The organism is Halomonas sp. I1, from assembly GCF_032334135.1.
Classification (GTDB): domain Bacteria; phylum Pseudomonadota; class Gammaproteobacteria; order Pseudomonadales; family Halomonadaceae; genus Halomonas.
Genome location: NZ_JAVXUS010000015.1, coordinates 1 through 54,322 on the forward strand (window position 1 = coordinate 1; position 54,322 = coordinate 54,322).

General features: G+C 64.6%; 59 protein-coding genes and 1 tRNA gene (1 of these 60 cut by a window edge). 36 read left to right on the forward strand and 24 right to left on the reverse strand.

From position 1 onward, the window contains the following. Window positions 1-97 precede the first annotated feature (97 nt). Window positions 98-595, reverse strand: coding sequence for a hypothetical protein (locus RSO41_RS14215; RefSeq protein WP_315619809.1), 498 nt, complete (start codon window positions 593-595; stop codon window positions 98-100). Between the two features lie 110 nt (window positions 596-705). Between RSO41_RS14215 and RSO41_RS14220 the strand changes: the two genes are divergently transcribed. The 3 genes from RSO41_RS14220 to RSO41_RS14230 all read left to right on the forward strand — a co-directional run bounded on the left by RSO41_RS14220 (window position 706) and on the right by RSO41_RS14230 (window position 1,657). Then, window positions 706-838: transfer RNA gene (locus RSO41_RS14220), tRNA-OTHER, on the forward strand. Window positions 839-1,022: 184 nt separating this feature from the next. Beyond that, on the forward strand, window positions 1,023-1,355 hold the full coding sequence (locus RSO41_RS14225; protein ID WP_315619810.1) for a type II toxin-antitoxin system RelE/ParE family toxin: 333 nt from the start codon (window positions 1,023-1,025) through the stop codon (window positions 1,353-1,355). After that, window positions 1,352-1,657 (forward strand): addiction module antidote protein, encoded by a 306-nt coding sequence (locus tag RSO41_RS14230; RefSeq protein ID WP_315619811.1) that lies wholly within the window; start codon window positions 1,352-1,354, stop codon window positions 1,655-1,657. Before RSO41_RS14225 ends, RSO41_RS14230 begins: the two co-directional genes overlap by 4 nt. Window positions 1,658-1,974: 317 nt before the next feature. Here the strand turns inward: RSO41_RS14230 and RSO41_RS14235 are convergent, their stop codons facing one another. Next, window positions 1,975-2,880: a DMT family transporter gene (locus tag RSO41_RS14235; protein ID WP_315619812.1), complete on the reverse strand. Its 906-nt coding sequence runs from the start codon at window positions 2,878-2,880 to the stop codon at window positions 1,975-1,977. Between the two features lie 269 nt (window positions 2,881-3,149). On the opposite strand from RSO41_RS14235, the gene rnk reads away from it, so the two are divergent. Both rnk and RSO41_RS14245 read left to right on the forward strand, forming a co-directional pair. Next, complete coding sequence (gene rnk, locus RSO41_RS14240; RefSeq protein WP_315619813.1) at window positions 3,150-3,557, forward strand: nucleoside diphosphate kinase regulator; 408 nt, start codon at window positions 3,150-3,152, stop codon at window positions 3,555-3,557. Window positions 3,558-3,622: 65 nt separating this feature from the next. Further along, complete coding sequence (locus tag RSO41_RS14245) at window positions 3,623-4,243, forward strand: LysE family translocator (RefSeq protein WP_315619814.1); 621 nt, start codon at window positions 3,623-3,625, stop codon at window positions 4,241-4,243. 37 nt (window positions 4,244-4,280) lie between these two features. Here the strand turns inward: RSO41_RS14245 and RSO41_RS14250 are convergent, their stop codons facing one another. The 3 genes from RSO41_RS14250 to kynA form a co-directional block, all read right to left on the reverse strand. After that, window positions 4,281-4,805 carry a YgjV family protein gene (locus tag RSO41_RS14250; RefSeq protein WP_315619815.1) on the reverse strand — a complete coding sequence of 175 codons (525 nt, stop codon included), beginning with the start codon at window positions 4,803-4,805 and terminating at the stop codon, window positions 4,281-4,283. 67 nt (window positions 4,806-4,872) lie between these two features. Beyond that, window positions 4,873-6,522: an acyl-CoA dehydrogenase family protein gene (locus tag RSO41_RS14255; protein ID WP_315619816.1), complete on the reverse strand. Its 1,650-nt coding sequence runs from the start codon at window positions 6,520-6,522 to the stop codon at window positions 4,873-4,875. Between the two features lie 72 nt (window positions 6,523-6,594). After that, window positions 6,595-7,452, reverse strand: coding sequence for a tryptophan 2,3-dioxygenase (gene kynA / locus RSO41_RS14260; protein ID WP_315619817.1), 858 nt, complete (start codon window positions 7,450-7,452; stop codon window positions 6,595-6,597). Window positions 7,453-7,603: 151 nt separating this feature from the next. Between kynA and RSO41_RS14265 the strand changes: the two genes are divergently transcribed. Continuing rightward, the gene (locus RSO41_RS14265) at window positions 7,604-8,155 is read left to right on the forward strand and encodes an NUDIX hydrolase (protein ID WP_315619819.1); all 552 of its coding nucleotides are present in this window, start codon (window positions 7,604-7,606) and stop codon (window positions 8,153-8,155) included. A gap of 71 nt (window positions 8,156-8,226) precedes the next feature. Continuing rightward, the gene (locus tag RSO41_RS14270; RefSeq protein WP_315619820.1) at window positions 8,227-8,712 is read left to right on the forward strand and encodes a glutathione peroxidase; all 486 of its coding nucleotides are present in this window, start codon (window positions 8,227-8,229) and stop codon (window positions 8,710-8,712) included. Window positions 8,713-8,735: 23 nt separating this feature from the next. Here RSO41_RS14270 and RSO41_RS14275 read toward each other — a convergent pair whose 3' ends face one another. Further along, window positions 8,736-9,125: a hypothetical protein gene (locus RSO41_RS14275; RefSeq protein ID WP_315619821.1), complete on the reverse strand. Its 390-nt coding sequence runs from the start codon at window positions 9,123-9,125 to the stop codon at window positions 8,736-8,738. Between the two features lie 213 nt (window positions 9,126-9,338). Here RSO41_RS14275 and fabV point away from each other — a divergent pair, with 213 nt between their 5' ends. The 14 genes from fabV to RSO41_RS14345 all read left to right on the forward strand — a co-directional run bounded on the left by fabV (window position 9,339) and on the right by RSO41_RS14345 (window position 23,643). After that, window positions 9,339-10,541 (forward strand): enoyl-ACP reductase FabV, encoded by a 1,203-nt coding sequence (fabV, locus tag RSO41_RS14280; protein WP_315619823.1) that lies wholly within the window; start codon window positions 9,339-9,341, stop codon window positions 10,539-10,541. Window positions 10,542-10,551: 10 nt separating this feature from the next. After that, window positions 10,552-11,232, forward strand: coding sequence for a DUF2959 domain-containing protein (locus tag RSO41_RS14285; RefSeq protein ID WP_315619824.1), 681 nt, complete (start codon window positions 10,552-10,554; stop codon window positions 11,230-11,232). Next, on the forward strand, window positions 11,222-12,202 hold the full coding sequence (locus RSO41_RS14290; RefSeq protein WP_315619911.1) for a GlxA family transcriptional regulator: 981 nt from the start codon (window positions 11,222-11,224) through the stop codon (window positions 12,200-12,202). The genes RSO41_RS14285 and RSO41_RS14290 overlap by 11 nt, the downstream gene beginning before the upstream one ends. Window positions 12,203-12,320: 118 nt before the next feature. Beyond that, complete coding sequence (locus tag RSO41_RS14295) at window positions 12,321-12,878, forward strand: isochorismatase family protein (RefSeq protein WP_315619825.1); 558 nt, start codon at window positions 12,321-12,323, stop codon at window positions 12,876-12,878. Further along, window positions 12,868-13,851 (forward strand): GlxA family transcriptional regulator, encoded by a 984-nt coding sequence (locus RSO41_RS14300; protein ID WP_315619826.1) that lies wholly within the window; start codon window positions 12,868-12,870, stop codon window positions 13,849-13,851. The genes RSO41_RS14295 and RSO41_RS14300 overlap by 11 nt, the downstream gene beginning before the upstream one ends. Before the next feature lie 140 nt (window positions 13,852-13,991). Further along, window positions 13,992-15,206: an aspartate aminotransferase family protein gene (locus RSO41_RS14305; RefSeq protein WP_315619827.1), complete on the forward strand. Its 1,215-nt coding sequence runs from the start codon at window positions 13,992-13,994 to the stop codon at window positions 15,204-15,206. A 47-nt stretch (window positions 15,207-15,253) separates the two neighbouring features. Next, the gene (locus RSO41_RS14310; protein WP_315619828.1) at window positions 15,254-16,324 is read left to right on the forward strand and encodes an arginine N-succinyltransferase; all 1,071 of its coding nucleotides are present in this window, start codon (window positions 15,254-15,256) and stop codon (window positions 16,322-16,324) included. Beyond that, complete coding sequence (gene astA / locus RSO41_RS14315) at window positions 16,324-17,370, forward strand: arginine N-succinyltransferase (RefSeq protein ID WP_315619830.1); 1,047 nt, start codon at window positions 16,324-16,326, stop codon at window positions 17,368-17,370. Before RSO41_RS14310 ends, astA begins: the two co-directional genes overlap by 1 nt. After that, window positions 17,370-18,839 (forward strand): succinylglutamate-semialdehyde dehydrogenase, encoded by a 1,470-nt coding sequence (astD, locus tag RSO41_RS14320; RefSeq protein WP_315619831.1) that lies wholly within the window; start codon window positions 17,370-17,372, stop codon window positions 18,837-18,839. Before astA ends, astD begins: the two co-directional genes overlap by 1 nt. Beyond that, window positions 18,836-20,200, forward strand: a complete 1,365-nt coding sequence (gene astB, locus RSO41_RS14325; protein ID WP_315619833.1) for an N-succinylarginine dihydrolase — start codon at window positions 18,836-18,838, stop codon at window positions 20,198-20,200. Before astD ends, astB begins: the two co-directional genes overlap by 4 nt. A 140-nt stretch (window positions 20,201-20,340) precedes the next feature. Beyond that, window positions 20,341-20,490: a hypothetical protein gene (locus tag RSO41_RS14330; RefSeq protein WP_315619834.1), complete on the forward strand. Its 150-nt coding sequence runs from the start codon at window positions 20,341-20,343 to the stop codon at window positions 20,488-20,490. Beyond that, entirely contained in the window at window positions 20,487-21,662 is a 1,176-nt protein-coding gene (gene zapE / locus RSO41_RS14335; protein ID WP_315619835.1) for a cell division protein ZapE, read from the forward strand. Before RSO41_RS14330 ends, zapE begins: the two co-directional genes overlap by 4 nt. A gap of 203 nt (window positions 21,663-21,865) precedes the next feature. Next, complete coding sequence (locus RSO41_RS14340) at window positions 21,866-22,573, forward strand: trimeric intracellular cation channel family protein (protein WP_410000341.1); 708 nt, start codon at window positions 21,866-21,868, stop codon at window positions 22,571-22,573. Continuing rightward, complete coding sequence (locus RSO41_RS14345; protein WP_315619838.1) at window positions 22,570-23,643, forward strand: DUF3541 domain-containing protein; 1,074 nt, start codon at window positions 22,570-22,572, stop codon at window positions 23,641-23,643. Before RSO41_RS14340 ends, RSO41_RS14345 begins: the two co-directional genes overlap by 4 nt. A 57-nt stretch (window positions 23,644-23,700) precedes the next feature. Here the strand turns inward: RSO41_RS14345 and nhaD are convergent, their stop codons facing one another. Beyond that, the gene (gene nhaD / locus RSO41_RS14350; RefSeq protein WP_315619912.1) at window positions 23,701-25,098 is read right to left on the reverse strand and encodes a sodium:proton antiporter NhaD; all 1,398 of its coding nucleotides are present in this window, start codon (window positions 25,096-25,098) and stop codon (window positions 23,701-23,703) included. A gap of 338 nt (window positions 25,099-25,436) precedes the next feature. On the opposite strand from nhaD, the gene RSO41_RS14355 reads away from it, so the two are divergent. Then, a complete protein-coding gene (locus tag RSO41_RS14355) occupies window positions 25,437-26,153 on the forward strand; it encodes a DUF3581 family protein (protein ID WP_315619840.1) in 717 nt (238 codons plus the stop codon). A 3-nt stretch (window positions 26,154-26,156) separates the two neighbouring features. Here the strand turns inward: RSO41_RS14355 and chrA are convergent, their stop codons facing one another. Continuing rightward, the gene (gene chrA, locus RSO41_RS14360; protein ID WP_315619842.1) at window positions 26,157-27,356 is read right to left on the reverse strand and encodes a chromate efflux transporter; all 1,200 of its coding nucleotides are present in this window, start codon (window positions 27,354-27,356) and stop codon (window positions 26,157-26,159) included. Between the two features lie 138 nt (window positions 27,357-27,494). Between chrA and RSO41_RS14365 the strand changes: the two genes are divergently transcribed. Next, on the forward strand, window positions 27,495-28,463 hold the full coding sequence (locus tag RSO41_RS14365) for a magnesium transporter CorA family protein (protein ID WP_315619844.1): 969 nt from the start codon (window positions 27,495-27,497) through the stop codon (window positions 28,461-28,463). A gap of 63 nt (window positions 28,464-28,526) precedes the next feature. Here the strand turns inward: RSO41_RS14365 and RSO41_RS14370 are convergent, their stop codons facing one another. Next, window positions 28,527-29,033: a MarR family transcriptional regulator gene (locus RSO41_RS14370; RefSeq protein ID WP_315619845.1), complete on the reverse strand. Its 507-nt coding sequence runs from the start codon at window positions 29,031-29,033 to the stop codon at window positions 28,527-28,529. A gap of 65 nt (window positions 29,034-29,098) precedes the next feature. On the opposite strand from RSO41_RS14370, the gene RSO41_RS14375 reads away from it, so the two are divergent. Beyond that, entirely contained in the window at window positions 29,099-30,052 is a 954-nt protein-coding gene (locus tag RSO41_RS14375) for a DMT family transporter (RefSeq protein ID WP_315619846.1), read from the forward strand. Window position 30,053: 1 nt separating this feature from the next. Continuing rightward, on the forward strand, window positions 30,054-30,686 hold the full coding sequence (locus tag RSO41_RS14380) for an NAD(P)H-dependent oxidoreductase (RefSeq protein ID WP_315619848.1): 633 nt from the start codon (window positions 30,054-30,056) through the stop codon (window positions 30,684-30,686). A gap of 120 nt (window positions 30,687-30,806) precedes the next feature. Here RSO41_RS14380 and aqpZ read toward each other — a convergent pair whose 3' ends face one another. Beyond that, complete coding sequence (gene aqpZ / locus RSO41_RS14385; RefSeq protein ID WP_315619849.1) at window positions 30,807-31,553, reverse strand: aquaporin Z; 747 nt, start codon at window positions 31,551-31,553, stop codon at window positions 30,807-30,809. 236 nt (window positions 31,554-31,789) lie between these two features. Between aqpZ and RSO41_RS14390 the strand changes: the two genes are divergently transcribed. From RSO41_RS14390 to RSO41_RS14400, 3 genes are read left to right on the forward strand one after another with little or no spacing between them, the layout of a single operon-like run. Further along, window positions 31,790-32,239: a VOC family protein gene (locus tag RSO41_RS14390; RefSeq protein WP_315619850.1), complete on the forward strand. Its 450-nt coding sequence runs from the start codon at window positions 31,790-31,792 to the stop codon at window positions 32,237-32,239. 19 nt (window positions 32,240-32,258) lie between these two features. After that, complete coding sequence (locus RSO41_RS14395) at window positions 32,259-32,810, forward strand: GNAT family N-acetyltransferase (RefSeq protein ID WP_315619851.1); 552 nt, start codon at window positions 32,259-32,261, stop codon at window positions 32,808-32,810. Between the two features lie 14 nt (window positions 32,811-32,824). Next, window positions 32,825-33,376 carry a nucleotidyltransferase family protein gene (locus RSO41_RS14400; protein ID WP_315619852.1) on the forward strand — a complete coding sequence of 184 codons (552 nt, stop codon included), beginning with the start codon at window positions 32,825-32,827 and terminating at the stop codon, window positions 33,374-33,376. Window positions 33,377-33,449: 73 nt separating this feature from the next. On the opposite strand, the gene RSO41_RS14405 is transcribed toward RSO41_RS14400, so the two are convergent. Together RSO41_RS14405 and RSO41_RS14410 are read right to left on the reverse strand one after the other, a co-directional pair. Continuing rightward, window positions 33,450-34,091: a glutamine cyclotransferase gene (locus RSO41_RS14405; protein WP_315619853.1), complete on the reverse strand. Its 642-nt coding sequence runs from the start codon at window positions 34,089-34,091 to the stop codon at window positions 33,450-33,452. A gap of 35 nt (window positions 34,092-34,126) precedes the next feature. Next, window positions 34,127-35,347 carry a helix-turn-helix domain-containing protein gene (locus RSO41_RS14410; RefSeq protein ID WP_315619855.1) on the reverse strand — a complete coding sequence of 407 codons (1,221 nt, stop codon included), beginning with the start codon at window positions 35,345-35,347 and terminating at the stop codon, window positions 34,127-34,129. Between the two features lie 289 nt (window positions 35,348-35,636). Here RSO41_RS14410 and RSO41_RS14415 point away from each other — a divergent pair, with 289 nt between their 5' ends. Continuing rightward, window positions 35,637-36,047: a VOC family protein gene (locus RSO41_RS14415; protein WP_315619856.1), complete on the forward strand. Its 411-nt coding sequence runs from the start codon at window positions 35,637-35,639 to the stop codon at window positions 36,045-36,047. Window positions 36,048-36,148: 101 nt separating this feature from the next. Here the strand turns inward: RSO41_RS14415 and arfB are convergent, their stop codons facing one another. Together arfB and RSO41_RS14425 are read right to left on the reverse strand one after the other, a co-directional pair. After that, window positions 36,149-36,562, reverse strand: a complete 414-nt coding sequence (gene arfB / locus RSO41_RS14420; protein WP_315619858.1) for an alternative ribosome rescue aminoacyl-tRNA hydrolase ArfB — start codon at window positions 36,560-36,562, stop codon at window positions 36,149-36,151. 19 nt (window positions 36,563-36,581) lie between these two features. Continuing rightward, on the reverse strand, window positions 36,582-36,803 hold the full coding sequence (locus tag RSO41_RS14425; RefSeq protein WP_315619913.1) for a DUF3820 family protein: 222 nt from the start codon (window positions 36,801-36,803) through the stop codon (window positions 36,582-36,584). 161 nt (window positions 36,804-36,964) lie between these two features. Here RSO41_RS14425 and RSO41_RS14430 point away from each other — a divergent pair, with 161 nt between their 5' ends. Continuing rightward, window positions 36,965-37,597: an SDR family oxidoreductase gene (locus tag RSO41_RS14430; RefSeq protein ID WP_315619859.1), complete on the forward strand. Its 633-nt coding sequence runs from the start codon at window positions 36,965-36,967 to the stop codon at window positions 37,595-37,597. Beyond that, on the forward strand, window positions 37,594-37,959 hold the full coding sequence (locus tag RSO41_RS14435) for a hypothetical protein (RefSeq protein ID WP_315619860.1): 366 nt from the start codon (window positions 37,594-37,596) through the stop codon (window positions 37,957-37,959). The genes RSO41_RS14430 and RSO41_RS14435 overlap by 4 nt, the downstream gene beginning before the upstream one ends. 10 nt (window positions 37,960-37,969) lie before the next feature. Here RSO41_RS14435 and RSO41_RS14440 read toward each other — a convergent pair whose 3' ends face one another. From RSO41_RS14440 to RSO41_RS14480, 9 genes are all read right to left on the reverse strand, one after another. Beyond that, window positions 37,970-38,752, reverse strand: coding sequence for a TSUP family transporter (locus tag RSO41_RS14440; protein ID WP_315619861.1), 783 nt, complete (start codon window positions 38,750-38,752; stop codon window positions 37,970-37,972). 3 nt (window positions 38,753-38,755) lie between these two features. Next, window positions 38,756-39,229 carry a YbaK/EbsC family protein gene (locus tag RSO41_RS14445; RefSeq protein ID WP_315619862.1) on the reverse strand — a complete coding sequence of 158 codons (474 nt, stop codon included), beginning with the start codon at window positions 39,227-39,229 and terminating at the stop codon, window positions 38,756-38,758. Window positions 39,230-39,292: 63 nt separating this feature from the next. Next, the gene (locus tag RSO41_RS14450; protein ID WP_315619863.1) at window positions 39,293-40,063 is read right to left on the reverse strand and encodes a DUF1499 domain-containing protein; all 771 of its coding nucleotides are present in this window, start codon (window positions 40,061-40,063) and stop codon (window positions 39,293-39,295) included. Window positions 40,064-40,305: 242 nt separating this feature from the next. After that, a complete protein-coding gene (locus RSO41_RS14455; RefSeq protein ID WP_315619864.1) occupies window positions 40,306-41,019 on the reverse strand; it encodes a response regulator transcription factor in 714 nt (237 codons plus the stop codon). Then, on the reverse strand, window positions 41,009-42,994 hold the full coding sequence (locus tag RSO41_RS14460; protein WP_315619865.1) for an ATP-binding protein: 1,986 nt from the start codon (window positions 42,992-42,994) through the stop codon (window positions 41,009-41,011). Before RSO41_RS14460 ends, RSO41_RS14455 begins: the two co-directional genes overlap by 11 nt. Window positions 42,995-43,037: 43 nt before the next feature. Then, window positions 43,038-44,516, reverse strand: a complete 1,479-nt coding sequence (gene trkI, locus RSO41_RS14465) for a Trk system potassium transporter TrkI (RefSeq protein WP_315619866.1) — start codon at window positions 44,514-44,516, stop codon at window positions 43,038-43,040. Window positions 44,517-44,664: 148 nt separating this feature from the next. Then, window positions 44,665-45,807, reverse strand: a complete 1,143-nt coding sequence (locus tag RSO41_RS14470; protein ID WP_315619867.1) for a mandelate racemase/muconate lactonizing enzyme family protein — start codon at window positions 45,805-45,807, stop codon at window positions 44,665-44,667. Beyond that, window positions 45,804-46,994 (reverse strand): iron-containing alcohol dehydrogenase, encoded by a 1,191-nt coding sequence (locus RSO41_RS14475; RefSeq protein WP_315619868.1) that lies wholly within the window; start codon window positions 46,992-46,994, stop codon window positions 45,804-45,806. The genes RSO41_RS14470 and RSO41_RS14475 overlap by 4 nt, the downstream gene beginning before the upstream one ends. 1 nt (window position 46,995) lies before the next feature. Continuing rightward, window positions 46,996-48,498: an aldehyde dehydrogenase gene (locus RSO41_RS14480; protein ID WP_315619869.1), complete on the reverse strand. Its 1,503-nt coding sequence runs from the start codon at window positions 48,496-48,498 to the stop codon at window positions 46,996-46,998. A 194-nt stretch (window positions 48,499-48,692) separates the two neighbouring features. On the opposite strand from RSO41_RS14480, the gene RSO41_RS14485 reads away from it, so the two are divergent. Then, window positions 48,693-49,589 (forward strand): LysR substrate-binding domain-containing protein, encoded by an 897-nt coding sequence (locus RSO41_RS14485; RefSeq protein WP_315619870.1) that lies wholly within the window; start codon window positions 48,693-48,695, stop codon window positions 49,587-49,589. Between the two features lie 22 nt (window positions 49,590-49,611). On the opposite strand, the gene RSO41_RS14490 is transcribed toward RSO41_RS14485, so the two are convergent. Beyond that, entirely contained in the window at window positions 49,612-50,514 is a 903-nt protein-coding gene (locus RSO41_RS14490) for a LysR substrate-binding domain-containing protein (protein ID WP_315619871.1), read from the reverse strand. An 87-nt stretch (window positions 50,515-50,601) separates the two neighbouring features. Between RSO41_RS14490 and RSO41_RS14495 the strand changes: the two genes are divergently transcribed. From RSO41_RS14495 to RSO41_RS14510, 4 genes are all read left to right on the forward strand, one after another. Continuing rightward, window positions 50,602-51,495 (forward strand): hypothetical protein, encoded by an 894-nt coding sequence (locus tag RSO41_RS14495; protein ID WP_315619872.1) that lies wholly within the window; start codon window positions 50,602-50,604, stop codon window positions 51,493-51,495. A 53-nt stretch (window positions 51,496-51,548) separates the two neighbouring features. Continuing rightward, the gene (locus tag RSO41_RS14500) at window positions 51,549-52,796 is read left to right on the forward strand and encodes a Xaa-Pro peptidase family protein (RefSeq protein WP_315619873.1); all 1,248 of its coding nucleotides are present in this window, start codon (window positions 51,549-51,551) and stop codon (window positions 52,794-52,796) included. Between the two features lie 196 nt (window positions 52,797-52,992). Further along, window positions 52,993-53,802: a glycine betaine ABC transporter substrate-binding protein gene (locus tag RSO41_RS14505; RefSeq protein WP_315619874.1), complete on the forward strand. Its 810-nt coding sequence runs from the start codon at window positions 52,993-52,995 to the stop codon at window positions 53,800-53,802. A 208-nt stretch (window positions 53,803-54,010) separates the two neighbouring features. Then, window positions 54,011-54,322, forward strand: the 5' portion of a protein-coding gene (locus RSO41_RS14510) for a methyltransferase domain-containing protein (RefSeq protein ID WP_315619875.1). 417 nt of this gene lie beyond the right edge of the window; 312 of the gene's 729 nt are visible here — the first part of the coding sequence; it begins with the start codon at window positions 54,011-54,013; its stop codon lies off the right edge, out of view.

Sequence of the window (54,322 nt, forward strand, 5' to 3'; positions counted from 1 at the left end):
CGTTTCAAGACGGCGATCCTGTTTCATTTCGGCGGGCTGGAAATGACACCTAACCCACTGAAATAGATGAAGAGCCATGAATCAACATATTAGGCCATCATCGGGGTATGCTTCTGGCGAATATGGCTAATTGCTTTGCAGCTTCCTTCCGTGCCTCATAGGCACACTCATACGACTCAGGGTGTACCCCTTGCGAGTGGTTCGCCCTTTCTTCAGACTCAGCAACGCTGACCAGCGCCTGGAGGTTATCTCGAAGGTGGTAGAGGCTGGTAAAGCCCTCTGGGGCAGGCAGGCTCTCTAGGGTTACGGTGTTCAGGATCTTGATTTTATCTCTAAGAGGGGGAGTTCCTGCACCTTCGTGGCGAAAGAATGTGTCATCTTTAAGCCTGTTAATAATGTCATCTGCATCTTTATCCGCCTGTTCCGCAATTGACAATATTGTCCTCCGGTAGCGTCGATCCTGTGCTTTTCGCATGGCGACATCTCGCCAGTGTTGCCACGCAGCTATTGCTGCAGCAGCTAGAATCGCGAGGATTGAGCCAATAGCTTGCACCCAGGCTGGATTGGCAATCACTTGCTCCAAGAATTTCCCCATAGGCTACCTCCTGTTGACTAGTGCCTCAGGCTACCTGCTGCACCGTGATGAACAAGGGCAGGTGGTCGCAGTTTGGTCGCAGATCGAGTGCGACCAATGCTGTATATGTAGCCAGTGTGATGCTGTAAGGCGTTGATATATCGGACGATAGCGGTAGCAAGCGCGGCCCGTGATTGCCTTGAAACGGATTCAAAATCCGCCGCTGTAACAGGCGTGTCGGTTCGAGTCCGACCACCGGCACCACTTTACATCAAGCGCTTACTTTCCCTTCCCCTTGCGTCTTGGTTCATTTGGAACTTCCTCCAGTGTCAACATCATGTCAATGGAGCTTTGGTGCGAACTTGAGTTGTGCCCATTCGAAGCCGGATATTCTGGTATCGGACGATAAGCCGACCCCCTTTCGTAGCTTTTAAGCTACAATAGCTCCATGATGGAGCTGACGCACTACCTGACCGCTGACGGCCATGATCCATTTCAGGCCTGGCTGGACGCGACCAAGATCAAGGATCGTCAGGCCGCCATGCGGGTGCTGACTCGCCTCAACCGGCTGGCCGCAGGCAATGCCGGCGATTCCAAGGCCGTGGGTAACGGGGTGCTCGAGCTGCGCATCGACTACGGGCCTGGCTATCGCGTTTACTACGCCAAGGTAGGCCAGCGCCTGGTGATGTTGTTGATCGGCGGTACGAAGAATCGCCAGCAAGCCGACATAGAGCAGGCAAAAGCGTTTCTGGCAGACCACCGAAGGAGAGCCCGCACATGAAAAGTCATGACGATGCTGTAACCCAAATGCTGCGCGATGATCCGGACATGGCGCTTGATTACCTGCGTACCGCCTTTGACGAGCTGGACGAGGAGGGCGGTGAATCGGCCTTCCTGATGGCGCTTCGCCATGTGGTGGAAGCGAGAGGCGGCATGGCGGAGGTGGCCGAGCGTGCCCAGGTGTCGCGCGAAAGCCTGTACCGGGCGCTGTCCCCCAAGGGGAATCCCACCCTGAGCACCATGACGGCTGTCATCAAGGCGACAGGTATTCACTTCCACGACCTGACGCACCATGCCCCCTGAGGGGCGTGGTGCCTTGGCGATAAGTCGCATCCGGAAGCATCCAAGCGCATTTCTGGTATTGGGACGGGTATTGGGTTTTTCGACAATACGTTACGCAACGCATTGATTTTTATGAGTGCGCGTCGGCTTCAAAATCCGCCGCCTTCACGGGTGTGTCGGTTCGAGTCCGACCACCGGCACCACTTTTCAACATGTGGTCAGTCAAGGAGTGCTCAGCGGCATTTCCCTTCTTCTCGCAGACCCCCTCCTCGCCGTCTCCTTCTGCCCGTTCTTCTCTTGCCAGGCTTCAGTGCCTGATTCGCTGCCGAGTGGCCTCGTTACTGTTTGGCCTCCTGTCTTCCGCGGGGCCGGCCGTTCGTCCCTGGCCAGCGGCTCTGGGTCAATAGCGCGCCGCCGACCACGGCGGCGGTGGCGATGAACAGCTCCTGGCTCAGGGTGCTCCAGCCGAGTGCCACCAGCAGCATTGCCGAGATGATCGGTACCAGATAGGTCATGACGCCGAGTAGCGTGGTCGGGCCGTTTTTCAGCGCATGGCCCCAGGTGATGAATGCCAGGCCATAGGGACCGATACCGATCAGGCAGGCGGCCAGCCAGTCCAGCGATGTGGTGGCAGTGGGTGTCGATTCGAACACCAGGTGTATTGCCAGGGCGATCACGCCAGCATGCAAGAACAGCCGTTGATAGCCGCGAGAGGATAGCCCGCCCGACTGACGAAGATGCAGGGAAAAGGCGATCCACGACAGGCCGGCGAGTGCACCGGCGAAATACGCCCAGGGCGATGTGGCGGTGCCCTGGTTGTCGCCCAGGATCAAGGGGACCATGCCGGCGAACGCCACGCTGGCACCGATCAGGGGCATCGGCCGTAGGCCCTTGCCGTCCAGGTGATCGGAAACGAGCACGAGGCCGAGCGGCCAGGTGTAGGTGATCAGGGTGACCTTGGCCGGGTCGCCGCCTTCGAGTGCCAGGAAATAGCCATACAGGGCCCCGACCAGTCCTCCGACGCCCATTGTCCAGTGACGGACGCCGAATCGTTCACGACCCAGTCGCTTCGTCGTCTTGACCATGCCGATGAGACGTGTGAAGCCGGCAGCACAGGCCATGGCGACTGCGGTGATGAGCATGGGAGGCAGGGAGGCCAGGTGCTTGAGGACCGGCAGGCTGCCCCAGAGGACGACCGTCAAAATACCGGCTGACAGACTGGTAAGCATTTTCCAATCGCGCATTTTCGCCTCTCCATTCATGACCTGCTTCACCTGTAGGGGAGGCGCAGTGTAGGCGCGAAGAGATGCATCAAGAAAACGAAGTATCTCGATAATAACATCACGAATCGTGATGGTATTCTGCAATGGATTACCTGGGCCCCTTGTCGGCCTGTCTTTCCTCGCGAGGATGGCGTATGGTGGCTTTGTGGACAGTCCTTCTCCTGCTAACGGGTGGAGGGCTGTTTTCGTTGGTCACCCCCCGTATGCCACATATCGGCAAGGAGGCTCATATGGCGGTGCGTCCCCCCTTGATCATCAATCGGCTCGATGCCGAGCGTTTGCAACGACTCATCGATGCGGCTGGCGACGATGCCGTGGCGCGTTCTCTGGAGGAGGAACTGGAGCGTGGTGAGGTGCTCGATCCGGAGGAGATCCCGATGGATGTGATCAGCATGAACAGCCAGGTGCGTTTCACCGATCTGACGCGCGAGCGTGAGATCGTGCGGACCCTGGTATACCCTCGTTCGCTGGACGCCACCGAGGATGGTGTCTCGGTCATGGCGCCGGTCGGTGCGGCACTGCTCGGTCTACGTGTCGGTGATGTCATCGAGTGGCCGCTACCCGGCGGGGAGCGGACGTCGCTTCGCGTCGACGCCATCCTCTGGCAGCCGGAACGAGAGGGGCAGTTCCACCGTTAAGCGCTGTTCCGCAACGCCTGCGCATTGGTGCCCCTTCCCGTGATCAAGCTCCATGGAGAATGCTCATGCCTCTTTCACTCTGGCTGTCGCTGGCGGCCGTCTGCGCCATGGGGGCCATGTCCCCCGGGCCTAGCCTGGCGCTGGTGCTGCGTCATACGCTCGGCGGCGGTCGCATGCCGGGCGTGGCAGCGGCCTTGTCTCATGCACTGGGCGTCGGGCTCTATGCGCTGCTGACTGTTTGGGGCCTGGGGGCGCTGATCGTGAGTTTCCCGACGTTGTTCCAGGCGATCACCTGGGCGGGCGCGGCCTATCTGGCCTGGCTGGGTATCAAGGCACTGCGTGCCGGACGAGCGGGTGCGCTCGAAGCGGATGCCATGGCTACTTCGGGCATGCAGGCGGCCCGCGAGGGGATGCTGGTGGCACTTGGCAACCCCAAGCTCATCCTGTTCTTCGTCGCCCTGCTCAGCCAGTTCGTGACGCCGGACATGAGCCTGACGGCTCGCGCGATCATCGTGTTCACGGCCATGATCATCGACGGTGGCTGGTATGTGCTGGTGGCCGTCGGGCTCTCCCATTCCCGGGTGTTGCCCTGGTTGCAGGCCCGCGCTCACTGGATCAATCGGGCCACCGGTGTATTGCTGCTGGCGTTGGCGTTGCGGGTCGCCCTGGGCCCCATTGGTGGGTGACAGCGAGGCCGTACGGCGTTCGAGACACGCAGGCGTCTCAAGGGGCGCCATGCAACAGGGCGTCACGCCTGAGACGCTGAATGGTTACCACATTGGTGATGAAGATCAGGGTCTCGGCAATGCTGCCGCCGATGGAGCCTGCCAGCAGGTTGCTGATGATCCAGCAGAAGGCGGCGCTGGCCAACAGGACACGCATGGCGATGCCGCGCAACATGAACATGCCATAGGTACCCAATAACCCCGCCGCCAGGGCCGGAATATCGCGTGGCCCGCTCCAGGTCAGGGCCGCGATGACCAGGGTCGCGATCAGCACCGCGACCATGATGCCGATATGGCTCGGGTAGCGTCGCGCCAGGATGATACGCAGCACGATCAGCGCGGAGATGCCGGAAGCCACCCAGCTTTGGAAGAGGGCAAACTGCGCGGCGAAGGCGACATTGGCGAAGACGAGGATCACGAACAGCCGGTCGTCGCGCTTGCTGGAAAAGGCGACGATGCACAGCGCCAGGGCGGTCAGGCTGACGGCCTGACCCAGGATCCATCTGAGGGTCCAGTCCTCCATGAGCGGCTCCGGTTGGCAGGGGCGAGAGGGCTTCCCAGGCTATCCTATCGTACATTCCGGGCGCTTCTCAGGCGTGAAGGCGATTCAGAATCGCATCTTCGGGCGCATCCGGCGGCAGGGCGCCGAAGACGGGGCTGGCGTCGACGAGTCGGGAACGACAGAAGGTCTCGCCGATCTCGGCTGGCGCGTGGCGCAGCAGCAGGGCTCCCTGGAGACACTGGGCCAGGCGCTGGGTCAGCCAGCGTGCCTGACGCTCCAGGGTATCCGGTGGCGCTTCGAGACGCGTGATGAGTTCCTGCACGGCGGCGTCCAATGCCGACGACCCGCCGCGCGCCGTGTCGAGTTCCTGGCGAAGTGCCGTCAGGGCTTCGGGGTGGCGAGCGAATACTCGCAGGACATCCAGGCAGATGACGTTGCCCGAGCCTTCCCAGATGGAGTTTACCGGCGCTTCGCGGTAGAGCCGCGCCAGCGGGGACTCTTCCACGTAACCGATGCCGCCGAGGCATTCCATGGCCTCGGCCAGGAAACCGGGCGCGCGCTTGTTGTGCCAGTACTTGGCCAGGGCCGGCAACAGCCGGGCCAGGGCGGTCTCGTGGGCGTCGCCTCGTGCGGCGCCGTCGAAGGCACGGGCGGTGCGCAGGGTCAAGGCGACGCCGGCCTCGACTTCCAGTGCCATGTCGGCGAGCAGAGTGCGCATCAAGGGCTGCTCGGCCAGGCGCCGGCCGAAGGCGTGTCGTACGCGCACGTGCCGCCAGGCTTCGTCCAGCGCCTGACGCATCATCGCTACCGGTGCGGTGGCGGCGTCCAACCGGGTCTGCTGGACCATCGAGAGAATGGTGGCAACGCCGCGTCCGGGCTCGCCCAGCGGCTCGGCCCAGGCATCACGGTATTCGATTTCCGCCGAGGCGTTGGCCCGGTTGCCGCACTTGTCCTTGAGCCGTTGCAGCTCGATGGCGTTGCGTTCGCCGTCCGGGGTGAAGCGCGGCACCAGAAAGCAGCCGAGGCCGTCCTCGGTCTGCGCCAGGGTCAGGAAGGCGTCCGACATGGGGGCGCTGCAGAACCACTTGTGGCCGATCAACCGCCAGCCGTTCGCGTCGGGGGTGGCGCGAGTGGTGTTGGCGCGAACGTCGCTGCCGCCCTGTTTTTCGGTCATCGCCATGCCGAAGGTCAGCGCCGTCTTGCGCACGGCGGGTAGCGCACGGGGGTCGTAGTCCCAGTGCAGCAGGCCGGGAGACCAGCGGGCATGAAGGGACGGCGAGTGGCGCAGCGCCGGCATGGCGGCATGGGTCATGGTCACCGGGCAGCAGAAGCCGGGCTCCGCCTGGGTGAGCAGGTAGAGGGCGGCTACGTGGGCCTGGTGGCCGCCACGGCCTTCTTCCTGCCAAGCGACCGCATGCCAGCCGGAGTCCATGGCCATGTGCATCAGCGCATGGTAGGCCGGGTGGTAGTCGACGGCATCCAGGCGTCGCCCGTAGCGGTCGAACAGTCGCAGTTCGGGCGGATGGCGGTTGGCCGCCTCGCCAAGAGCGCGGACGTGCTCGCTGCCGACCTCGCGTCCCAGCGGGGCCAGGCGTTCGGCAACCCAGCCGGGGGCTTCCCGCGCCAGTGCCTCGCGCATCGGCAGGTCACCCTCGAGGAGGTCGCGATCTGCGGGGGACGGGGGCTGGTTGACCACTTCATGGGTCGCCAGCCGGGCTCGTGGCGCGTGATCCTGCATGGGCAGCTCCGATGGCGGGCCTGTTCTGAGCATGGTGGCCCGTCGGTGTCTGGTCAACGCCTTGGACGGCGGTCAGATGGTGGTTCTCACGGACCAGAGTTCGGGGAAGAATTGCAGGTCGAGGGCCTTGACCAGATAGCTGACGCCACCCGTGCCGCCGGTGCCATGGCGATAGCCGATGATACGCTCGACGGTTTTCATGTGACTGAAGCGCCACTTCTGGAAGTTGTACTCCAGATCCACCAGCTTTTCGGCCAGCTCGTAAAGGTCCCAGTGGCTCTCGGTATCCCGGTAGATCTCGCGCCAGGCGGCCTCGACGCGGGCTGAGGGGACATAGGGTTCGGACCAGTCCCGCTCCAGGCGGTCAGCCGGGATGTCGAAGCCGCGCTGTCCCAATCGCTGCAGGGTGATGTCGTAGAGACTGGGTGCCTGCAGCACCTCGTGCAGTCGATCGTAGTGGCGAGGGTGGGCGCGGTGGGCCTCGATCATGCGGGCGTTCTTGTTGCCGAGCAGGAATTCCAGTTCCCGGTACTGATATGACTGGAAGCCGGAGCTCTGACCCAGTTCGTCGCGAAAGCTCAGGTAATCCGCCGGGGTCATGGTGACGAGGACCTCCCAGGCGTTGATGAGCTGCTCCTGGATGCGCGCGACCCGAGTCAGCATCTTGAAGGCAGGGCGCAGGTCGCCGTGATGAATGCGCTCGGCGGCGCCGTGCGCTTCGTGCAGGCAGAGGCGTATCCACAGTTCGGAGGCCTGGTGGATGACGATGAACAGCATCTCGTCATGCTCGCTCGATAGCGGGCGCTGGCAATCCAGGAGGGCGTCGAGGTTCAGGTACTGGCCGTAGCTCATCGTCTGATCCCAGTGGACGCCTCCTTCATCGTCGAGGCCTACCTGGCGTTTATCGGCATTCGCATCGGTGTCACGCATCGCTCGGCCCTTGTCATCATTGTCGGGAGGGGAGGAAGACTGTAACGCAGGCGCCGGCAAGGGACGAAGGAAACGCGGTGGTGGGTAACGGGGAGATGACGTGCCCGGGGTGAGCCGTTAGGCTGATCCTATTTCCCTGCAGGGAGTCTTCATGGCCACCGCCCCAGGTGCGTCGCCCGAGTCGGCGACGGTCCAGCGTATTTCCGACGAAAGCATCCAGTTGGTGGATGCGCGCAACCGGCCTTGCGGCAGCGCGCCGCGCGCCACCATGCGGCGCTACCACTTCTGGCATCGCGCTACCTATATCGTGGTGCGCAACACGCGGGGCGAGTTGTGTGTGCAGCGCCGCACCCGGAGCAAGGAGGTTTTTCCCGGTGGCATCGACCTGGCCGCCGGGGGCGTGGTCGGTGCCGGAGAGGCGGTGCATGTGGCGGCGCGGCGCGAACTGGCCGAGGAGCTCGGGATCGTCGGGGTGCCTCTGCGGCATATGCTGGAGTTCGTGCATGCCCGGGATGGTAACCACATCTTCGGCAGCGCCTACCTGGTCGACTATGATGGCCCCCTGGCCCTGCAGGCGGATGAAGTCGCCGAGGCTTTCTGGCTTTCCCCTGATCGGGCCCTGGCGCTCGATGAGGTGACGCCGGACACGCGTCAGGTGGTGGAGACGCTCGTCCGTGACGGCGCTCTTGTGGCACCTGGGTGAGCCGTTGGCGCAGGACTGGCGCCGAGGGAGCCGGCATGGCATCTTGATGGAATAGACAGCGAGCCCGAGCCATGAGCATCCATGATCATGATTGCCGCACCTATAGCGGCGAGCCCTTCAACCTTCGCGCGCTGCGCGGCCAGGCGCTCCTGGTCGTCAATGTGGCCAGCCGTTGTGGCTTTACATCTCAGCTCGGCGAACTCGAGCGTCTCTATCGTCGCCACCGTGATCGCGGCTTCACCGTACTGGCCTTCCCCTGCAATCAGTTCGGTCGACAGTCACCCGAGTCAGCCTCGTCTTTTTGCTCCTTCGGCGAGCAGACGTATGGCGTGACCTTTCCGCTGATGGAGAAGGTCCGCGTCAATGGGCGTCATGCCCATCCCCTGTTCGTCGAACTCAAGCGAGATGCACCGGGGGTGCTGGGTACAGGTGTCATCAAATGGAACTTCACCAAGTTCCTGGTGGCCCGGGATGGCCGCGTCGTGCGCCGATTCTCGCCGCGGGCGGGTATCGGCGAACTCAACGAGGCGCTGGAGAGGATCCTCGACGAGTCCTGAGGAGGGTGATCCTCAATCGGCGATCATGACAAGGTCTCGCCCCGCGCGATCAACACCCGTTCCATCAGTTCGTTCCAGCGGTGGCGAGCCATCATGGTGGTCAGGCCCGAGAACAGGGCCCAGGTCTTGCGCCGCCAGCCCTTGAGCCTCAGGTTATGGGCGACCAGCAGGCGCATCAGCTTGTGGTCGTCGAAGTGACGCCATTCGCTGGCCACGGACATCTGCTGACGAGAGAGCACCGGCGCCAGCTCCAGGCGGAAGACCCATTCCAGCTCCTGAACGCTGAGGTCGTGGCGCTGGATGACCTCGACCATGCGGGCATAATCGGTCTCCCTGGGTTCCCGCTCCAGCCACAGGGGCGCCAGTGCCAGCCATAATTCGCCACGCTCGTCGACGAGGGTCTGGGCATCCATTGGCGGTCTCCTGCTCATTCTGTCGAATATCGGGGTCACTATTCATGCTGCCCCAGCCGGTGGCTCTCGACAATATCTCGACCGGTGTCACGGCCTCGCGAGTCGATCAGGGCGGACAGTGCCGTCCAGTGTCGCTAGAATGTCGCCATTGGCAAAACAACTTTCCGGATGCCGCCCCGCGCGGCTCCTCGGTATTCAACGAAGAGGTCTGTCGTGATCATCAAGCCCAAGGTACGCGGTTTCATCTGCACCACCACTCACCCTGTCGGTTGCGAGAAGAACGTGCTCGAGCAGATCGAGGCGACGCGGGCGCGAGGCCTGGACAAGAGCACCGGCCCCAAAAAAGTGCTGGTGGTAGGCGCCTCCAGCGGTTATGGCCTGGCGGCACGCGTCACCGCGGCCTTTGGCTACGGTGCCGATACCCTCGGCGTGTTCTTCGAGAAGCCGGGTACGGAGAAGAGGCCCGGCACTGCCGGTTGGTACAACGCCGCTGCCTTCGACAAGTTCGCCAAGGCCGAAGGCCTCTACAGCAAGTCCATCAATGGCGATGCCTTTTCCCATGAGGCGCGCGAGAAGGCTATCGAGCTGATCAAGCAGGATCTCGGCCAGGTCGACCTGGTGGTCTACTCCCTGGCGTCTCCGGTGCGCAAGCTGCCCGACAGCGGCGAGCTCAAGCGCTCGAGCCTCAAGCCGATCGGCGAGACCTACCGCGCCACCGCCATCGATACCAACAAGGACGCCATCACCGAAGCCGAGGTCGAGCCGGCCTCCGAGCAGGAGATCGCCGACACCATCGATGTGATGGGCGGCGAGGACTGGGAGCTGTGGATCGACGCCCTGGATCGTGCCGGCGTGCTGGCGCCGGGGGCCAGGTCCGTGGCCTTCAGCTACATCGGCACCGAGATCACCTGGCCGATCTATTGGCACGGCGCCCTGGGTCGGGCCAAGGAAGACCTCGATCGTGCCGCCGGCGAGATCGACAAGCGCCTCGGCGCGCAGGGCGGTGGCGCCAATGTGGCGGTACTCAAGTCGGTGGTCACCCAGGCCAGCGCGGCGATCCCGGTGATGCCGCTGTATATCGCCATGGTCTACAAGGTGATGAAGGAGCAGGGACTCCACGAAGGCACCATCGACCAGCTCAACCGGCTGTTCGGCGAGCGCCTCTATCTCGATGAAGGGCATGCCGAGACCGATGACGCCGGCCGCCTGCGTCTCGACGACTGGGAGCTGCGCGACGACGTCCAGCAGGCCTGCAAGACGTTGTGGTCGGAGGTCACTACCGACAACCTGTTCGAGATCACCGACTACGCCGGCTACAAGCACGACTTCCTGAAGCTGTTCGGCTTCGAGCGGGACGATGTGGATTACGAGGCCGATGTCGACACGGTCGCGACCTTCGATGTTGTCGAGCTCTGAGAGAGGCGACATGATGCGTCGAACCCAACCGCTACCGCTCCATGCCTGGCTGGGGTCGGTTCTGATGCTGCTTTTGCTGACCGGTTGCCAGAGCGCCTACTATGGCGCTCTGGAGAAGGTTGGCATCCACAAGCGCGATCTGATGGTTGAGCGGGTCGAGGAAGGGCGCGACGCTCAGGTGGCGGCCGAGGAACAGTTCGTGTCGGCGCTGGAGCAGTTCCGAGCCGTGGTGCGGGTCCCCGACAGCGAGCTGTCGCAGACCTATGAGCGTCTCGATGAGGCCTACGAGCGCAGCGACGTCGCCGCCGATCGGGTCGAGGAACGCATCGACGACATCGAGTCAGTGGCCACTGCCTTGTTCGACGAGTGGGAGGACGAGCTCGATCTCTATCAGAGCGCCGAGTATCGACGCCTGTCCGAACAACGGCTGCGGCAGACACGTCAGCGTTATGCGCAGATGCGGGATGCCATGCAGAACGCCGCCGACAGCATGCATCCCGTGCTGCTGGCAATGCGCGACAATGTGCTGCTGTTGAAGCACAACCTCAACGCCCGGGCGATCGGCGCATTGCGTGGGGAAGTCGACGGACTGGAGCGTGATGTCGCCGCGCTGAGGACGCGCATGCAAGCGGCGATTTCCCGGTCCAATGCCTTCATCGATACCCTGCACGATGTCGATGATGGCCGCTGATGGCAAGGCCTCGCCGCTTTCCCCCGGTCTGACGCGCGACGTGGGCGTGGTGGTATTGCCCGGGTTCTCGATGCTGGCCCAGGCCTGTGCCACCGAGCCCTTGCATGTGGCCAACCGACTGGCCGGGCGCACGCTGTATCGCCTGTCGACCTTCGCCGTCGATGAGCGGCCCGTTGCCAGTGCCTCCGGCCAGGCCCTGTTGCCTCAGGCAACCGCAGGGGAAGCGGGGCCGTCCCTGGATCTGCTGCTGGTGTGCGCGCCGGGCCCTCTGACGGGCAGCGTGCCCCGGCCGCTGTCCGATTGGCTGCAGCGTCTGGCCGCCGCCCGGGTGGTGCTGGGCGGCATCGGTGGCGGCACCGAAGTGCTGGCGCGTACCGGGGTGCTGGACGGCTATCGTGCCACCTTGCCCTGGCCGCGCTTCGAAGCCTTCGCCCGGGCGTATCCCCGGGTCCGATTGTCCCAGCAGCTGTTCGAGATCGACCGCGACCGGCTGACCTGCGGGGGCGGTACCGCCGCCATGGACATGATGATGACCCTGGTCGGCAGCCATCATGGGGACGAACTGGCCGAGCGCATCTCCGAGCACTTCGTGCTCGAGCGTATCCGCATGGGCGACGAGCCCCAGCAGGTGCCACTGCGCACGCGGCTTGGTCACGCTCCCCAGAGCCTGGTGGACGCGGTGGCGCTGATGGAGTCGAACATCGAGGAGCCGCTGACGACTCACGAGCTGGCCGAGCACCTCGGCATCTCGCGGCGCCAGCTCGAGCGATTGTTCAAGAAGTATCTCCAGGCCGTGCCCAGCCGTTATTACCTCAACCTGCGCCTGCAGCAGGCGCGTCGATTGCTGCGTGACAGTGACCGTCCCGCCGGCGAGATCGCCCTGCAGACCGGCTTTTCCTCGGCGGCGCATTTCTCCACCGCCTATCGCAATCACTTCGGCATGACGCCCCGGGAGGAGCGGCTGGGCTGAGCCCCGGCCAGGATCATCAAGATGGCCGAAATGGTCCGCTCGTCGGCCGTTCGAGGGCGTCAACGGCTGCGCTCCGGCGCTAAGGTGGCCACTCCACTTGCCATGAGAGGCTTTCTCCATGAACACCGCCCTGCTGATGATCGACGTGCAAGCTTCCTTCCCGGCCCGTGACTATTGGGACGAAGCCCTGGCCGCGCCCTGGCGCGAGCGGCAACACGCCTTGCTGGAGCTGGCCCGGCAAGCCGGAATTCCCGTGGTGCGCATCTTTCACGAGGAACCGGGCAGTGCGACGCCCTTCGATCCCGTGAATGGCCTGATTCGTCCGCTCGAGGGGTTCGACGAACCGGCGGCGGCGACCTTCCACAAGCGGGCCCACAACGCCTTTACCGATACCGAGCTGCAGGGCTGGCTGCGCGAGCGAGACATCGGGCGATTGCTCATCAGCGGCATTCGTACGGAGCAGTGCTGCGAGACCACCACCCGTGTCGCCGCCGACCTCGGTTTCGAGGTGGACTTCGTCAGCGAAGCGACCCTGACCTTCCCCATGAGCCGGCTGGGCCGAACCTGGTCCGCCGAGGATATTCGCGCGCGTACCGAGCTGGTGCTGGAAGGTCGCTTCGCGCGCATCGTCGATGTCGCCGGCCTGGCGAAGGAATGGGAAGCGCATGTCGCGTGAGGCCACGTCGTCTCTGAGGGTCGGGGTGCTGATGCTCCCCGGCCAGGTCCCGCTCGACCTGGTGGGCCCGCTCCAGGTGCTGCACTGTGCGCAGCGCATGCAGAAAGGCCTGGAAATTCGCTATGTCGGCCCCAGCGAGAAACTCGACTGGCTGGGGCCGCTGGCGCTGAGCGGGATCGAACCCTTGCCAGGGACGCCGCAGGCCTGGGATCTGTTGTTGGTGCCCGGTCAGTATCGGCAGGGCATTGATCCGGCCCTTCAGCCACTCATTGTCGACTGGCTGCGTCATCATGCGCCGGCGGTCGGTACGGTCATGGGGGTCTGTTCGGGCTCGTTGCTGCTGGCCGAGGCCGGCCTGCTGGATGGGCGGCGCTGCACCACCCACCATACCTTGCTGTCGCGGCTGGAAGCGCTGGCGTCCGGGGCGCGTGTCCAGGGTGACTGCATCTTCATCGAGGATGGGCCCATTCTTACCAGCGCCGGGATCTCCACGGGAATCGACACCATGCTGCACTGGTTGACCCGGCGACGCGGGCATCGGCTGACCCTGGCGGTGGCGCGGGAGATGGTGCTCTACCTGCGCCGCAGCGGCCATGAGCCGCAACTGACCGGCTGGCTGGAAGGGCGCAATCATGTCGACGAGCGCATCCACCGACTGCAGGATGCCCTGTGCGCCCGCTTGGGGGACGTGTGGACGATGGTCGACATGGCACGGGTGGCGGTCATGAGCGAACGTCACCTGCGGCGGCGCTTCATGGCGGTCGCCGGGATGTCGCCGCACGACTATCTGCAGCGTCTGCGTCTGCAGCTTGCCCGACAGTTGATGGAAGAGACACCCTGGCGCCTGGCACGCATCGCCGAGGAGGTCGGGTTCGGCGACGACCGCCAGCTCAGGCGTGCCTGGCGTCGTTTCGAGGGCGATTCGCCACGTGCCTGGCGCGAACGTCGGTCGCCCGAGACCGGTTCGAGCTGATTCGGTTCGCTGCCTTCTTTCACAATTCGCCGTCCCATTGCTGAAAGCCCCTTCGGTCCGCGCTCCCTATACTCGAATGCATCGACTCGAAAGAACGATGATCCATCCTTCCGAGCCTTCTCGAGCAAAAGGAGCGTGACATGACCCAGACCCCGACCCGCAGCGACTTCGACCAGTACATGGTGCCCAACTATGCGCCCCAGAAGACCATTCCGGTGCGTGGCGAGGGCAGCCGTCTGTGGGACCAGCAGGGCAAGGAGTACATCGATTTCGCCGGGGGGATCGCGGTGAACGCCCTGGGTCATTGCCACCCGGTGCTGGTCGATGCCCTCAAGGATCAGGCCGACAAGCTGTGGCACCTGGCCAATGTCTATACCAACGAGCCGGCCCTGAAGCTGGCGCGCAGCCTGGTCGAGCGTACCTTCGCCGACAAGGTCTATCTGTGCAATTCCGGAGGCGAGGCCAACGAGGCGGCGCTCAAGCTGGCGCGTCGCTGGGCCTACGACAATCACGGCGAGCACAAGAGCCGCATCGTCTCCTTCGGTAAGTCCTTCCATGGTCGGACCTTCTTCACCGTCAGCGTCGGTGGTCAGCCGAAATATTCCCAGGGCTTCGGCCCGGTCCCCGGCGGCATCGTGCATGGCGACTTCAATGACCTCGAGAGCGTGCGCGACCTGATCGATGCCGACACCTGCGCGGTGATGGTCGAACCGATGCAGGGCGAGGGCGGCATCATTCCTGCCGACCCCGAGTTCCTCAAGGGGCTGCGCGAGCTTTGCGATGCCAACGATGCTTTGCTGATCTTCGACGAGGTGCAGACCGGCGTGGGCCGTACCGGCTCGCTGTTTGCCTACATGCAGTACGGCGTGACGCCGGACATCCTGACCTCCGCCAAGGCGCTCGGCGGCGGCTTCCCGGTAGGTGCCATGCTGACCACCGACCGCGTCGCACCGTCGCTAGGCCTGGGCACCCATGGTTCGACATACGGCGGCAACGCCCTGGCCTCTGCCGTGGCTCTGGCAGCGGTCGAGCATATCGACACCCCCGAGGTGCTGGAGGGTGTGGCCAAGCGTCACGACCTGTTCCGCGAGCATCTCGAGGCCATCAACCGCAAGCATGGCGTCTTCAAGGAAGTGCGCGGCATGGGGCTGTTGATCGGCGCCGAGATGCGTCCCGAGTACGAGGGACGCGCCAAGGACATCCTGCCGCTGGCCATCGAGGAAGGCCTGATGGCGCTGGTGGCCGGTCCCAATGTACTGCGCATGGCGCCGTCGCTGGTGATCCCCGAGGCGGACATCGCCGAAGGCATGGCGCGTCTCGAGCGTGCCGTCGCACGCCTGGTGGCCGACCAGTGAGTCGCGTCCCCACCATGCCGGAAGCCGAATCACGTGGAGGCCATGACATGTTGGTGGTACGTCCTGCCCGGCCGGCGGATCTGCCGGCCCTTGAGCGGCTGGCGGGCAGCGCCACGCCGCGCCTGACCAACCTGCCGGCGCACCGCGACCGACTGGAGGAGCGCATCGCGCGCTCACAGCGGGCCTTCGAGGCCGAGGTGGAGTTTCCCGGCGACGAGCACTATACCTTCGTGCTCGAGGACCTGGAGCGAGGGGAGGCGGTGGGTACCGCCACCATCCGCGCCCAGGCCGGTGCCCGGGAGGCCTACTACACCTACCGTCAGGAGACGCTGATTCACGCCTCGCAGCAGCTCGACGTACGTCGCGAAGTGCAGACGCTGTCGCTCTCTCATGAGGTCTCCGAAGCCAGCCTGTTATGTGCTTACTCGCTCGACGCTCACTACCGGGGCACCAGCGCCGAGAGCCTGCTGCGCCGTGCTCGCTTGATGTTCATCGCCCAGTACCCGGAGCGATTCGCCGAGATCCTGGCGATGGCCTTCCCCGGTTATCTGGACGACGAGCAGCAGTCGCCCTTCTGGAACAGCGTGGGGCGCCATTTCTTCGTGCGCGATTTCCAAGAGATCAACTATGTGGCCGGGGTGCGCTCGAAGAGCTTCATCGCCGAGGTGATGCCGCAGTTTCCGCTCTACCAGGCGCTGCTCACGCCCCAGGCACGGGCCGCCGTGGGCCGCGAGCATCCGGAGCACGAGTCGGCCATGAACGAGATGCTCGCCGAAGGCTTCCTGCGTTCGCGACATGTCGACATCTTCGATGCCGGCCCGGTAATCAAGGGCGAACGCGAGCGGCTCGAGAGTTTTCGCCATGCCGCCTGGCATCCGGTACGCATTCGTCCGCCCCATTCGTTGCCGGATGCCGAGCCGGCCATGGTGGCCAATCAGCGCCTCGACGATTTCCGCTGCGTGGTGGCGCGCTATGCCCTGTCACCCACCGGCCAGTTGATGCTGTCGCCGGAGCACGCCGAGTTGCTCGGCGTCGAGGAAGGCCGCGCCGTGCTTGCCGCGCCGCTGGCACTCGCCGGTGCCGAGCATGATCCGGGTTACGACGAGGGAGAGTTGTAATGCGCATCCGACCGATTGCCGAGTCCGACCTGGACGAACTGCGGGCAGTGGCCCGTGAAACGGGAGTGGGGTTCACCTCGCTGCCCGATAATGAGCCCTTCCTGGCCGCCAAGATCGCTTCGGCGGTGAGTGCCTTCAATGGCGAGACACCGGAAGACAGGCGCCTGTACTTCTTCGTGCTCGAGGACGAGGTCGAAGGCCGCCTCGCCGGCTGCTGCGCCATTGAGAGCCAGGTGGGACGCGAGATTCCCTTTTACCACTATCGCGTCGGCACCCTGGCGCATTCCTCGGTGCAGCTCGACTTGCACCGCACCATCGATACGCTCTTTCTGAGCTCGGACCATACCGGCGATGCCGAGGTGGCTTCGCTGTTCCTGCGCCCCGAGTATCGTGGTGCCGATCGCCGCCACGAACGCAACGGCGCGCTTCTGTCGATGATGCGCTGGCTGTTCATGGCTGAATTCCGCGATGGCTTTCCCGACAAGGTCCTGGCGGAGATGCGTGGCCTGTTCGATGAGTCGGGGCGTAGCCCCTTCTGGGAGTGCCTGGGCAGCCACTTCTTCCCCATGGACTTCAACGAGGCCGATCGGCTCACCGGGCTGGGCCAGAAGAGTTTCATCGGCGAGCTGATGCCCAAGTTCCCGATCTACACGCCCTTTCTCTCCGAAGAGGCACGCGCCTGCATCGGCCAGGTACACGAGCACACGCGCCCGGCGTTGGCGATGCTCAAGAAGGAAGGGCTGCGCTGGGAAGGCTTCATCGACATCTTCGATGGCGGGCCCACCGTGGAGGCCTATATCGACGACGTGCGCGGCGTGCGCCTGTCGCGGACCTGTCGGGTCGAAATCAAGGCCGGCGAGCTGGAACAGACACCGCGCCCGCGCTGGCTGGCTGCCAACACCATCATGGCCGACTTCCGCGCGGCCTGGGTGGGACGCGGTCCCGATACAGAGGGCGTGCTGACTCTGAGCGAGGCCGAAGCCGAGCGGCTCGAGGTCGGCTCGGGCGACACCCTGCGCATTCTGGATACCGACGAGGAGACATGATGAAGGCGACGCAACAGCTACTGATCGGCGGCCAATGGCAGTCCGGCGAGGCCGAGACATTCGCCAAGCATGACCCCGTTGGCGGCGAAGCGCTGTGGTCCGGCGGTGCCGCCAGCGAGGTTCAGGTGGGCGCGGCGGTGGAGGCCGCCCGGGCCGCCATGCCGGCCTGGGCGCGCACGCCCCTGGAGGAGCGCAAGGCCCTGGTGGAGCGCTTCCGCGAAGTGCTGGAAACCCACCGTGAATCGCTGGCCACGGCCATCGCCCACGAAACCGGCAAGCCGTTGTGGGAAGCGCGCACCGAGGTCGGTGCCATGATCGGCAAGGTGGCGATCTCGATTCGCGCCCAGCAGGAACGTGCCGGCGAGCGCGAGCGTGACCTGGGTGATGCCCGGGCGGTGCTGCGCCATCGTCCCCATGGCGTGATGGCGGTGTTCGGCCCCTACAACTTCCCGGGCCACCTGCCCAACGGCCATATCGTGCCTGCACTGCTGGCCGGCAACACGGTGGTCTTCAAGCCCAGCGAGCAGACGCCGCTGACCGCCGACCTGACCCTGCAATGCTGGCGCGAGGCCGGCCTGCCCGAAGGCGTCATCAACCTGGTGCAGGGCGCGGCGCCGGTGGGGCAGGCATTGTCACGGCATCCAGGCATCGATGGCCTGCTGTTCACTGGCAGCGCCAAGGTCGGCGGCCTGCTGCAGCGCCAGTTCGCCGAGCAGCTCGGCAAGATCCTGGCCCTGGAGCTCGGTGGCAACAACCCGCTGGTGGTCAAGGATGTGCCGGACCAGGACGCGGCCGTGCTGACCATCCTGCAGTCGGCCTTCCTGTCCGGTGGCCAGCGCTGCACCTGCGCGCGCCGCTTGATCGTTCCTCGCGGGCCGGTGGGGGATCGCCTGCTGGAGGCACTGAGCGAGGCCATCGACAAGCTGCGGGTGGCCGGCCAGTTCGCCGAGCCGGCTGGCTTCTATGGTGGCCTGGCGACCCTGGACGCGGCGGATGGGCTGCTCGACGCCCAGGCGGATCTGGAGGCTCGAGGCGGCACGGTACTGTCGCGCATGGCGCGCCTGGAGGAGGGGACCAGCCTGCTGTCGCCCGCGCTGATCGATGTCACCGGCCTGGACGTGCCCGATGAAGAGCATTTCGGCCCGCTGCTCAAGGTCTATCGCTACAGCGACTGGGACGAGGCGCTGCGGCTCGCCAACGACACCCGCTATGGCCTCTCCGCCGGCCTGATCGGTGGCGAACGGGGCGACTGGGATGACTTCCTGCTGCGCATCCGCGCCGGCATCGTCAACTGGAACCGCCAGACCACCGGTGCCTCCGGCGACGCGCCCTTCGGCGGCGTGGGCGACAGCGGCAACCATCGCCCCAGTGCCTACTATGCCGCCGACTACTGCGCCTACCCGGTGGCCTCCATGGAGAGCGAGGACCTGCACCTGCCCGACAAGCTGCCGCCGGGGGTGACGCTATGAGCGATGCCCGGCGAGACGGATTCGATGTTCGCGAAGTCAACTTCGATGGCCTGGTAGGGCCGACCCACAATTACTCGGGGCTGGCCCATGGTAATGTGGCCTCGATGACCCATCAGGGCCTGGTCGCCAACCCTCGCGAGGCGGCCCTCCAGGGGCTCGAGAAGATGAAGTCGCTGATGGACGCCGGTTATGCCCAGGGCGTGCTGCCACCCCAGCAGCGCCCGGACCTGGGCGCCCTGCGCGCCCTGGGGTTCGGCGGCGACGATGCCCGGGTGCTCTCCCGGGCCGCGCATGACGCGCCGCAGCTGTTGCGTGCGGTGTGTTCCGCTTCCAGCATGTGGACCGCCAATGCGGGGACGGTGACGCCGAGCGTCGACGCCGCCGACGGTCGGGTGCATTTCACGCCGGCCAACCTGCAGTCGAGCTTCCATCGTTACCTGGAACCGGCCACTACCGGCCGCGTCCTGGCTTCGATCTTCGCCGACGAGACGCGTTTCGCACACCATCCGGTGCTGCCCGCCACGCCGGCCTTTTCCGACGAGGGAGCGGCCAACCACACCCGGCTGTGCGCGGGGCACGGCGAGGCCGGGGTGCATCTCTACGTCTATGGTCGCCAGGCGTTCGGCGGCGATGGCGTCGAGCCGCGTCGCTATCCCGCTCGCCAGACTCTGGAAGCCAGTCAGGCGGTGGCGCGTCAGCACGGGCTCGGCGATGCGCAGACGGTGTTTGCCCAGCAGCATCCCGAGGCCATCGATGCCGGCGTCTTCCATAACGATGTCATCGCGGTGGGCAATGGCCCCGTGCTGCTCTATCATGAGATGGCCTTCCGCGATGAGGAGGGCACCCTGGAGGCGCTGCGTGCCAGGATGCCCGAGCCGCTGATCCCGGTGCGAGTGCCGCGCGAGGCGGTCGGTCTCGACGATGCCGTGGCGTCGTATCTGTTCAACTCCCAGCTGCTCAGCAATCCCGATGGCACCATGACCCTGGTGGTACCCGGCGAATGCCAGGAGCGCGAGGCGGTCTGGCGTTGCATCCAGGATCATCTGCTGGCCGGCAACAACCCGATCGGCGAGGTGGTGGTCAAGGACGTCAAACAGAGCATGCGCAACGGCGGCGGTCCGGCCTGCCTGAGGCTGCGCGTGGCGCTCTCGGCGTCGGAGCGCGCCGCCGTCTCCGGCCGGGTGCTGCTCGACGACGACCTCTACGCAGCGCTGACGACCTGGGTCGAACGTCACTACCGGGACCGCCTGGCGCCCGACGACCTGGCCGACCCGAAACTCGCCGAGGAGACCCTCGCCGCCCTCGACGAACTGACCCGTATCCTGCGCATCGGTAGCGTCTACCCCTTCCAGCTCGGCTGAATCGGCGATTCTCTCCTTGTCTTGCCCCGCCAGGTTGGCGGGGCTTTTTCGCTTGCGCGATCATCTTCATGCTCGGCGCGGATGAAGTCTGCGGTTATGCTGGAGTCTACACGTTCACCATCGCGACAGAGGAGGTCCTCGTGGCCGGAGCCAGTCTGCTGACATTGCTCGATGCCATCGTGCACGGCCTGACCCCGATGCTGCTCAATCTGGTCGTCGGCGTAGTGGCCGGCGGCCTGGTACTGGGCGTGGTGACCCTGCTCAAGACGTGGCGTGGAGCCGACACATGACATCCCCCCTGGCCGCTTATCGACGCGCCCTGGAGAATGGCTTCGTGGCGGATGAGGCCCAGCGGCGGGCGGTCGACGCGCTCGAGGACGCCCACCGTGCCCTGGAGCGTGGCGAGAAGTCTGTCCCGGGCGTTTACCTGTGGGGCACGGTGGGGCGAGGCAAGACCTGGCTGATGGATCGTTTCCACCGGGCGCTGGCGGTTCCGTCGAAGCGGCAGCACTTCCATCACTTCATGCGCTGGGTGCATCGTCGCCAGTTCCAATTGACGGGGACTGCCGATCCGTTGCATCGGCTGGCCGTCGAGTTGAGCGCCGAGGCACGTGTGCTGTGCCTCGATGAGCTGTTCGTCACCGATATCGCCGATGCCATGCTGCTGGGTCGTTTGCTGGGAGAGCTGTTCGAGCAGGGCGTGACCCTGGTGACCACGTCCAATCAGGCGCCCTCGGGGCTCTATGCCGACGGCTTTAATCGTGAGCGTTTCCTGCCGGCCATCGAGGCCATCGAGCGCAATACCCGGGTGGTGCACCTGGACGGCGACCAGGATCATCGACGCCATCCGGGAGCGATCGAACAACGCTATTGGGTGCGCGGCGAGGGCGAGGCGAGTGTGCTGCCGAGGGTCTTCGAGCGGCTCAACGGCGATGACGCCGCGTGTACCGAGCCTTTCACCCTGGCTCACCTGCCGATCGACGTGGAGGCCCGGAGCGAGTCAGTCGTGTGGTGCCGTTATGCGGCCCTCTGCGAACGGCCGTTGGCGGCCCTGGACTTCATCGCCCTGTGTGACCGCTTTCATCATGTTCTGCTCGGCGAGGTGCCGTGTCTCGGTGGCACGCCCGTCGCCGCGAGGATCGCGCGTGGCACCGAGGATGCCGGCACCAGGGTCGAAGCCGGCGACCGCGAGCTGCCGGCGCTGTCCCGACAAGATGACGGCGTACGCCGGTTCATTGCCCTGGTCGATGAATGCTATGACCGTGGCGTTCCCCTGCATGTCGAAGCCCGAGTTTCCATGGAAGGGCTCTATCCCGCGGGGCACCTGGCTTTTCCCTTTCGTCGTACCCTGAGTCGTCTGCGGGAAATGCAACTGGCGCGTTTCGGTGGCCCTGACGCACTGGTGTCGTCCCCGCGGATGGAAGGCCCGCATCTCGATCAGGCTCAACTGACGCGTCAATAGCCGTTGATGCTTCCCTCCTTGCTCCGGAAGAACCCGTTATCGAGCCCTGGCGGCACCCGCACAGCGGGGATCAGCAAGCTGGATTCGAAACTGGCATGCCATCAGCGTCCGGTAGTCAGCGGCACCGACGATGCGTTGTTGGTTATGCTGGTAGCGAACACACAAGGAGAAAGCTCGTGCCCGAGTGGATATATTGGCTGGACATGATGGGGGTGATCGTCTTCGCGCTGTCGGGGGTGATCCTGGCCTGCCGTTCGCGGATGGACCCTTTCGGCATGCTGGTGCTCGCCGCCATGACGGGGATCGGCGGCGGTACCCTGCGTGACCTGGTGCTCGGTGTGCGGCCGGTGTTCTGGGTCGAGGACCCGGCGTATCTCTGGGTCATCCTGGCGACCGTAGGGCTGTCCATCCTGGGCTTTCATTACATTCATCGCCTGTCGCGCGTCTTCCTGCCGGTGGCGGATGCCTTCGGCCTGGCACTGTTCACCGTGATCGGTACTTACAAGGCGATGCTGCTGGATGCCCCGGGAGTGGTGGCGGTGCTGATGGGACTGCTGACCGGGGTGGCGGGCGGCATGATGCGCGATGTGCTGGCACGTCGTGTACCCATGGTATTGCGTCAGGAAATCTACGCGACGGCTTCGATCGCCGGTGGCATGGTGTTCGTGACCCTGGAGACGCTGAGTCTGTCCTTGTTGGCTGCTACCAGTGCCGCCCTGGCGACGACGCTGGGACTTCGTCTGGCGGCGATTCGCTGGCAGCTGGCCCTGCCGGTCTTTGCCTGGGTGGTGGTGGAGCGCCCCGCGCCTCGTCCGCGAGCGGGGGAAGCGCCGGCGCCGCCGAAACGTCCCAAGGCTCGTGTCAAGCTGGTTCCCCCCGAGCGGTCTCGCCGCCGCAAGGAGCGTCCATGAACACGATGGTCAATTCAGCCCTCAAGTCATGGGTGTCCCGGGCTGGATGGTTGGCACTGTGTCTATGGCTGACCGGCTGCGCCGTCGATGCACAGCGGGATGACGCCCGTTACGAGGCGGTAGCCGCCGAGATCCGTCAGCATTATGAGCAGATCCTGCCCGACCTGCCGGTGGATGACCGTCGGCATTATGCCCAGCGCCTCTATCGCCTGACCGGCGAGACGCGCTACCTGCCGCTCAATCGCGATTATGGAGATCGTCTGGTCACCGAGCTGCGCGAGGACATCACGGGTCTGGATAGGCCCGGGACCGTGGCGGCACGTGCCAAGGCGTCGGTGACCGACTACCCGGAGCGTACCGCCAAGCAGCGTCGTCGCAAGAAGATGCTCGCTGAATGGCCTGAAGTCGCTTATGCCAAGGGCCTGGCATTTCGCCTGACGCAGGCCAGTTACCATGGCCTGCTCAACGAGACTGACCTGCCGGAATATCGCCGGGGGCTGCGCTACCTGGCGCGTGTCGATTTCCGGGCTTTCGTCACCGATCCCGAGGTGATCGAGGTCTATGCCGCCCAGGTAGCCAATCTGGTGTACTACCTCCATGAGCTGGGCGTGGCCGATCTGCGTGAGGCATCGATCGAGGCGTTTCGGGCGCATTATCCGCCCGAACGGGATGCGACGCTGTCACGCGCCTCCTATCGCAACAAGATCTACGGGATGACCCATTTCGTGATCGCTGCCAGCGACTACTATCAGCGGCCTGTTGGTCCCGGTGAGTTCGACTGGATACTGGATTACTTCGCCGGCCATCTGGAGCGGATCCTGGCCGAGACCAAGGCGGACATCTATACCGAAGTCGGGATCAGCTTCCTGCTCGCGGGGCGCGAGACAGACCCGGCGGTGCGCCGGCTACGCGATGCCCTGTTGGCAGCCTATGACCCCGAGGCCCGCATGGTGCCGGCTGAGGACGGTGGCCTCGATCCGGCATACGGCGAGCATCGCAATGTCCTGGCCATCATGTTGCTGGATTGGCCCGAGCGTCTATATCCCGGCCCGGACCTGGGGACACACTGATGCATGGCTGGGCTCAATATACCGGCCGCCGGCCCTGCGGCCGGCGGCGCGGAAGGGCTAACCATGCAGGGTGAAACTATGCCCATTGAGCCAGAGATGTGTCGCCACGCTGGCGATGTAGCCCAGGGCGATCACCGGGGTCCAGCGAAGGTGTCCCATAAAGGTGTAGTTGCCTCGTGCCTGACCCATCAATGCCACGCCAGCGGCGGAGCCTACCGATAGCAGGCTGCCGCCGACACCGGCGGTCAGGGTGATCAGCAACCAGTGACCATGGGACATGTCGGGCTCCATGGTCAGCACGGCGAACATCACCGGGATGTTGTCGACCACCGCCGAGACCACACCGAGAGCGATATTGGCGCCGGTGGCATGCCACTGGGTATAGAGCACATCAGACAGCAGGCCCAGATACCCCATGAAGCCAAGGCCTCCGACACACATCACCACGCCGTAGAAAAACAGCAGAGTATCCCACTCGGCGCGTGCCACACGGTTGAAGACGTCGAAAGGCACCACGCTGCCCAGTTGCTCGAGTTTCTTCCAGTCACCCCGCTGAGTGTAACGGCTGCGCTTGCGCTCCAGTGAGCGCGGCAGGCTCTGGCGCAGGTAATAGCCGAAGAACTGCAGATAGCCGAGACCGGTCATCATGCCCAGCACCGGCGGCAGGTGCAGCAAGGTGTGGCAGGCCACGGCGGTTGCCACGGTAAGAAAGAACAGGACGATGATGCGGCGGGCGCCCCGCTTGAGCCAGACATCTTCCGCGAGACTGGCGGGCTTGCGATTCTTGATGCAGGCGCTCATCACCGCGGCGGGGATCAGGAAGTTGACCATCGACGGCACCAGCAGCGCGAAGAACTCCTGGAAATGGACGATGCCGGCCTGCCAGACCATCAGGGTCGTGATATCGCCGAAGGGACTGAAGGCACCGCCGGCATTGGCGGCCACCACGATATTCACGCAGGCCAGGTTGATGAAGCGCTTGTCGCCCTCGGCGACCTTGGTGACCACGGCACACATCAACAATGCCGTGGTCAGGTTGTCGGCAATCGGTGAGATGACGAAGGCCAGGATACCGGTGAGCCAGAACAGCATGCGGTAGCTGAACCCCTTGCGAACCATCCAGGAACGCAGCGCATCGAAGACGTTACGCTCTTCCATGGCATTGATGTAGGTCATGGCCACCAGCAGGAAGAGCATCAGTTCGCTGAATTCAAGCAGTGTCTCGCGAAAGGCATGCTCGGACTCGCTGGGCATGCCGGCCTTGACGTAGACCCAGCCGATCAATCCCCAGATGATACCGGCGGCGACCAGAACCGGTTTCGACTTGCGCATGTGCAGCCGTTCCTCGGCCATGACCAGGGCATAGGCCAGCACGAAGACGGCGACGGCCAGCAGGCCGACGAAGGAAGAAGTCAGGTCGAGGCCTCCGGTGGCGGCGAAGGCAGGGGTGACCATGAAGAAAAGGAGGAGCGGGCAGGAGGCGAGCGCGAGGCGCTCAGGGAAGCGAGCGTGGCGCCGGCCTCCGCTGGCGAGGCGACAAAAGCTTTGCAGCATCATTATTATCCTTGGTCGTAAAGTGGACGAAAAGGGATTGAAAACCGGGGAATTTTACCATTTTGCACTGCAAAACATGGTGTTCTGATCTGCCCCTTTGGTAGGGGGGAGGTAGTCGTTGCCTGCGCTCGATGTGCGGGATACCGCCCACTGGAAAGAATTTTATGGCATCATCTGCGGCTCCGGCCGGAATGCCGGGCGGGTTCCGTAACGCCAATGACACAGGCAGACTTCGACGCATGTTTCTCGACGATTACCACTCGCGCACGGGCTCGCGCGTCCATATTACCGCCGAGCAGGCGAGCCGCTTTGCCAAGCGTGTGGCCGGTGACTTCAACCCGATCCATAACCCCGACGCGCGACGCTTCTGCGTCCCGGGCGATCTGTTGTTCGCGTTGGTGCTGGCACGGTTTGGACTTTCCCAGAACATGAACTTTCGTTTCCTCAGCATGGTCGGCGATAGTGTTCCGCTGACTTTCGTCGAGGATAATGATGGATTGATTCGGGTACTGGATGATGCCGGCAAGTGTTATCTCGAAGTGTGTCGCGACGGTGACGTCACGCACGACGAGTCGGTAATCGAAGCCTTCACGCGTTGTTACGTGGCATTTTCAGGCAAGAACTTCCCTCACTATCTCAAGCCGCTGATGGAAGACCGTGGCGTCATGTTCAATCCCCGGCGCCCATTGGTGATCTACGACAGCATGGGCTTTTCGCTCAAGCGTCTGGACGGCGTCGACCCGGGGCTCGAGCTGCTCGCCTCCTCTCTCGACGTGGTCGGCAAGCGGGGCGACGTGCTGCTGGATTTCCGCATCGTCGCCGCCGGCGAAGAGATCGGCAGTGGGGCCAAGAAACTGGTCGTCAGTGGGCTCTGCGATTATGACGCGTCGGCCATGGACGAGGTCGTCGATGAGTTCTATCGGCTGAAAGCCGCTCACGACGCTGACATCTCATAGGTTTCAGCCCGCAGCAGGCAGGTTCAGCAGCACGCCGCCCAGCCCGCATACCAGTACCGCCAGCCAGGCGGGTTGTCGCCAGACCGTCAGCAGGGTGAAACCGACCAGGGCGAGGGCGAACTCATGGGGGCCGAGAATCGCGCTGGTCCACACGGGCTGATAGAGGGTGGCGGCGAGCAGTCCCACCACCGCGGCATTGGCTCCGCGCATCAGGGCCTGGATACCCTTGCGTTCGCGCAGGTCATTCCAGAACGGCAGCGCTGCCATCAACAGCAACATGCCCGGCAAGAAAATGGCCACCAGCGCCAGCGATGCACCGATGATCCCGCCGGGGGCCGTATCGGCGGCCATCCCCAGGTAGGCAGAAAAGGTGAATAGCGGTCCGGGAACCGCCTGTGCTGCACCGTAGCCGGCCAGGAAGTCATCGGTACCCACCCAGCCGGGCTGGACGACAGCGGCCTCGAGCAGTGGCAGCACCACATGGCCGCCACCGAAGACCAGGGCACCTGCGCGATAGAAGGCATCGACAAGGGCAAGGCCTGGCCCTGTCGAGGCCAACAATGGCAAGCCCAGCAGCAGCACGAGAAAGAGTCCCAGGCAGATCAGGCCACCGCGACGCGAAATCCCGAAACCCGGTACCGGTGGTCGTGCTTCATGGCCGCCACGACACAACAGCAGCCCGGCCAGCCCTCCCAGCATGATGGTGAGTACCTGGCCGACGGTACCGTCCAGCGCGGTAACCAGCAGGGTGGCGGCGACGGCAATACCGGCCCGTTGACTGTCGGGGCAGAGGTTGCGTGCCATGCCCCAGACCGCGTGGGCGACGATGGCCACTGCGACCACCTTCAGGCCCTGCAACAGGCCGGTACCCAGGGGGCCATCCAGATTGCCGGCCCCCAGTGCGAACAGCATCAGCAGCAGCGCCGAGGGCAGGGTGAAAGCCGTCCAGGCGGCCAGGCCTCCCAGCGGCCCTGCGCGCATCAGTCCCAAGGCAAACCCGACCTGACTGCTGGCCGGCCCGGGGAGAAACTGGCACAGCGCGACCATATCAGCGTAGGCATGCTCGTCGAGCCAACGGCGGCGAGTCACGAATTCGGCGCGGAAGTAACCGAGATGGGCAATGGGCCCCCCGAAGGCACTCAGTCCCAGCAGGAGGAAAGCGCGAAAGACCTCGGCGAGGTTGTGTCGAGGCGATGGCGTCATGAGGGTGTCGCATCCGTTCGAAGATGATGGGCGGCCAGCGGCCAATGGACAGCCTCTGGCCGCTGGTTCCAGTGACATAGGCAGGCCGAATCACTTGCCGTATCTTGAGAGAGTTTATCAGCTAGAGATGACAAGACGATGATTCGAACCCTGCTTCTGGACGCCGATGGCCATGCTTCACTGGGGGGCGAAGAATTGATCGCGCGCTGGCGCGCGTCGCCGGACAGTCGCATCTGGATCGACCTGCAGGGTGAGGCCGTGGAACGTGAGCGGGAGTTGCTGGAAGCCTTCGGCTGCCACCCCATGGCCATCGACGATGCCCATCGCGATCGCCACCCGCCCAAGATCGAGGAATTCGACGATCATACCCTGATCCTCTACCGCGGCATTTCCTCCTTCGACGACGAGATCGACTATGTGCCTCAGCAGATGGCCTTCCTGCTGGGCAAACGCTTTCTGATCAGCCTGCATCCGGGGCGGGCGATGAGCGTGGACCGGTTGTTCGAGCGCGAAGGGGAACGTCTTCTCGGGCGCTCTCCTGAATATGTTGCACTCCGCATCATGTACATTTCGGCAGGTTTTTACCTGGAGAGCCTGCTGGCATTCGAGACACAACTCAGCGACCTCGAGGATGCCCTCACCAATGAGGGCAGCGATGCCTTGATGCGCCGGGTCATCGCCTATCGCTCTCGGCTGGTGAAGATGCGTCGTATCTTCAACTACCATGTCGGCATCACCCAGGAACTGATCGGTTACGACTACGATCACCTGCCTCGTGCCAACGAGGAAACCCTGCATGCCATCAACGACGTGCACGAACGCTTCGAGCGCCTGCTGAGCCTGACCCAGATGTACTACGATATCTGCGGCGACCTGGTGGATGGTTACCTGTCCTTGTCGGCGCATCAGCTCAACAGCACCATGCGGATTCTCACGGTGATCACCGCCATCTTCGTGCCGCTGAGCTTTCTGGCAGGACTCTATGGCATGAACTTCGCCTATATGCCCGAACTGTCGTTCCGTTACGGCTATTTCATCGTGATCGGCGTCATGTTGTCGTTGGTAGCCGGCATGCTCTATCTGTTCAGGCGCAAGCGTTGGCTGTAACGGGGTGTTGGCCACCCTCATGGGCATGACGACACTGTCGCTGGCGGGCGATGGTCCGCATCGTTACATATCGGCCTCCAGCCCTCCCATCAGCTTGGCCAGCAGTGCATTCAATGTGCGCTGCTCCTCATCGCTCAGCGGCGAGAGCGCCCGGGCCTCGTTGTCCACGTGCGGCGCGATGGTACTGTCCACGAGCTCGAGCCCTGCCTCCGTCAGTGTCACCAGCATGCTGCGGCGATCGTCCGGGTTGGGGCGACGCGCGATCAAACCGGCCTTTTCCAGGCGGTCGAGCTGATTGGTCATGCCCCCCGAGGAAAACATCAGCACCTTGAACAACTGAGTCGGTGTCAGGGCGTAGGGTTCGCCGGCGCGACGCAAGGTCGCGAGCACGTCGAACTCTCTCGATTGCACGCCGCGTTCGTTGAAGAAGGGCTCCAGATAGTCGTGGGTGATATGTCGACTGACGGCCCCCAGGCGGGCGGTCAGCTCCATGGGGAGTAGCTCGAGCTCCGGGCATTCCCGGCGCCACTGGTCAATCGCGACACTGACTCGGTCCATAGGTCTTGCCATCCATTTATCTTGATACTAAGATTCTTTTTGTCGTGATACACGACGACGAGATAGAGGAGCACAGAATGGCGAATACACCCACGGGACACAAGGCCGACGTCATCAAGGCGCTGGGCTGCCTGCTGCTGGTGGGAACTCTGCTGGCCCTGTCGCTGAGCATTGCCAAGTTCGCTGATGCAATGGCGTTGCCGCGACTCACCTTCCTGATGGTGGCCATGGGGGGTGCCAGTACTGCCTTGCTGTTGCTGTCGTTGCCGAAGCGGGGGCGCTGGAGGATCGACCGCCGCATCATCGAGTACGCACTGGTTTCCGGGGTTCTGCTGGCCATGCCCAATGCACTTGGCTTCCTGGCGGTGCGCCATGTCGGAGCGGGATTCGTCTCGTTGAGCTTCGCTTTCCCGATATTGGTGACCTGGTTGCTGGCGGTACTCCTGCGAATGGAGTCACTACGCTGGGACCGGTTGGGCGGCGTGTTGCTGGGGCTGGCCGGTGGCGTCGTGCTGGCCTTGTCCAAGGCCAGCGTCGGCGGTGGCCAATTGGGCTGGTCGTTGCTGATCCTGCTGCTGCCCCTGACGCTGGCCATGGGCAATATCTATCGGACATGGCGTTGGCCGGAGGGTGTGCCACTTACCTATCTCACCGGCCTGGTGCTGGCGGGCGCCGCCCTCGGCTTGCTGCCGATCGCGATAAGTACCGAATCGGCGCAGTTCGGCGCGCTATTCGCCTCGCCTGCGGCAGTCGGCCTGCTGTTGGTCGAGACGGGGATCTTCACGGTCCTGTATCTGTTCTTCTTCATTCTTCAGCGGCTGGCCGGTCCGGTCTACCTGAGTCAGATCGGTACCGTCGCCGCCATCATGGGTACCGCTATCGCCGTGCTCTTCCTGGGGGAGTCGGCGCCGCCCAACCTGGCTGCCGCCGGTGGCCTGGTCATTGCCGGTACCCTGGTATTCCAGTATGCGGCCTGGCGTGCCGCACAACCCTCGACGCGCTCTGCTGCGCATCAACCCAAGGAGTCTTGAAATGTTGGATACGGCGTTGAACTGGCGCTATGCCGCCAAGCGAATGAATGGCCGTCGCGTTCCCGAGGCAACGGTGGAGCGCATCCTGGATGCAGCGCACCTGGCGCCCTCGTCCTATGGCTTGCAGCCGTACTCGGTGGTGGTGGTCGATACGCCGGAGCTGCGCGAGCGCTGCCAGCCGGCGATGTTCCATCAGCCCCAGATCGTCGAGGGGTCTCATCTGCTGGTGTTTGCTACCTGGGAGAGCATCGGCGAGGCCGAGGTCGACCAGTTGATGACGCTGACTGCCGAGGAACGCGGGGTGGAACTGTCGTCCCTGGACGGTTATCGCCAGACCGTGGCAAGTGCGGTCGATCGCTTGTCGACACCACAGGCGCGGCACCAGTGGGCCGCCCGGCAGGCCTACCTGGCGATGGGCATGGTGCTGACGGCTGCCGCCATGGAGCGAGTTGATGCCACGCCCATGGAAGGCTTCGATCCGGCGGCCCTCGATGAGGTTCTGGATCTTCCGGCTCGGGGGCTGCGCAGTGCCGTGGTGGTGACGCTCGGTTATCGCGACACGAAAACTGACTGGCTCGCCGGGCTCAAGAAAGTGCGCTGGCCGCGCGAGCGAGTGATTGCTCGAGCGGAATGAGTGCTCAGGCCGGCGCGAGCCCGCGCCACACCAGAAGATCCACGCATCTGCGCCAGCGTGGTGCGGGCGACAATCAGATAGATCAGGACGATCTATTTGATTGCCAGGTTAATAGTGTCATCAGACGGCACGCTTGCCATTGTTTTCCAGCTGGCGGCGCCGGTCATCCTCTTCCTGGTCTCGCCAGGCCCCGCTGACCATGCGGTAGAGGATGGCGCCGAGCAGTCCGCCCAGGATCGGTGCCACCCAGAAAAGCCAGAGTTGCGCCAGCGCCCAGTCGCCGACGAGCAGCGCAATGCCGGTACTGCGTGCCGGGTTGATCGAGCCGTTGGTGACCGGGATGCTGGCCAGATAGATGAGCGTCAGGCACAGGCCGCTGGCCAGTGGCGCAACATTGCGTGGAGCGCGCCTGTCGGTGCTGCCGAGAATGACGAACAGGAAGATCATCGTCATCACGACCTCGACGAGCAGTGCCGATATCAGATCGTAGCCGCCTGGTGAGTGCTTGCCGTAACCGTTGGCGCCGAAGCCATGGGAGAAATCGAAACCGGGTTTGCCGGAAGCGACGAGATACAGGACGCCAGCGGCGATCAGCGCACCGAGGATCTGCGAGACGGTATAGTATGGCAGTTCGCGAGCAGGGAAGCGTCCGCCCGCCCAGAGTCCGATCGACACCGCCGGATTCAGGTGGCAGCCCGAGATATGCCCGATGGCGAACCCCATGGTGAGCGTTGCCAGGCCGAAGGCCAGGGATACGACCAGCAGGCTGGTGCCGGTAGCAGGGAAGCCTATGGTAAGTACGGCACTGCCACAACCACCGAGTACTAGCCAGAAGGTGCCGATGAACTCGGCAATGTATCTGTGCATGTCAAAGCCGCTCCACGACGTTGCGTCGATGGCCGTTCAGCGATGGCAGGTCTTGAGTATTGGAAACTGACGACCGACGGGACGTATTAAATGCCTGCACCGATCAGTTGCCAACACAACAAATGTAAACTGGTCGAGTATGAACGTTTTCATGCCACCTGGTTGAGATGCGTGGCTTGAGGGGGCTCGGCGACTTGGCCAGGCGGGATATACCAACGCATGTCGTGAGATACAACATGCTGGAAACGGCAATCGACATCTTCAATGACGGAGAACAAATGATGCGACTCCAGCGAACCGGTGTGATCCTCAATACTGAACATCATGATGCCTGCGTGGCCTTTTATCGGGATGTCCTCGCGTTATCCGTGATGTTCGAGAAGCAGGACGGCGATTTCCGACTGACCTGCCTGGATTTCGGCGGCGCCTACTTGATGGTCGAGACCGGCGGTGTGGCCCGTCCTGAAGGCAAGGGGGTGGCCGAGAATGCCACCAAGCTTCGGTTCAACGTGGCGGACCTGGAGGAAACCCTGGGGACACTCCGCTCACGGGGTATCGAGGCGAGTATCGAACGTCACGACTGGGGCGCGACCATCAATATCTTCGACCCCGACGGAAATCGTGTCGGGCTTCGCGAAGAGGACGAGTTCCGACGGCAGGCGGGAGCAGGGCATTCGCGGCGGTGACAGGGAGGCCATGACGCGCATGATCAAACGGCGTATTCCTTCGTTCGAGACGGAGAGGCTGGTCATTCGTCCCTTGTCGAAGGGGGATCTGTCCGACTTGACGGCCATCCTGGGCGATCCGGACGTGATGCGGTTTTCCGTTCGGGGTGTCTGCGATCGCCGGGCGACCCGTCGTTTCCTGGGTTGGAGCCGGGACTGCCATGCGATCCGTGGTTTCGGCCCCATGGCGCTGATCGATCGGGAGTCGAATGAGTTCGTGGGGTTCTGCGGACTGGTGCCCGAGGAAGTGGAAGGTGTCGAGGAGGTCGGGATCGGCTATCGCCTGGCCAGGCGGTTCTGGCATCGCGGGCTGGCCCCCGAAGCGGCTCGAACCGTGATGGCGCATGGCTTTGACGTTCTGCGCCTGGAAACGGTGGTGGCCGTCATCGAGCCGGCGAATCTGGCCTCCATTCGCGTGGCGGAAAAGATCGGGTTCCGGGCATTTGTCACGAGTCGCTTCCATGGCCGCGAGGTTCGCCTGTATCGCCTGTGCCGAACGCAATGGCGAGAGATGGCCAACCCTGTCGGATAGGAGAGGTCACCGCGATGTGCCACGAACTGGAAAGCAAGGTGCTGGCCTGGCTGCGTGCCGACTCGGTCCGACTCGAGGCGCTGGCGCTTGCCGAGCGGCTGCGCCTGGGTGACTGGTGTCTGGCCGCCGGGTTCGTGCGCAACCTGGTGTGGGATCGGCTCCACGGATACACACAACCGACGCCGCTCAATGACATCGATCTCGTGTACTTCGATGCTCGCGATGATTCGGAGGCCCGGGACCGTGATCTGGAGGCATCTCTGCATGCCGTGTCGAATCTGCCATGGTCGGTCAAGAATCAGGCCAGGATGCATGGGCGCAATGGCGATGCGCCCTATCGCTCGACGTGCGATGCCATGACATATTGGGTCGAGCAGGAAACGGCCGTGGGCGTTCATCTCGGCAGGGATCAGCGCCTGTCGCTGGTGGCCCCATTCGGCCTGGCCTCGTTGCTGGAAGGCAAGGTGACCTATAATCCGAGATGCCGGAACATGGCGGCCTTCCACGAACGATATCGAAGCAAGGATTGGACGTCGATATGGCCCAGGCTGGTCGTCGTTGGCTGAAGGCGGTGTGGGCCGACATCTCGAGCCATGGTGGCCCGGGGAGGGCCACACAGGTCGAGGGCGGGGCGAGATATCACGCACCCTGCCGCGGGCGCCGGATGGTCCTTAGCCGCCCGCTGGGACCGCCGCCGCAGAAGAAATAGTCAGCCCCATCGGACTCTAGGCCCGAGACGTGCGTATCGGTCGGCAGTTCGAGTCGCTGCTGGACCTCGCCCGTGTGCGGGTCGATCCGTCTCACATCGCTCTCGTCGCTTTCCCAGGTGCCGTGCCAGAGCTCGCCATCGACCCAGGTGACCCCGGTGACCCTGCGGTTGGATTCTAGGGTACGCAGCACGTCGCCGGTCCGGGGGTCGACCTGGAGGACCTTGCGTCCCTCGTACTGCCCCACCCATAGCGTCCCTTCGGCCCAGGCCAGCCCCGAGTCATCATCGCCGCTGGGCGAGGGGATCGTCGCGAGCACGTCTCCCGTCTCTGGATCGATGCGCTGGATGCGCTTGCCGGCGATCTGGAACAGGTGCCGGCCATCGAAGGCCGTGCCGGCAGATGCGGCAGCATCCACCGATCGCCCCGTGCTGCCGCTGTCCGGGTCGAAGGTGGTCAATGTCTCGCCGGTCGCCAGCCAGACGTAGCGGCCGTCGAACGTCACGCCATGCACGCACTCGATGCCGGGAAAGGGGCCGTACTCGTGGATCACTTCGGCTGAATATCGTTGCATTGTCTTCTCCTTGGTTGTCGATTACCTGACCCAGACTAGCTGCCGGGTAATGGACCGGGGAGTAACAAGGTTGTCGTGAAACCGGGGATGGCGCCTGTCATCCAGCGACGCGCTCGGCCGCGACCATAGGCCTGGACCTTATCCGCCGCTGCCAGCGCATCGAGCGAGCGCTGCGCGGTACGTTGGCTGACCCCGAGAGCGAGTGCCAGGGCTGAACTCGACCAGGCTTCGCCGTCGGCGAGCAGCGCGAGCACATCGGCATGCGGGGTGTCGTCAGGGGGGATCAGAACGACGATCTCGTGAGCGTCGTGCGGCACAAGCGAGAATCCGCCTCGCGTCGCGCTTACGTCGGCCAGCGGGCGCAACACCGTACGCAACCGGCCGATCTCGACTCGCAGTCGTGCACGATGCGTGTCATCGACGTACTGCGTGCGGAACGCGTGCTTGATGAGGCGTTCCCTCGAGACATCCGAGGGCCATGACGCGCCGAGGGCGCGGACGAGCGCGAACAGTACCGGTCGCCGGCTGAGCGAGAGCAGCGTATCGGCCTGGCGCACCACATGACGGCACCCATCCACCACGAGAGCGGGTGATGCCAGGAGTGCCTCGACATCCGCCAGCAGCAAAGGGCTTTCGGCATCATGCGTCAGTCGACGTGCGGCGGTGGTGTGCAGTACCCGTGAGGCGGTCTCGACCTCCGCCAGCAGGGCCGGGATGCCGGCGGTTCGGGCGGCATTCACGGCTCTGGCGAGTGCGGCATGAACCCGGCCTGTCTTGAGCCGACGCATCGCGATGCCGGCTACCACCAGTTCATGAGCGGCCCGCAGGGCAGGTGGCAAAGCATCGGGGGCGATGTCGACGAGCATCTCGTCGGCTTCGTCGAGACGACCGCGCAGCAGTCGGTAGCGGGCTTCGAGATGGCGGGCATGTGCCGCATTCACGTGGTCGCCATGTGCCTCCAAGGTGGCACGGGCATCGTCGAGCGCTCTGGTGGACCTGCCGAGGTCACGCGAGACGAGCGCGATCTCGGCCTCGGCGATAATGCATCGTGCCCGGGCTACCACCGCGTTTGCACCAAACGCTCGCGCGGCATCGCGCAGGCGCTCCCTGGCCAATGCGAGATCGCCGAGCTGTGCCATGGCGATGCCTCTCAGGGCGAGGGCAGGCGCATCCTCGCGCAGGGCGACCCGATTCAATGCGCCAAGCGGGTCGCCCGTCGCCAGTGCGCGCCCCGCGGCTGCGATCAGGGCATCCATCGCAATGTCGCCATCATTGTTACTCCCGGTTCTGCCGAGCCTGTACTCACTATATCCCATGGGCCGGTACCGACACGCCCGATGGGAAACGATCGATCATGCATCATGCGAAGGAGATACCGAGATGGTGGAACACAGAACCGGAACACGCGACGAATGGCTGGCAGAGCGACTCGAACTGCTGCAGGCACGTCGCAGGACATGGTCTGTCGAAATGGCGGCGTTCCGCTCGACTATCCTGAGACGGCGCCTCTGGCTGTCGACATTTTCAACCCGGCGGAGATGAACCATGAACAAGATGATTTTCGTGAACCTGCCCGTGACCGATCTCGGGGCCTCGATGGCGTTCTACCAGGCCCTCGGTTTCGAGAATAATCCAACGTTCACCGATGAAACGGCGGCCTGCATGGTCTGGAGCGAGACGATCAACGTCATGCTGCTGACCCATGACAAGTGGCGCACCTTCACCAGCCGACCGATTCCGCCGGCCACCTCCAGCGAAGTGATGCTGGCCATCTCGTGCGAGAGTCGGGAGGCCGTCGATGGCATGAACGAAGCGGCTGCCGCCAATGGCGGTACGGCGGACATCAATCCCCTTCAGGATCTCGGTTTCATGTACAACCGCAATCTCGCGGATCCGGATGGTCATGTCTGGGAAACGATGTGGATGGACATGGCAGCGATGCCCTCGAACGCTTGAATGGAGCCGCCGGTGGCGGGGAAGAAGGGCGGTTGTGGCATGACGTCACCGAGTCGAGGTATCATGCGTGCCTGACCTAGCCATCATGGGCACACGCCGGATCAGGGCTTCACCTTGCCGCGCAGCGCCTTGGTCCTGCCCTTCTTGACCTTCTTGTCGACCCGGCGGCGCTGCGAGCCTTTGGTGGGGCGGGTCGCCTTGCGGGTCTTGCGTTGTCGCACGGCGTCCTGGATCAACTCACGAAGCCGTCCCAGGGCGTCTTCCTTGTTCAATTCCAGGGTGCGGTGGTTCTGCGCCTTGATGATGACCACCCCGTCCTTGCTGATGCGCCGATCCGACAGCGCCATCAGGCGCTCCTTGTAGAAGGGGGGCAGGCTCGAGCCGGGTATGTCGAAGCGCAGGTGCACCGCCGAGGCGACCTTGTTGACGTTCTGCCCACCCGCGCCCTGGGCGCGAATCTGGGTGATCTCGATCTCCTGGTCGGTCAGTTCCACGGTGTTGGATATACGCAGCATAGGCTCCCCGGGTCCGGGATCACGCCTGCGACCCGTGTCGCAGTGGGTCGAGCAACCCGCCCAGACCGTTATGGTCGATTTCATGCATCAGGTGCAGCAGCCGGCCGATCTCGCCGCTTGGAAAGCCCTCCCGGGCGAACCAGTTGAGGTAGGGGCCGGGCAGGTCGGCGATCAGGGTTCCCTCGTACTTGCCGAAGGGCATCCGCAGGGTGACCAGTCGTTCCAGATCCTCGGGATTCACGGGCATGCTCCTGTCATGACGAGGGCGGTATCTTACGGCAATGTCCGGTGGCCTGGGAAATGACCGGCAACCGTGCTGAAGGGTTTCGCGTCGGGTTCGGCCTTGAATCTCCCGGGGCTGGCCCACATGCAAGGAAAAGGTATCCCACTCGAGGAGGCAACATGACGACACTGGTGATCGGCGCCAACGGACAGATCGGGCGTCAGTTCTGCGAGCTGGCCCGGGACGCCGGCGAACCCATCAAGGCGATGGTGCGCAATGACGAGCAACGCGCCTGGTTCGAGGAGCGTGGCATCGACACCGTGGTGGCCGACCTGGAAGGCGAGCTGCGTCATGCCTTCGACGGTTGCGACCAGGTGCTCTTCACGGCGGGTTCCGGGCCACATACCGGCCCCGACAAGACGCTGATGATCGACCTCCACGGCGCGATTCGCGCCGCCGATCTGGCGAGCGAGCTGGGACTGTCGCGCTATCTGATGGTCAGCGCCATGCGTGCCGAGGATCCACTGACGGCTCCCGAGACGTTGCGCCCCTACTCGGCGGCCAAGTATGCCGCCGATGCGCATCTCCGGCATGCCGGAGTGCCGTACCTGATCCTCAAGCCCGGCCGGCTGACTGACGATGCCGCGACACGCAAGGTCGCCACCTCGCTCGAGGAAACCGGCGGTGACAATACCGTCTCGCGGGCCAACGTGGCCTGCGCCCTGTTGCACCTGGTTCAGTCACGTGAACTGGTGGATCGTGAGTTCGATCTGCTCGATGGCGACCGCGAGATCGCCGAGGCACTGTCGTGAACGGTCACGTCGCTTCCGGGGCTGGAGAGCCGGCGTTGGCCGATCAGGTGCGTCGTGTGCTGGAAACGGTGCCCGATGCCGCCCTGCCGATGACCTATCGCCAGCTCGCCGAGGCGCTGGGACTGAGGCCGCCGCGGACCATTCAGCGCGTGACGACGGCCCTGGAAGCGTTGATGCGCGAGGATGTGCACCACGGTCGCCCGCTGGTCGCCGCCCTGGTCGTCAGTCAGCGCGGCGAGGGGCTGCCGGCGACGGGCTTCTTCGACCTGGCCGCCGAACTGGGGCGGCTCCCTGCCGACCCCTCTGCCAGGGTTGCAGCCTATCGCGACGAATATCGCCGCGCCCTGAATGCGCGCGGCTGAACCGTTCCCCTCAACCCGACCCGACGACCAGCCCGATCACGCTGACCAGGATCAGCACCGCGCCGAGCACGCGGAAAAAGACGCCGCTGCCGGCGGACAGCATGTAACGGTGGGCGCGCTCGCCGAGCAGGTGGCCGGCCAGGGCACAGGGCAGCAGCCAGAGTTGATGGATCAACTGCAGGTCCACGCCGGCGATGACGAACGACACCATCTTGATCGCCACCAGGATGAACCACAGCACGAAAAGGGTATCGCGTAGCTGATGCTTCGCCACGTGGCTGGCGAACACTGAGACGATCAGGGGCGCGCCGATCAGCGACGTGCCGCTGACGTAACCGCCCAGCCCCAGCAGCACGCAATCGACGACCTTGCTCCGGCTGCGGAACGGTTTGTTCAGCAAGTAGCTCGTGCCGTAGACGAGAACGATCGCGAAGATGATGATCGACATGATATTGCCCGGCAGGGTCAGGAGCCCTACCACGCCGATCAGTTTCGGCACGATCATGATTTTCAGTGCCCGGAACAGATAGGGCCAGTCGATATTGCCGCTATCGCCCGCCCGGGCATCGTCGGTGGCACGTGTCTGGCGATGGCCGCGCCAGGCGATCCAGCTGGAGAAGATCAGCAGGTGGATGGCGACGATCGGCAGGAAGACCAGCGGCTCATCGAGCACCAGCAGCAGAAAGGGCAGCGCCAGTACTGCGCCACCGAATCCCAGGCTCGTCCTGACGAAGCCGCTCCAGGCGAAGATCAAGCCGATGAGCGCGTACTGATACCATTCGAGTTCCGCCATGGTTCAGACGACTTCCGGGGTCTTGCACACGTCGACCCATTCGGCGTCGACGAGTTCGGCGAGCCGCTCCGGGGTGAGGCGCACGGCGCTGTTGACCTCGCCGGCGGCGGGCAGCACCTCGTCGTAAGCCTTCAGTGAGGCATCGCAGTAGACCGGCATCCGCGTGGCCAGGCCGAATGGGCAGACACCGCCCACGGGATGGCCGGTCAGTGCCAGCACGGTCTCGGCATCGAGCATCTTCGCCTTGCCGGAGAAGGCGTCTCGCATCTTGCGATTGTCGAACCGCGCATCGCCGCTGGCCACGACCAGCACCTGCCGTTCGCCGATCCGGAAGGCCAATGTCTTGGCGATCTGTCCCGGTGCCACCCCATGCGCCTCGGCGGCCAGGGCCACGGTGGCGGTGCTGGACTCGAGCTCCAGTATCTCGATGTCGGGGGCCTTCTCGGCGAGAAAGGTGCGTACGCTGGCAAGGCTCATGTCGGCTCCCTGTGTCATTGACCAAGCCATGATGATAGCGAATCGGGTCGCGCTGTGAAGGCGCTATTGCCGTGCGCGATGCGCCACGTCCTCGAGGAAGGTCTGGATGCGGGCCGCATTGGTGCCGAGGTCGCTGCGCCCCATTCGCGAGGCCGAGCGCATGTCGACTCGAACGCCGCTCGGTGTCTCGGTCAGCCGAATCACGATGTCATCCTCGAAGCCGAACCAGCGCGTGGTGGCGGTGGCCTCGAGGCGGCTGGATGTGGTCTCGGCGACATCCCAGTCACGGGCCTCGGCCGTGGCCTCCACGGCGGCCATGACCCGCGCCAGCGGCCGGTCCAGCGTCAGCGGCGCGAGGTGCGGATAGGCGATGCGCTGTTGACGGGCGGTGGGCTCGCCGGGGTAGGCGACGGCATTGGGCGCCGCCCGGCGCTCATCCGCCAATGCCTCGAAGGCGGGCGGGTCGGTCATGTCGGTGGTGATGTCGTGAATCGGCGGCACGGTACGAGCCAAGTGCATCATCTGGGCGGGCAGCGCAATGGTGACGGCCACCGCCAGGATCACCAGCATGCCCACCAGTGCCGGCCGCCAGCGCCGGCATAGCCCGGCCACCATGAAGGTCAGCAGGCCCAGCACCCCGGCGCCGAGGGCCAGATGAGCGCCCTGGCGAAGCAAGGTGAATGACGACCCCAGCGACAGCCACTCCAGCCGATAGGCCGGGCCCGCGGCGCCCATCAATGCCACCGATACCACCAGCAGGATGACACCCAGCCAGCCGAGCACGACGGGCCAGTTGCCACCTCGGGGGCGTGGCTTGAAGGTCAGGGACGACATATCACGCATTCTCCTGGTGCAGGTGACAAACAGACATCATAGGCCCCCGACCCCCATCTTGCCGACCGGGTTCCCCGACAATCCACACTGGGCAGCGTGGAAACCTGCTCGCGACGGTACAGCAAAAAGCCGGGCGAAAGTGCATGAACCGCGTCATCGAGCGGACGCAATTCAGCGTTTTGCAGGATTGCCCGTGCGTTGTATCTCGGTGGGTCCGGCGCTGGCCGTGTCGAGGTGGCTGTTCATGTCGCGACATCACGAGGGGCCAGTAGGCGATAGCCGATGCCTGCTTCGGTCTGCAGCAGGCGTGGCGATTGGGGATCATCGCCCAGCTTGTGACGCAGCTTGCTGATCACGATGCGCAGGTAGTGACTGTCGTGGGTGTGGCTGGCACCCCAGACGTCACGCAGCAGCTGGGCCTGTGTCACCACGCGTCCGGCCTGCCGGACCAGAAGGGCGAGCACGGCATATTCCTTGGGGGTGAGGCGCACCGAGGTGCCATGCAGGCTGACTCGGTGGGCCGACAGATCGACCGTCAATCCCGCGTGACGATAGTGCTCGACGCCTTCCGTGGTGTCTGGCGACTTTTGGTGACGAAGTAGCGAACGCACGCGGGCGAGGAGTTCCTGGATGCCGAATGGCTTGGTGACATAGTCATTGGCGCCGCTGTCGAGTGCGCGAACCTTCTCGGCTTCCTGGCCGCGCACCGAGACGATGATGACCGGCACCGAGCCTTGAGCCCGCAGCTCATCCAGAACGGCCTGTCCGTCCATGTCGGGGAGCCCCAGATCGAGCAGGACGAGATCCGGGGTTTCCTCGCGAGCCCGGGCAATGCCCTGAGCCCCCGTGTCGGCCTCGATCACGCTGAATCCTTGCGAGACCAGGCTGATGCGCAGGAAGCGCCGAATCTGTGGCTCGTCGTCGATGACCAGCACCTTGTCGCGCTCATTCGTCATGATGCGTCTCCTGATCCTGAGTGGGCGCCGCGACGGGGAGCGGAAGATGAAGGGTGATCATGGTGCCGCGCCCTTGTGGACCGAGCCTGGCATCGACACTGCCGCCATGAGCGCCGACCATTCCCCGGCAGATGGCCAGTCCCAGGCCGCTGCCGTATCGGCTGCGGTCGCCTTCGCTTCCGGTGTGGAACATGTCGAACACGGTTTCCCGCATCTCGGGGGCGATGCCGGGTCCCTGGTCCATCACTCGGATCTCGAGCTGCCGATGGTCGTTGTCGAGCCGACCCTGAAGGCGTATCTGGCCGCCGGGAGGAGAAAAACGCGCGGCGTTGTCGATGACGTTGACCAGTGCCTGTTCGATCAGGGCCGGATGCACGTGCAGCAGGGGAAGACCGATCGGCCAGTCGAGCTGCAGGTCGAGGGTGTCCAGCGCTGCCGGCCCCAGGCGTTGCACGGCAGCCGCGACGAGGTCGTCCAGCGAGATCCAGTCACGCTCGATCCTGAGGTTGCCGTGGCCCAGTCGGGTCATGTCGAGCAGGTTCTGGATGTAGCGGTCGAGGCGCTCGCTCTCGCTGAGAATCCCGTCCAGCAGTTCCGCCTTGTCCTGATGGCTCAACTGCGTCCCCAGGTCGCGCAACGAGCTTGCCGAGCCGATGATCGAGGCCAGAGGGGTGCGCAGATCATGGGAGACGGAGGAAAGCAGTGCCGAGCGCAGGCGTTCGTTTTCTTCCGAGAGCCGTGTCGTCTCCAACTCGCCGACCAGGCGCGTGCGCTCCAGTGCCATGGCGAACTGGCCGAGCAGGGACTCCAGCAGCGCTTCATGGTCGGGTTGCAGCGGTGCCGGGCGCTGTCCGAGTTCGAGCCCCACTACACCGATGATCCGTCCGCGGGCCGACAAGGGCAGCATCCGCCAGTCTTGATCGTCCTCGTCCAACTGACCGGTGCCCACGCCGCTGGGCCGGCGATGCTGCCAGCTCCAGCTCGCCGCCGTCAGGGCGGTAGCATCGAGCACGGTGCCCTGCGGGATAGCCTGGTGAATGCTCGGCCGGCTGCCGCCCGGCTCGAAATCCAGGAAGGCGACCGGGACGTGGAGCCAGCGTTCCAGCGAGGTGAGGCCGATATCGCATACCTGGTCCCGGTCGGTCGCCGCGGAGAGGGACCTCGAGTAGGCAAGCAATCGCTGGGACTGTTCCCGACTGTGGCGCAGGGCATGCAAGCGGCGACGTCCGGTTCCGGCCAGTTGGCCCACCACTACGGCAACCAATAGGAAGAAGACCACGCTGAGTAACTGTTCCTTCTCGAGGATGGCCAGTGAGAACCGGGGTTGTGTGAAGAAAAAGTTGAAGGACAGAAACCCCAGTAGGGCACTCAGCATGGCGGCCCTGGTGCCTGCCAGGGCGGCGCTGGCCAGTACCGCGGCGAGAAACACCAGTGACAGGTTGGCGAGTTCTAGCCAGGCTTGCAGGAGCCAGGCCGCTCCCAGGGCACCCAGGGAACTTACCCCCGCGATCACGGGCTCGCGCAGGTGGAGTCGCTGCCAGGTTCGGCGTGGACGGAACCGGGGACGCTTGCGCGTCTCGGCGATCATGACCAGGTCGAAGGCACCGCCCGAGCGGAGCAGTCGCTCGGGCAGGGAGCGGCGCCAGAAGCGCCAGCCGGAAGGGCGTGAGCATCCCACCAGCAGTGTCGCGACGCGATGCTCGTCGGCGTAGTGGAGCAGCTCCGCCGCGCGATCCTGGCCCTGGACCATGTGCATCTCGCCACCCAGGCGCGCCACTCTGGAAGCGTCCTGCTCGAGGATGAGACGTCTGTCGGCATCGTTGTGGCCTCCGTCGACGTGCACGGCTCCCCAAGGCAGACGCTCGCGCTCGGCGAGACGGTGAGCCGAGCGAATCAGCGCGGCATCCTCGCTGCCGCCGCTGAGGGCCGCCAGTACTCGCGGGCCATGCAGGGCGGTGACGGAAGATCGGGTCATGGTGGCGTCCTGGTCGTTATCCAGCATCACGGGAGAGAGGCGGCTATTGTCGCCAGAACATGGGCGTCAGAAGAACCAGCACCGTGAGGATCTCCAGGCGGCCCATCAGCATGCCCACACAGAGTAACCACTTGGCGGCGTCAGGCAGAGAGGAGAAGTTGCCGGCAGGGCCGATCGTCTCGCCCAGGCCAGGACCGACATTGGCGACCGCCGTGGCCGCGCCGGAGAGTGCCGTGGTGAGGTCGAGACCCAGCAGGCTAAGGCCCAGGGCCAGGCCGGCGACCGTCAGGAAGAAAAAGAAGGAGAAGGCCACGACGCCTCGGGTGATGTCATCGGTCAGCGGCTGGTTATTGTAGCGAGAGACGAAGACACCACTGGCGTGAATCAGGTAGCGCAGCTGGTCGCGGAGCAACAGCATGGCGACCTGGAAACGAAATATCTTCATGCCGCCGCTGGTCGAACCGCTGCAGCCCCCCACGAAGGTGAGGTAGAAGAAGGCCACGAAGGCCATGGCCCCCCAGGCACTGTAATCGTCCGAGGCATAACCCGTGGTGGTGACCACGGACACGACGTTGAACGTCACCTGGGTCAGGGACGCGAAGGGGGGCGTGCCCTGACCGATTCGCCAGGCGGTGAGCGCCAGGATGACGAGCAACAACAGCAGCAGCAGGCCCTGTACCTGCTGGTCACGTACCAGGGCCAGGCGTGAGCCCCGCAGAAAACGGATGTAGAGCACGAACGGCAGGGCGCCGCACAGCATGAACAGGCTACCCATCCACAACAGTTGAGGCTGTTCGGCATAGGCGCCGAAGGACGCATCGCTGTTGGCGAAGCCGCCGGTGGCAAGCGACGTCATGGCATGCACGACGGCATCGAGCGGCTGCATGCCACCCAGATAGTAGGCCAGCGCGGCCAGCGAGGTGAAGCCGCAATAGATCCCCAGTGTCGCCTTGGCGATGCCGCCCGTACGCGGCATTACCTTGTCGGACCAGTCGGACGACTCGGTATGGAACAGGCGCATGCCACCGACCTTGAGAAACGGCAGGATGGCGATCCCCATGACAATGATGCCGATGCCGCCGAGCCACTGCATGATGCCGCGCCAGAGCTTGAGGCCATCCGAGAGCGTTTCGATGTTGACCAGTACCGTCGACCCCGTGGTGGTGATCGCCGACACCGATTCGAAGACCGCGTTGGTCAGAGACAGCTGCGGCGCCCCCAGCGCCAGTGGCAGACTGGCGAAGCCGCTGATGGTCACCCAACTGAGCGTTGTCAGCACGAACATCTGCCAGGGCTTGAGGCTGATCGGCGTTCGCCAGGTGACGAGCCACGACAGTGCCGCCGTCGCAAGCACGATGGCGATCGAGAGGCCGAAGGCCATGGCATCCGCTTCCCCCTCGACGGTCAGTATCAGAAACGGAACCGCCATGAACATGGCCAATACCAGCCATAGCACGGCGAGCACCCGGAGAATGGGCGCCCACCGGCGCAGGGTATCCGTGACCCTTCGGACATCGGGCATGGAAGCGGCCCCTCCTTTATCCGCCTCATCGACGAGGCAGACATGGAATCATGGGGCAGCATAAAAAATCCGTAAAATTACCGGGGCCGGCGGCATTCGGGCGTTGCCGGCCCCGGTTGAGTCGACCGTGCGGCGCTCGACGGCGACTTCAGGTATAGGTGGCCTGGTCGGCTCGGATATCGCGCAGGCGCTGCTCGTCTAGCCTGATGCCCAGGCCCGGTGCTTCCGTGAGGGTCAGCCAACCGGCATCGTCGGTCGTTATCGGGGCGACAAGCGGATAGTCACGGGCTTCGGGCGTCCATTCCGGCGGGTCGAAAGGGAATTCCAGGTAGGGACAGCCCTCGGAGCCCACAGTGCCGGCGGTCAGGTGCAGATTGGCGATCAGGCCGATGCCGTTGCCCCAGGTATGCGGCGTGAACCACTTGCCGCTGGCGGTCACCTCCCGCGCCAGTCGGGAAAGTCCCAACATGCCGATCGAACAGACCGCGTCGGGCTGGTAGACGTCCAGGCAGTCGCGCCGCAGCATCTCGTGGAACTCGTAGGGCTCGCGGGTCATTTCGCCGCCGGCGATCTTCAACTGATCGCCGGTGCGCTCGTTGAGCGCCGCCATGCCGGGATAGTCGCCTCGGTAGAGCGGTTCTTCCATCCACAGCACGTCGTGGCGGATCAGTTCCTCAGCCACCTCGGTGGCCTTGGCCAGGTCCCAGGGCGCCTGCACGTCCCAGGGCATGCGCCAGCCCTGATTGCAGTCCACCATCAGGGTGAAGGACGCGCCGAGCGCCTGGCGCACCGCCGCCAGGGCCGCCAGGTCGTCCTCGAGCCGGGGGCGGCCGAAGCGCAGCTTCATGGCCGGGAAGCCGGCGTCGCGTACCTGCTCGGCCAGGGCCACCAGGCGCTCGATCGGTCGATGGGTGCCGCTGGAGGCATAGGCGCGCAGGCGATTCGAGGTGCCGCCGAGCATGCGCCAGACCGGCTCGTCCCGGATCTTGCCGGCGAGGTCCCAGAGCGCGACCTCCAGCGGCCAGCAGCGCCCGGCATGGAAGCCGATGTTGTCGATCACCCCGCTGTGCCGCTCCAGGTCCAGGGGATCACGGCCGATGAACAGCGAGCGAAAGTCCTCGAAGCCGTACATGACATCGCCGGAGCCGATACCGTCGCGCCCCTCGCTGTCGATCACCCGCACCAGGGTCGCCGGAAATCGCCGCCGCGGCTGGCTATCCCAGGCGGCCGGGAAGGGCGGCTCGAGCGGTTGCTGGTGGTGGGTGACCTCGATGCGTTCGATGACACTCATGCTGTCTCCTCCCGGGCGGTGTCGAGGGCGGCTCGGCGGCGCTCGAACCGCGACACCGTGGCCTCGGCGAGCGTGTGCCAGTCGTCGGCACCGGGCCGGCGCGCGGCGTTGTCGGCCATGGGGGCGTTCTCCTCGGCCTGCATGTTCGCGGCGAGCGCCTCGGCATCCATCTCGAGGTCGGCGAAGGGTGCCAGTGCCTCGTTGAAGCGGGCGGCATCGGCCAGGGTGCTGAAACGGGCGGGCAGGTCGCGCGTCACACCGTCACTCGCCAGGGCCGCGGCCGCCGGGGCGAAGACGGCCTCGCGCCCCTCTATCGTCCAGGCCAGGGTGGCCTCCACACCGAGCGTTACGGCGACGCCATGCGGCAGGTGGTAGAGCGAACCGAGGGCATGGCCGATGTTGTGCCCCAGGCCCGTGCCGCCGTTATCGATCGACTGGCCTGCGAGGCAGGCGGCGACCTGCATCTGCTGGCGCGCCGCCAGGTCGCCGGGGTCGGCCACCGCGCGGGGCAGGGCCTGCCCGATCAGGCGCATCGCCTGCAGCGCGCTCGCCTCGATGATGACGTGGCGTCCCTGTCCGCTGGTCGCCTCGAGGGCGTGCACGAAGGCGTCCAGTCCGGTGGCGGCGGTCAGCGGCGCCGGCAGGGTGCGCGTCAGTTCGGGATCGAGCAGCACCGCCTCGGGCAGCAGTTCGTCACCCCAGGCCCACTGCTTGCGTCCCTGGTCGTCGGCGACGACCGAGGTCCGGGTGACTTCCGACCCGGTGCCCGAGGTAGTGGGGATCATCACTGCCGGTAGTCGGCCCCACCAGGGCCGGCGAGCCAGCAGGTAGTCGGCCATGGTGCCCGGGCTGGTCGCCAGGGCGGCCACCAGCTTGGCGATGTCCAGCGCCGTGCCGCCGCCCAGGCCGATCACCAGAGGAGAATCGAGCTGGCGAGCGGCCTCGGCGCCGGCGTCGACCGTGGCCAGGGTCGGCTCGCCGGCGGGCGCGATGAAGCGTGTCACGGTCAATTCCTCGTCCAGCAGCGAGGCCAGTCGGTCGACCAGGCCGGTGGCGGCGATGCCGGCATCGGTGACGATCAGGGCACTGCTGGCGCCATGGGCCTGGCACAGTTCGGGCAGTCGTGACAGCGCGCCGACGCCGACCTCGAGGGGCACCTGCCGGCCGGTGGTGAAGTTCATCCGCATGTCAGGTATCCAGCTCGATCCAGATGGTCTTGAGTTCGGTGTACTTGTCGAAGGCGTGCAACGACTTGTCGCGCCCCTGGCCGGATTGCTTGAAGCCGCCGAAGGGCGCGTTGATGGAGGTGTGGTCGTAGCAGTTGACCCAGACGGTACCGGCGCGCAGCGCGCGGGCGGCGCGGTGGCCGTCGCTCATGCGGTTGGTCCAGATCGCCGCGCCGAGGCCATAGTCGGTGTCGTTGGCCACTGCCAGGGCCTGGTCGAGGTCATCGACGGAGATCACCACCAGCACCGGCCCGAATATCTCCTCGCGGGCGATGCGCATGTCGTTGGTGACCTCGTCGAAGATCGCCGGCGTGATGAAGTCGCCGCCGCTGTCCCGGCGCACGCGTTCGCCGCCGAACAGCAACCGGGCGCCCTCGTCGCGGCCCTGCTGGAGATAGCTCATGACCTTGTCGGCGTGTTCCGGCTCGATCATCGCGCCCATTTGAGTGTCGGGATCGAGGGGATCGCCGGGCTGGAGCTTGTCGGCCCACTGCCGCACCCGGGCCAGCAGGTCGTCCTTGATGGTGCGATCGACGATCAGCCGGGTACCGGCGTGGCAGGTTTCGCCCTGGTTGTACCAGACGCCGTAGGCGACATACATGGCGATGAGGTCGAGGTCGTCGACGTCGCGGGTGACGATGTGCGGGCTCTTGCCGCCGCATTCCAGGCCGATGCGCTTCATATTGGAGCGTGCCGAGTACTCCAGGAACTTCTTGCCGATCTCGGTGGAGCCGGTGAAGCCGATGGCGTCGACGCCATCGTGCAGGCCCAGCGCCTGGCCGGCCTGGTGACCCAGGCCGGTGATCACCTGCAGGGCGCCGGTCGGGATGCCGGCGTCCCGCGCCAGTTCGGCGACGCGTAGGGTGGCCAGGGTCGACTGCTCGGCGGGCTTGAGGATCACCGAGTTGCCGGCGCCCAGCGCCGGGCCCAGCTTCCAGCCGGCGATGATCAGCGGATAGTTCCAGGGCACCACCGCGGCGACCACGCCGACCGGCTCACGCTCGACCAGGCAGACGCTGGAGGTGCCATTGGGCGCGGTCTCGCCATACAGCTTGTCGAGCGCCTCGGCGTACCAGCGCAGCCCGCCTACCAGCCCGGGCACATCCACGCTGGTGGTCTGGCCGATCGGCTTGCCGGTCTCCAGGGTCTCGAGCAGGGCGATTTCGTCGGCGTGGGCGGTGATGGCATCGGCCCAGGCGAACATGCGCGCCTTGCGCTCGGTGGGTGGCAGGTCGCGCCATTCACCGTCATTGAAGGTGTCGCGCGCGATCGCCACCGCCCGGTCGACATCGGTGGTGTCGCAGGCAGCAACGTCGGTCAGGGGCTCGCCGGTGGCCGGGTTGTGGGCGGTGAAGGTGCGGCCGGATGCGGCGTCGTGCCACTCGCCGCCCAGGTAGGCGCGTCGGGGAAGCGGCAACCGCGCGGCCAGCTCGCGCCAGCCGTCCAGGTCGCGTGTGCGGGGCATCAGTGTCTCGTCGGCCATGGTGATCGGTTTCCAGAGCGGGAGAATGAGGATCTCGGTGGCCAGTCTGGGCAGCGCCGGATGGGGCGACAAACGAGGATTTGGTACCCTCGCCATGAGTAAAATGCATGGCGTGCCGAAAAACCCCGTGTTTCGGGGCGCCCCTTCCCGACAAAAACGCATGAGGGTCGTTACCCATGAGTCGTTACCTGCCACCGCTCAACGCCCTCAAAGCCTTCGAGGCCGCCGCGCAGTGCCAGAACTTCACCCTGGCGGCACAGCGGCTGCACGTGACGCAGAGCGCGATCAGCCGCCAGGTACGTCATCTAGAGGAACAACTGGGAGTGGTGCTGTTCGAGCGGCGGCCGGGACAGTTGCGGCTGACCGAGGCGGGGCGGCGCCTGTTGCCGGCCCTGAGTACCTCCTTCGACCGCATCGCCTTGACGGTTCGCGATCTTGCTTCGCCCACGGACCTCACTCGCTTGCGCCTCAATGTGCCGCCGACCCTGGCCAGCCGCTGGCTTGTGCCGCGCTTGGACGACCTGCGGCGACGCTATCCGACCTTGTCGCTGACTCTGACCACTCGCGAGATCGACGATCTGGCCGCCGACAGCACCCTGGATGCCGCCATCCGCTTCGGTGACGGCGACTGGACCGACGTCGAGCCGCATTTTCTGATGCAGGAGAAGCACATCGCGGTCTGTTCGCCGCGCCTGCTACGCGACGGTCGACCGCTGGATCTCCGCGAGCAGACGTTACTTCACGTGATGCGCACCAGCGAGGATCGGTTTCCGACCTGGCGGCACTGGCTGGATGCGGCGGGTATCGAGGGCGTCGATACCGGGGGCGGGCTGGAATTCGACCTGCTCGATCTGGCGATTCGCGCCGCCCTGGAAGGGCTGGGCATCACCATCGCCGACCGTGCCATGGTCGCCCGCGAACTGGCCAAGGGGGCCCTGGTGCAGCCGCTGGCGGCGGCGATGCCGGGGCATCAATCTTACTGGTTCGCGACCCGGACAGGGCAGGGCGAGGAGCCGACACTGACCCTGCTTCGCGATTGGCTGCAGGAGGCCGTAGCCGGGGATAGTTCTTGAAAATAACCCGCGAAGGGAGACATCAGAGTGTCGCGGGCACGGCTTCTGCCATGACCTCTCGCAACCGTTGCACAAAAGCTTCGAAGGCCGGATGCGTCAGGCTGGGCGAGCGATGGATCTCCAGCTCGGCGGCGGGCAAGGGCGGCAGGCCCTCGGCCTCGCCGAGCACCCGCCAGTGTTCGGGCACCATGCGCAGCTCGCAGAGCGTCAAAGCACGGGCCTGATCGACGATGACGCGTAGGCCGCTGGGACTCTGGCTGGTCGAGTCGACCTGCCAGGCCAGTCCGCGATCGGTCAATGCCTGCAAGGCACGACGCCGGTAGATGCACTGCTCGGGGAACAGGGCCAATGGCAGCGAACGCCTCGGATCGAGGCGGAAATCGCGATGCGCGGCCCATACCACGGCTTCCTCGCCGACCACCTCGCCGCCGCTGTCGGCGGCATGGCGCACTGCCAGCACCAAGTCCAGCGAGCCGTCATCGAGCTGGTCGAGCAGCTCGGTGGACATGCGGCAGTGGATATGCACCCGCACCTCCGGATGCATCGCCGAGAAACGCTCGAGCAGGTCAGGGAGCCAGGTATCGGCGTAATCCTCGGGCAATCCGAAGCGCAGGGTGATCGGTTCGCTCGAGACGCTCAGCGCGCCCAGTGCCTCGCGCTGCAGCTGCAGCAAGCGCCGGGCGTAGACCAGGAAGGTCTGGCCGTCCGGCGTCAGTGCCAGATGGCGGCTGGTGCGATTCAGCAGCCGCGTGCCCAGGCGATCCTCCAGGGTGCTCACCCGCAGGCTGATGGTCGACTGCGTCTTGTGCAGGTAGCGCGCGGCCGCCGTGAAGCCACCGCTGTCGGCCACCGTGACGAAGGCCAGCAGCAGGTCGCTGTCCAGGGCGGGCAGGCGTGATCGATCGGAATCGCCGATTGAATCCATCGGAATGACTCGTTTCTCGAATGGCTGATGGGCGTCCAGCATAAGCCCAGGCGAGATCAATACCAATCGACCCCTGGGAGGCGACCGATGAGTGCCACCGACCATGGCCTGGCCAATGCCGAGGCCCTGGACCTTTCCGATATCGTCGACACCGAGCGATATCCGCTGCACCGGCCCGATGATTCGGGGCTGCTCGAGACCATCGCGGCGGCCCGTGCCCACCTGGATCGCGAGGGCTGCGTCGTGCTGCGTGGTTTCCTGCGGGAGGACCGCCTCGCGCGTGTTCGCGAGGAGAGCGTGCGAATGGCCGAGACGAGCTTCTACAACACCCGAGAGGTCAACGCCTACTTCACCGCCGATGACCCCGAATTGCCCGAGCGGGATCCCCGACGGCTGTTCATGACGCGCACCAGTGGCTTCGTGACCCGCGACATGATCACCGCCGACACCCTGATCCATCGGCTCTATGTCTCCAGTGCCATGAAGTCGCTGGTGCAGCGCTGCCTGGGCGAGTCGCGCATCTACGAGTATGCCGACCCTTACGCCGGGCTGGTGCTCAACGTGTTGCCGGATGGCACCGAGCAGCCGTGGCATTACGACACCAACGAATTCATCGTCACCATGATGACCCAGCAGCCCGAGAACGGCGGGGGGTTCGAATACTGCCCCAATATCCGCACCCCCCGGGACGAGAACTATGACGATGTCGGCGCAGTGATCCGTGGCGAGCAGACGGAACGCGTCCAGCGGCTCGACCTGCGTCCCGGCGATCTGCAGTTGTTCAAGGGCCGCTTCAGCCTGCATCGGGTCACGCGCGTGCAGGGCGACACGCCACGCCTGACGGCGATCTTCGCCTATTCGCAGGCGCCCGATGTCGTGGGTCGACTGGAGCGTACTCGCCAGCTCTACGGGCGGGTCTCGGAGCAGCACATGCTGGCCGAGGAGCGCCGCGACGAGCGTGCCGACGGCCTGATCGACTGATTCGACCCGACAACAACAGCGCATGACCGTGATCCCGAAACGAGGAGAAGCCGATGAGAATGGACCTGGCGTCCATGGGCATTCTGCCGCCCACCCATGAGCCGGCGGACTGCGAGCCCTCTGCCGACGAGATGCCGCGTATCCTGCTGGACCGGCTCGGGCGGGTACGCGCCGAGCTGGCCAAGCGCGACATCACCGCTGCGGTGCTGTTCGACCCCGCCCATGTGCGCTATGCCACCGGTTCGCGCAACATGCAGGTCTACAGTTCGCGCAACCCCGCCCGCTATGCCTTCGTGCCCGCCGAAGGCCCGGTGGTGCTGTTCGAGTTCTCCGGCTGCGAGCACCTGGCCAGCCACCTGCCCACGGTGGACGAGATCCGGCCGGCCAAGGCGATTTCCTATTACTTCAACGAGAAGAACACTGAGGCGGTCACCCGTGCCTGGGCCGACGAGATCAGCGAGCTGGCGCGCCAGTGTGGCGGCGGCGAGCGCATCGCCATCGAGAGTGCCACGCCGGAGGCGGCCTTCGAGTTGCAGCGTCGCGGCTACCGGGTACTGGATGCCCAGGAGCCCCTGGAGCTGGCGCGTGCCTACAAGGTGCCCAACGAGATCAAGATGGTTCGTTCATCGCTGCGTGCTGTGGAAGACGGCGTTCGCAAACTGGAGGCCGCCATCGCACCGGGCGTCAGCGAGAACGCCGTCTGGGCCAAGCTGCACGAGCATATCATCGCTACCGACGCCGACTTCGTTGAGACGCGCCTGATGAACTCCGGGCCGCGCACCAACCCTTGGTTCCAGGAATGCTCCGACCGGCTCATGCAGAACGGCGAACTGGTCGCCCTGGATACCGACGTGGTGGGGCGATACGGCTACTACGCCGACTTCTCGCGCACCTTCCTGTGCGGCGAGGGCGAAGCCAGCCCGGCGCAGCGGGACCTCTACAAGCTGGCCTATGAGCAGATCCATACCAACATGGAAAACCTCAAGCCCGGCGTCAGCTTCAAGGAATACGCCGAACGCGCCTGGCGCATTCCGCCCGCGTATCGCGCACGCCGGTATTTCGCCCTGGCGCACGGGGTGGGCATGAACGGGGAATACCCCTACATCGTTCACCGCGAGGATATCGACGACAAGGGCTACGACGGCGTCATCGCCCCGGGCATGACGCTCTGTGTGGAAAGCTTCATCGGCCACGAGGATGGCGGCGAAGGCGTCAAGCTCGAGGAACAGCTTTATGTTCGCGACGACGGCCGTGTCGAGCTGCTGTCGGATTACCCCTTCGATGCCCGGCTGATCGGTTAAGTCAAAACACTAGGCCATTCCCTTTTCTCATGGCTGGCATTCTCAATCCAGGGGAGGGGAAGGGCGTAGACCTTGTTACTATCCAGCTGCGATAAAACAACGCGATACCGGAGAGAACGTTCATATGACATTACAGATGAAGAAAATCTCATCCGCCCTACTGGCCCTTGCCCTCATTCCGGCGAGCCAGGGCCTCATGGCTCAGGACAAGAACCTGGTCATCGGCACCAATAACTGGGCCGAGAACATCGCCGTCGCCAACATGTGGAAGATTCTGCTGGAGGACGAGTACGGCTACGATATTGCCCTCTCCAATGTCAGCAAGAACGCGCTCTACGCGGCCATGTCCCAGGGCGATATCGACATCTCCATGGAGATCTGGCTGCCGGTCACCGACAAGCCCTTCCTCGAGCCCTACAAGGACGAGCTTCAGGTGCACGATGCCTGGTACAAAGGCACCGGGCTGGGGCTGGTCGTTCCCCAGTATGTCGATATCGACACCATCCCGGAACTCAAGGAAAACGCCGACGACTTTGAATACCAGGGCAGCCCCTCGATCCTGGGTATCGACAGCGGTTCCGCGATCGCCGGCCTGACCGATGAAGCCATCGAGCAGTACGAGCTGCCGTTGTCGCAGGTCAACAGCTCAGGCCCCGCCATGATGGCAGCGCTCGACGGCGCCTACGCCAGCGAGGAGCCCATCGTCGTGACTCTGTGGAGCCCGCATTGGGCTTTTGCCGAGTACGACCTCAAGTACCTTGAGGATCCCGAGGGCGTCTATGGCGAGAACGAGACCATCTACTGGTTCTCGCGCGGCGGCTTCGCCAGTGACGACCCCTGGCTGACCGAGGTGCTGAACGCCTGGAAAATGGACGACGATACCCTCGGCGGTCTGATGGCGACCATCGAGGAAGTCGGTGATCCGGTCGAAGGCGCTCAGCAATGGATCGACAACCATCGCGACACCATCGACCAGTGGCTGGCCGCTGGCGAAGACGCCAACTGAACGTCACCACCGGGCGAGCCTGAGTTCAGCCCGTGCTCCAGCCATTGCCTCCGGACAGGGCCGCGCCAAAACGCGGCCCTGTTGTTTTATGCATGCGAGTTCATTTCGTATCAGGGGTGGTTGTCTAATACCAAGAAGGTGGCTAGCTTTGGTACGACAACGTGGTGACCGAAAATTGTTTTCGTACAGAGTCCAGGGAGCGACGGGAATGCCTCATGAGGACGTGACCAATTTCGACCGGGTGGATGAGGCGGGAACGCCGGAGCGTTTCGTGACATTCCTCGACACGGCTTTTGGCATCGAGGGCATCAAGGCGATGAAGCGGAGGACATTCGAGCTCCTTGACGCCGAGCCCGGACATCGAATTCTGGATGTTGGCTGCGGAACGGGCGAGGATGCGCGGTCTCTCGTCGACCTGGTCTCACCACGCGGCAACGTCTCCGCGGTGGATGTCAGCAGGGAGATGGTCTCCGAGGCCAGGAAACGGCATGGAGAGCTATCGGAGTCGTCACTGAATTTC

Excerpts from the sequence above, each read along its gene's own strand:
- RSO41_RS14250 (WP_315619815.1), bottom strand. The coding sequence starts at position 4,805 with ATGGAGGACTGGACCCTCAGATGGATCCTGGGTCAGGCCGTCAGCCTG.
- RSO41_RS14300 (WP_315619826.1), top strand. The coding sequence starts at position 12,868 with ATGTCGCGTGAGGCCACGTCGTCTCTGAGGGTCGGGGTGCTGATGCTC.
- aqpZ (WP_315619849.1), bottom strand. The coding sequence starts at position 31,553 with ATGCACAGATACATTGCCGAGTTCATCGGCACCTTCTGGCTAGTACTC.
- RSO41_RS14285 (WP_315619824.1), top strand. The coding sequence starts at position 10,552 with ATGATGCGTCGAACCCAACCGCTACCGCTCCATGCCTGGCTGGGGTCG.
- RSO41_RS14355 (WP_315619840.1), top strand. The coding sequence starts at position 25,437 with ATGTTTCTCGACGATTACCACTCGCGCACGGGCTCGCGCGTCCATATT.
- RSO41_RS14265 (WP_315619819.1), top strand. The coding sequence starts at position 7,604 with ATGGCCACCGCCCCAGGTGCGTCGCCCGAGTCGGCGACGGTCCAGCGT.
- RSO41_RS14455 (WP_315619864.1), bottom strand. The coding sequence starts at position 41,019 with ATGACGAATGAGCGCGACAAGGTGCTGGTCATCGACGACGAGCCACAG.
- astD (WP_315619831.1), top strand. The coding sequence starts at position 17,370 with ATGAAGGCGACGCAACAGCTACTGATCGGCGGCCAATGGCAGTCCGGC.
- RSO41_RS14245 (WP_315619814.1), top strand. The coding sequence starts at position 3,623 with ATGCCTCTTTCACTCTGGCTGTCGCTGGCGGCCGTCTGCGCCATGGGG.
- RSO41_RS14365 (WP_315619844.1), top strand. The coding sequence starts at position 27,495 with ATGATTCGAACCCTGCTTCTGGACGCCGATGGCCATGCTTCACTGGGG.
- RSO41_RS14215 (WP_315619809.1), bottom strand. The coding sequence starts at position 595 with ATGGGGAAATTCTTGGAGCAAGTGATTGCCAATCCAGCCTGGGTGCAA.
- RSO41_RS14340 (WP_410000341.1), top strand. The coding sequence starts at position 21,866 with ATGATGGGGGTGATCGTCTTCGCGCTGTCGGGGGTGATCCTGGCCTGC.
- astB (WP_315619833.1), top strand. The coding sequence starts at position 18,836 with ATGAGCGATGCCCGGCGAGACGGATTCGATGTTCGCGAAGTCAACTTC.
- RSO41_RS14225 (WP_315619810.1), top strand. The coding sequence starts at position 1,023 with ATGATGGAGCTGACGCACTACCTGACCGCTGACGGCCATGATCCATTT.
- RSO41_RS14470 (WP_315619867.1), bottom strand. The coding sequence starts at position 45,807 with ATGAGTGTCATCGAACGCATCGAGGTCACCCACCACCAGCAACCGCTC.
- RSO41_RS14295 (WP_315619825.1), top strand. The coding sequence starts at position 12,321 with ATGAACACCGCCCTGCTGATGATCGACGTGCAAGCTTCCTTCCCGGCC.
- RSO41_RS14275 (WP_315619821.1), bottom strand. The coding sequence starts at position 9,125 with ATGGATGCCCAGACCCTCGTCGACGAGCGTGGCGAATTATGGCTGGCA.
- RSO41_RS14490 (WP_315619871.1), bottom strand. The coding sequence starts at position 50,514 with ATGGATTCAATCGGCGATTCCGATCGATCACGCCTGCCCGCCCTGGAC.
- RSO41_RS14270 (WP_315619820.1), top strand. The coding sequence starts at position 8,227 with ATGAGCATCCATGATCATGATTGCCGCACCTATAGCGGCGAGCCCTTC.
- RSO41_RS14440 (WP_315619861.1), bottom strand. The coding sequence starts at position 38,752 with ATGGCGGAACTCGAATGGTATCAGTACGCGCTCATCGGCTTGATCTTC.
- trkI (WP_315619866.1), bottom strand. The coding sequence starts at position 44,516 with ATGCCCGATGTCCGAAGGGTCACGGATACCCTGCGCCGGTGGGCGCCC.
- RSO41_RS14255 (WP_315619816.1), bottom strand. The coding sequence starts at position 6,522 with ATGCAGGATCACGCGCCACGAGCCCGGCTGGCGACCCATGAAGTGGTC.
- RSO41_RS14305 (WP_315619827.1), top strand. The coding sequence starts at position 13,992 with ATGACCCAGACCCCGACCCGCAGCGACTTCGACCAGTACATGGTGCCC.
- RSO41_RS14495 (WP_315619872.1), top strand. The coding sequence starts at position 50,602 with ATGAGTGCCACCGACCATGGCCTGGCCAATGCCGAGGCCCTGGACCTT.
- chrA (WP_315619842.1), bottom strand. The coding sequence starts at position 27,356 with ATGACGCCATCGCCTCGACACAACCTCGCCGAGGTCTTTCGCGCTTTC.
- RSO41_RS14460 (WP_315619865.1), bottom strand. The coding sequence starts at position 42,994 with ATGACCCGATCTTCCGTCACCGCCCTGCATGGCCCGCGAGTACTGGCG.
- astA (WP_315619830.1), top strand. The coding sequence starts at position 16,324 with ATGCGCATCCGACCGATTGCCGAGTCCGACCTGGACGAACTGCGGGCA.
- RSO41_RS14390 (WP_315619850.1), top strand. The coding sequence starts at position 31,790 with ATGCTGGAAACGGCAATCGACATCTTCAATGACGGAGAACAAATGATG.
- RSO41_RS14290 (WP_315619911.1), top strand. The coding sequence starts at position 11,222 with ATGGCCGCTGATGGCAAGGCCTCGCCGCTTTCCCCCGGTCTGACGCGC.
- RSO41_RS14480 (WP_315619869.1), bottom strand. The coding sequence starts at position 48,498 with ATGCCCCGCACACGCGACCTGGACGGCTGGCGCGAGCTGGCCGCGCGG.
- RSO41_RS14430 (WP_315619859.1), top strand. The coding sequence starts at position 36,965 with ATGACGACACTGGTGATCGGCGCCAACGGACAGATCGGGCGTCAGTTC.
- RSO41_RS14380 (WP_315619848.1), top strand. The coding sequence starts at position 30,054 with ATGTTGGATACGGCGTTGAACTGGCGCTATGCCGCCAAGCGAATGAAT.
- RSO41_RS14410 (WP_315619855.1), bottom strand. The coding sequence starts at position 35,347 with ATGGATGCCCTGATCGCAGCCGCGGGGCGCGCACTGGCGACGGGCGAC.
- RSO41_RS14395 (WP_315619851.1), top strand. The coding sequence starts at position 32,259 with ATGATCAAACGGCGTATTCCTTCGTTCGAGACGGAGAGGCTGGTCATT.
- RSO41_RS14345 (WP_315619838.1), top strand. The coding sequence starts at position 22,570 with ATGAACACGATGGTCAATTCAGCCCTCAAGTCATGGGTGTCCCGGGCT.
- RSO41_RS14310 (WP_315619828.1), top strand. The coding sequence starts at position 15,254 with ATGTTGGTGGTACGTCCTGCCCGGCCGGCGGATCTGCCGGCCCTTGAG.
- RSO41_RS14370 (WP_315619845.1), bottom strand. The coding sequence starts at position 29,033 with ATGGCAAGACCTATGGACCGAGTCAGTGTCGCGATTGACCAGTGGCGC.
- RSO41_RS14500 (WP_315619873.1), top strand. The coding sequence starts at position 51,549 with ATGAGAATGGACCTGGCGTCCATGGGCATTCTGCCGCCCACCCATGAG.
- RSO41_RS14475 (WP_315619868.1), bottom strand. The coding sequence starts at position 46,994 with ATGCGGATGAACTTCACCACCGGCCGGCAGGTGCCCCTCGAGGTCGGC.
- RSO41_RS14505 (WP_315619874.1), top strand. The coding sequence starts at position 52,993 with ATGGCTCAGGACAAGAACCTGGTCATCGGCACCAATAACTGGGCCGAG.
- RSO41_RS14235 (WP_315619812.1), bottom strand. The coding sequence starts at position 2,880 with ATGCGCGATTGGAAAATGCTTACCAGTCTGTCAGCCGGTATTTTGACG.
- RSO41_RS14405 (WP_315619853.1), bottom strand. The coding sequence starts at position 34,091 with ATGCAACGATATTCAGCCGAAGTGATCCACGAGTACGGCCCCTTTCCC.
- arfB (WP_315619858.1), bottom strand. The coding sequence starts at position 36,562 with ATGCTGCGTATATCCAACACCGTGGAACTGACCGACCAGGAGATCGAG.
- RSO41_RS14445 (WP_315619862.1), bottom strand. The coding sequence starts at position 39,229 with ATGAGCCTTGCCAGCGTACGCACCTTTCTCGCCGAGAAGGCCCCCGAC.
- nhaD (WP_315619912.1), bottom strand. The coding sequence starts at position 25,098 with ATGGTCACCCCTGCCTTCGCCGCCACCGGAGGCCTCGACCTGACTTCT.
- kynA (WP_315619817.1), bottom strand. The coding sequence starts at position 7,452 with ATGCGTGACACCGATGCGAATGCCGATAAACGCCAGGTAGGCCTCGAC.
- RSO41_RS14485 (WP_315619870.1), top strand. The coding sequence starts at position 48,693 with ATGAGTCGTTACCTGCCACCGCTCAACGCCCTCAAAGCCTTCGAGGCC.
- RSO41_RS14450 (WP_315619863.1), bottom strand. The coding sequence starts at position 40,063 with ATGTCGTCCCTGACCTTCAAGCCACGCCCCCGAGGTGGCAACTGGCCC.
- RSO41_RS14415 (WP_315619856.1), top strand. The coding sequence starts at position 35,637 with ATGAACAAGATGATTTTCGTGAACCTGCCCGTGACCGATCTCGGGGCC.
- RSO41_RS14230 (WP_315619811.1), top strand. The coding sequence starts at position 1,352 with ATGAAAAGTCATGACGATGCTGTAACCCAAATGCTGCGCGATGATCCG.
- RSO41_RS14400 (WP_315619852.1), top strand. The coding sequence starts at position 32,825 with ATGTGCCACGAACTGGAAAGCAAGGTGCTGGCCTGGCTGCGTGCCGAC.
- zapE (WP_315619835.1), top strand. The coding sequence starts at position 20,487 with ATGACATCCCCCCTGGCCGCTTATCGACGCGCCCTGGAGAATGGCTTC.
- RSO41_RS14375 (WP_315619846.1), top strand. The coding sequence starts at position 29,099 with ATGGCGAATACACCCACGGGACACAAGGCCGACGTCATCAAGGCGCTG.
- rnk (WP_315619813.1), top strand. The coding sequence starts at position 3,150 with ATGGCGGTGCGTCCCCCCTTGATCATCAATCGGCTCGATGCCGAGCGT.